The sequence below is a fragment of the Petralouisia sp. genome, assembly GCF_056822245.1.
The window spans coordinates 1-57,671 of record NZ_JBQIOP010000003.1; the positions used below are offsets into that span (position 1 = coordinate 1).

General features: G+C 43.9%; 44 protein-coding genes (1 of these 44 running past the window's edge). 12 read left to right on the forward strand and 32 right to left on the reverse strand.

Going from position 1 to position 57,671, the window contains the following annotated elements; all coding sequences use genetic code 11:
• Nucleotides 1-210: 210 nt before the first annotated feature.
• On the forward strand, nt 211-1,242 hold the full coding sequence (locus tag ACTO17_RS01770) for a hypothetical protein (RefSeq protein ID WP_482556667.1): 1,032 nt from the start codon (nt 211-213) through the stop codon (nt 1,240-1,242).
• Between the two features lie 115 nt (nt 1,243-1,357).
• Nucleotides 1,358-2,764: an alanine/glycine:cation symporter family protein gene (locus ACTO17_RS01775; RefSeq protein WP_482556668.1), complete on the forward strand. Its 1,407-nt coding sequence runs from the start codon at nt 1,358-1,360 to the stop codon at nt 2,762-2,764.
• Nucleotides 2,765-2,885: 121 nt separating this feature from the next.
• Here the strand turns inward: ACTO17_RS01775 and ACTO17_RS01780 are convergent, their stop codons facing one another.
• The 5 genes from ACTO17_RS01780 to ACTO17_RS01800 form a co-directional block, all read right to left on the reverse strand.
• Complete coding sequence (locus ACTO17_RS01780) at nt 2,886-3,410, reverse strand: spore maturation protein (protein WP_482556669.1); 525 nt, start codon at nt 3,408-3,410, stop codon at nt 2,886-2,888.
• The gene (locus ACTO17_RS01785) at nt 3,407-4,093 is read right to left on the reverse strand and encodes a nucleoside recognition protein (RefSeq protein WP_482556670.1); all 687 of its coding nucleotides are present in this window, start codon (nt 4,091-4,093) and stop codon (nt 3,407-3,409) included. The genes ACTO17_RS01780 and ACTO17_RS01785 overlap by 4 nt, the downstream gene beginning before the upstream one ends.
• Nucleotides 4,094-4,253: 160 nt before the next feature.
• On the reverse strand, nt 4,254-7,505 hold the full coding sequence (locus tag ACTO17_RS01790) for an SbcC/MukB-like Walker B domain-containing protein (protein ID WP_482556671.1): 3,252 nt from the start codon (nt 7,503-7,505) through the stop codon (nt 4,254-4,256).
• Nucleotides 7,492-8,160: a DUF4194 domain-containing protein gene (locus tag ACTO17_RS01795; RefSeq protein ID WP_482556672.1), complete on the reverse strand. Its 669-nt coding sequence runs from the start codon at nt 8,158-8,160 to the stop codon at nt 7,492-7,494. Before ACTO17_RS01795 ends, ACTO17_RS01790 begins: the two co-directional genes overlap by 14 nt.
• A complete protein-coding gene (locus ACTO17_RS01800; RefSeq protein WP_482556673.1) occupies nt 8,157-9,578 on the reverse strand; it encodes a Wadjet anti-phage system protein JetA family protein in 1,422 nt (473 codons plus the stop codon). The genes ACTO17_RS01795 and ACTO17_RS01800 overlap by 4 nt, the downstream gene beginning before the upstream one ends.
• A gap of 212 nt (nt 9,579-9,790) precedes the next feature.
• Between ACTO17_RS01800 and ACTO17_RS01805 the strand changes: the two genes are divergently transcribed.
• Nucleotides 9,791-11,035 carry an extracellular solute-binding protein gene (locus ACTO17_RS01805; RefSeq protein ID WP_482556674.1) on the forward strand — a complete coding sequence of 415 codons (1,245 nt, stop codon included), beginning with the start codon at nt 9,791-9,793 and terminating at the stop codon, nt 11,033-11,035.
• Between the two features lie 88 nt (nt 11,036-11,123).
• Nucleotides 11,124-12,707 carry a methyl-accepting chemotaxis protein gene (locus ACTO17_RS01810; protein ID WP_482556675.1) on the forward strand — a complete coding sequence of 528 codons (1,584 nt, stop codon included), beginning with the start codon at nt 11,124-11,126 and terminating at the stop codon, nt 12,705-12,707.
• 90 nt (nt 12,708-12,797) lie between these two features.
• Here ACTO17_RS01810 and ACTO17_RS01815 read toward each other — a convergent pair whose 3' ends face one another.
• The 16 genes from ACTO17_RS01815 to ACTO17_RS01890 all read right to left on the reverse strand — a co-directional run bounded on the left by ACTO17_RS01815 (nt 12,798) and on the right by ACTO17_RS01890 (nt 33,108).
• Nucleotides 12,798-13,811, reverse strand: coding sequence for a M20/M25/M40 family metallo-hydrolase (locus ACTO17_RS01815; RefSeq protein ID WP_482556676.1), 1,014 nt, complete (start codon nt 13,809-13,811; stop codon nt 12,798-12,800).
• A 61-nt stretch (nt 13,812-13,872) separates the two neighbouring features.
• Entirely contained in the window at nt 13,873-14,874 is a 1,002-nt protein-coding gene (locus ACTO17_RS01820) for a LacI family DNA-binding transcriptional regulator (RefSeq protein ID WP_482556677.1), read from the reverse strand.
• Nucleotides 14,875-15,017: 143 nt separating this feature from the next.
• Entirely contained in the window at nt 15,018-15,656 is a 639-nt protein-coding gene (gene pgmB, locus ACTO17_RS01825; RefSeq protein WP_172536499.1) for a beta-phosphoglucomutase, read from the reverse strand.
• A gap of 47 nt (nt 15,657-15,703) precedes the next feature.
• Nucleotides 15,704-16,570, reverse strand: a complete 867-nt coding sequence (locus tag ACTO17_RS01830; protein WP_482556678.1) for a DMT family transporter — start codon at nt 16,568-16,570, stop codon at nt 15,704-15,706.
• Between the two features lie 31 nt (nt 16,571-16,601).
• Nucleotides 16,602-18,872 carry a glycoside hydrolase family 65 protein gene (locus ACTO17_RS01835; RefSeq protein ID WP_482556773.1) on the reverse strand — a complete coding sequence of 757 codons (2,271 nt, stop codon included), beginning with the start codon at nt 18,870-18,872 and terminating at the stop codon, nt 16,602-16,604.
• Nucleotides 18,873-18,962: 90 nt separating this feature from the next.
• Complete coding sequence (locus tag ACTO17_RS01840) at nt 18,963-22,001, reverse strand: glycoside hydrolase family 2 TIM barrel-domain containing protein (protein ID WP_482556679.1); 3,039 nt, start codon at nt 21,999-22,001, stop codon at nt 18,963-18,965.
• Nucleotides 22,002-22,021: 20 nt separating this feature from the next.
• Nucleotides 22,022-22,843, reverse strand: coding sequence for a carbohydrate ABC transporter permease (locus ACTO17_RS01845; RefSeq protein ID WP_482556680.1), 822 nt, complete (start codon nt 22,841-22,843; stop codon nt 22,022-22,024).
• On the reverse strand, nt 22,843-23,778 hold the full coding sequence (locus ACTO17_RS01850; protein WP_482556681.1) for a carbohydrate ABC transporter permease: 936 nt from the start codon (nt 23,776-23,778) through the stop codon (nt 22,843-22,845). Before ACTO17_RS01850 ends, ACTO17_RS01845 begins: the two co-directional genes overlap by 1 nt.
• A gap of 26 nt (nt 23,779-23,804) precedes the next feature.
• Nucleotides 23,805-25,052, reverse strand: coding sequence for an ABC transporter substrate-binding protein (locus ACTO17_RS01855; protein ID WP_482556682.1), 1,248 nt, complete (start codon nt 25,050-25,052; stop codon nt 23,805-23,807).
• A 336-nt stretch (nt 25,053-25,388) separates the two neighbouring features.
• Complete coding sequence (locus ACTO17_RS01860; RefSeq protein ID WP_482556683.1) at nt 25,389-26,264, reverse strand: MBL fold metallo-hydrolase; 876 nt, start codon at nt 26,262-26,264, stop codon at nt 25,389-25,391.
• A gap of 79 nt (nt 26,265-26,343) precedes the next feature.
• Nucleotides 26,344-27,675, reverse strand: coding sequence for an SLC13 family permease (locus ACTO17_RS01865; protein WP_482556684.1), 1,332 nt, complete (start codon nt 27,673-27,675; stop codon nt 26,344-26,346).
• Between the two features lie 24 nt (nt 27,676-27,699).
• Nucleotides 27,700-28,689, reverse strand: a complete 990-nt coding sequence (locus tag ACTO17_RS01870; protein ID WP_482556685.1) for a hydroxyacid dehydrogenase — start codon at nt 28,687-28,689, stop codon at nt 27,700-27,702.
• A 1-nt stretch (nt 28,690) separates the two neighbouring features.
• Entirely contained in the window at nt 28,691-29,599 is a 909-nt protein-coding gene (gene dapA, locus ACTO17_RS01875) for a 4-hydroxy-tetrahydrodipicolinate synthase (RefSeq protein WP_135990487.1), read from the reverse strand.
• A gap of 13 nt (nt 29,600-29,612) precedes the next feature.
• Complete coding sequence (locus tag ACTO17_RS01880) at nt 29,613-30,869, reverse strand: four-carbon acid sugar kinase family protein (protein ID WP_482556686.1); 1,257 nt, start codon at nt 30,867-30,869, stop codon at nt 29,613-29,615.
• Nucleotides 30,870-30,881: 12 nt separating this feature from the next.
• Nucleotides 30,882-31,922 carry a 4-hydroxythreonine-4-phosphate dehydrogenase PdxA gene (pdxA, locus tag ACTO17_RS01885; protein ID WP_482556687.1) on the reverse strand — a complete coding sequence of 347 codons (1,041 nt, stop codon included), beginning with the start codon at nt 31,920-31,922 and terminating at the stop codon, nt 30,882-30,884.
• 31 nt (nt 31,923-31,953) lie between these two features.
• Nucleotides 31,954-33,108, reverse strand: coding sequence for an iron-containing alcohol dehydrogenase (locus tag ACTO17_RS01890; protein WP_482556688.1), 1,155 nt, complete (start codon nt 33,106-33,108; stop codon nt 31,954-31,956).
• Between the two features lie 185 nt (nt 33,109-33,293).
• Between ACTO17_RS01890 and ACTO17_RS01895 the strand changes: the two genes are divergently transcribed.
• From ACTO17_RS01895 to ACTO17_RS01925, 7 genes are all read left to right on the forward strand, one after another.
• On the forward strand, nt 33,294-35,078 hold the full coding sequence (locus ACTO17_RS01895; protein WP_482556689.1) for a sigma-54-dependent Fis family transcriptional regulator: 1,785 nt from the start codon (nt 33,294-33,296) through the stop codon (nt 35,076-35,078).
• Nucleotides 35,079-35,182: 104 nt separating this feature from the next.
• Nucleotides 35,183-35,623 (forward strand): MarR family winged helix-turn-helix transcriptional regulator, encoded by a 441-nt coding sequence (locus ACTO17_RS01900; RefSeq protein ID WP_482556690.1) that lies wholly within the window; start codon nt 35,183-35,185, stop codon nt 35,621-35,623.
• A 79-nt stretch (nt 35,624-35,702) separates the two neighbouring features.
• Nucleotides 35,703-35,951: a type II toxin-antitoxin system Phd/YefM family antitoxin gene (locus ACTO17_RS01905; RefSeq protein ID WP_482556691.1), complete on the forward strand. Its 249-nt coding sequence runs from the start codon at nt 35,703-35,705 to the stop codon at nt 35,949-35,951.
• Between the two features lie 94 nt (nt 35,952-36,045).
• Nucleotides 36,046-36,204: a hypothetical protein gene (locus ACTO17_RS01910; RefSeq protein ID WP_482556774.1), complete on the forward strand. Its 159-nt coding sequence runs from the start codon at nt 36,046-36,048 to the stop codon at nt 36,202-36,204.
• Nucleotides 36,186-37,109 carry a hypothetical protein gene (locus tag ACTO17_RS01915; RefSeq protein WP_482556692.1) on the forward strand — a complete coding sequence of 308 codons (924 nt, stop codon included), beginning with the start codon at nt 36,186-36,188 and terminating at the stop codon, nt 37,107-37,109. The genes ACTO17_RS01910 and ACTO17_RS01915 overlap by 19 nt, the downstream gene beginning before the upstream one ends.
• On the forward strand, nt 37,106-37,801 hold the full coding sequence (locus ACTO17_RS01920; RefSeq protein WP_482556693.1) for a hypothetical protein: 696 nt from the start codon (nt 37,106-37,108) through the stop codon (nt 37,799-37,801). Before ACTO17_RS01915 ends, ACTO17_RS01920 begins: the two co-directional genes overlap by 4 nt.
• Nucleotides 37,798-38,391 carry an ATP-binding cassette domain-containing protein gene (locus tag ACTO17_RS01925; RefSeq protein WP_172538430.1) on the forward strand — a complete coding sequence of 198 codons (594 nt, stop codon included), beginning with the start codon at nt 37,798-37,800 and terminating at the stop codon, nt 38,389-38,391. Before ACTO17_RS01920 ends, ACTO17_RS01925 begins: the two co-directional genes overlap by 4 nt.
• A 136-nt stretch (nt 38,392-38,527) precedes the next feature.
• Here the strand turns inward: ACTO17_RS01925 and mgtE are convergent, their stop codons facing one another.
• On the reverse strand, nt 38,528-39,877 hold the full coding sequence (mgtE, locus tag ACTO17_RS01930; RefSeq protein ID WP_172538436.1) for a magnesium transporter: 1,350 nt from the start codon (nt 39,875-39,877) through the stop codon (nt 38,528-38,530).
• Between the two features lie 450 nt (nt 39,878-40,327).
• Between mgtE and ACTO17_RS01935 the strand changes: the two genes are divergently transcribed.
• Entirely contained in the window at nt 40,328-42,100 is a 1,773-nt protein-coding gene (locus tag ACTO17_RS01935) for a DUF885 domain-containing protein (RefSeq protein ID WP_482556694.1), read from the forward strand.
• A 146-nt stretch (nt 42,101-42,246) separates the two neighbouring features.
• Here the strand turns inward: ACTO17_RS01935 and ACTO17_RS01940 are convergent, their stop codons facing one another.
• From ACTO17_RS01940 to ACTO17_RS01985, 10 genes are all read right to left on the reverse strand, one after another.
• Entirely contained in the window at nt 42,247-42,414 is a 168-nt protein-coding gene (locus ACTO17_RS01940; RefSeq protein ID WP_482556775.1) for an AbrB/MazE/SpoVT family DNA-binding domain-containing protein, read from the reverse strand.
• 77 nt (nt 42,415-42,491) lie between these two features.
• Entirely contained in the window at nt 42,492-44,192 is a 1,701-nt protein-coding gene (locus ACTO17_RS01945; protein ID WP_482556695.1) for an AAA family ATPase, read from the reverse strand.
• On the reverse strand, nt 44,189-45,034 hold the full coding sequence (gene rsmI / locus ACTO17_RS01950; RefSeq protein WP_482556696.1) for a 16S rRNA (cytidine(1402)-2'-O)-methyltransferase: 846 nt from the start codon (nt 45,032-45,034) through the stop codon (nt 44,189-44,191). The genes ACTO17_RS01945 and rsmI overlap by 4 nt, the downstream gene beginning before the upstream one ends.
• A 429-nt stretch (nt 45,035-45,463) precedes the next feature.
• Complete coding sequence (locus ACTO17_RS01955) at nt 45,464-47,266, reverse strand: fibronectin type III domain-containing protein (RefSeq protein ID WP_482556697.1); 1,803 nt, start codon at nt 47,264-47,266, stop codon at nt 45,464-45,466.
• Between the two features lie 34 nt (nt 47,267-47,300).
• The gene (locus ACTO17_RS01960; RefSeq protein WP_482556776.1) at nt 47,301-47,765 is read right to left on the reverse strand and encodes an Ig-like domain-containing protein; all 465 of its coding nucleotides are present in this window, start codon (nt 47,763-47,765) and stop codon (nt 47,301-47,303) included.
• A 229-nt stretch (nt 47,766-47,994) separates the two neighbouring features.
• Nucleotides 47,995-50,439, reverse strand: a complete 2,445-nt coding sequence (locus tag ACTO17_RS01965) for a leucine-rich repeat protein (RefSeq protein ID WP_482556698.1) — start codon at nt 50,437-50,439, stop codon at nt 47,995-47,997.
• 30 nt (nt 50,440-50,469) lie between these two features.
• Entirely contained in the window at nt 50,470-52,725 is a 2,256-nt protein-coding gene (locus ACTO17_RS01970; RefSeq protein ID WP_482556699.1) for a leucine-rich repeat protein, read from the reverse strand.
• Between the two features lie 219 nt (nt 52,726-52,944).
• Nucleotides 52,945-56,139, reverse strand: a complete 3,195-nt coding sequence (locus tag ACTO17_RS01975; protein ID WP_482556700.1) for a fibronectin type III domain-containing protein — start codon at nt 56,137-56,139, stop codon at nt 52,945-52,947.
• Nucleotides 56,140-56,395: 256 nt separating this feature from the next.
• On the reverse strand, nt 56,396-57,289 hold the full coding sequence (locus ACTO17_RS01980) for a hypothetical protein (protein ID WP_482556701.1): 894 nt from the start codon (nt 57,287-57,289) through the stop codon (nt 56,396-56,398).
• 9 nt (nt 57,290-57,298) lie between these two features.
• A protein-coding gene (locus ACTO17_RS01985; protein WP_482556702.1) for a fibronectin type III domain-containing protein crosses the window boundary here: on the reverse strand, nt 57,299-57,671 show its end. The gene runs 2,702 nt beyond the window's last position; 373 of the gene's 3,075 nt are visible here — the last part of the coding sequence; the start codon falls outside the window, past its right edge; the stop codon is at nt 57,299-57,301.

The window sequence follows — 57,671 nt, forward strand, 5'->3', positions numbered from 1 at the left end:
GGATTTTATAGTTCAAAATAGGAACGTATTGACAGTTTAGTCTATAAGATTGAATCCAAGCTGCCCTAAGAGAGCAAATATTAATTTAAGCGTCAGAGCTGTTCTTTTTTCATTCATAATTGACAGGGTAAGTGGATAAGAATATAATAAAAATGCATGTTTCATAAGAACGGATCAAAGTAACGTATTGTAATTACAGGGATAAATAAAATGGATAAAGAAAGTGAAGTATATCAGTTTCCGGAAATGAACCTGATCGCAGGAAGCGGCGCGGAAAAAATAATACAAAAAATATACGATTCTTCTCTGAGGGCCAAGTTGCTGCTCAAAAATGATAAATTTTTAAATCGGGAATGGTATCAGGAGCATTTAGTCAATTATCTGGAGTTTTTTGTTTCTGAGGAAGGATTTGCAGAGACAGCAGAGGAGTTGGAGGGCCTTTTTTTTATTGAGGGCGCTGAATGGGAGCAGGAGGAGCCTCAGAATGATATTGAACAGACAGAACAAGGGCCGCAGAATGCTTCTGAACAGATAGAGGTAGAGCCGCAGAATGATATTGGACAGATAGAGAAAGAGCCGCAGAATGCGCCCCAACAGGAGCTGCAGGTTGTATTGTATCGAAAACTCAGTGAAAAGTGGCAGTGGGGAAGCAAGAATCCCAGAATTCGTTTGAAAATTCTGGAATGGCCCTTTCAGATTCCTTTTGAACTGGAATTGATTCCTTATGCGGGAACTGCTGTTCAGATAACAGAAAAGACATTGGAGGATTCGGCGTCCCAGGAGAAAATAATTTACCATATGTTTTCCCAAGAGGAATATTTGTCCAGAAGTTTTTATAAAATAGTGGAGGAGTTGGAATTAATCACTCCCATGTCCTGGTACAAAGACGGGTACGATATTCTCACCACACAGATGATAAGCGGAAGAAAAGTATCTGAAAGTTTTGGACAGCTTTTTCTGGAAAATGCAATTCCTGGGCTGAAGGAGCGGCTGGAGATTGTGGACAGTTTTCAGGACTATAAGTATATGGAAAAACGGTGGGAGAATTATATGGGCCGTTTTTGGACAAAATCTCTGCCGCTTTGTGACGGTGATGAAATTGAGCCAGAATCAGGAGAGCCAAACTGGCAGCAGGTGATTCAGCTTTTTGTAAGGTTTTTTACGCCGATTTTTGATGTGGCTTTGAAAAATGAATTATTTATCGGCGACTGGATGCCGCAAATCGGGAGGTATCTGGATTAGGAAGGGAAGTTGCAGCACAGGGTATCTGGATTAGGAAGGGAAGTTGCAGCACAGGGTACTGCACAGTCAGATACCCGGGAGCAGGAAGAGGTTTGGAGAAAAGGGAGATGAATCTATGGATATTAACGCTTTTTTAAAGACAGTGGACGACCTGGTTTGGGGAATTCCGCTGATTGTATTGATTCTTTTGGTGGGCTGTTTTCTGACGGTTCGGCTGCGGGGGCTGCAGCTCCGCAGACTTCCTCTGGCTGTTAGAAATTTGATTTCTGATGAATCTGCCGGAGAAGAAGGAGAGGTGTCCGGATTTGGAGCCCTCTGCACTGCATTGTCTGCCACTATTGGAACCGGAAATATTGTGGGCGTTGCCACTGCTATTGTTGCCGGAGGGCCGGGAGCTTTGTTTTGGATGGTCATGGCAGCAATTTTAGGTACGGTTACAAAGTATGCAGAATGTCTGCTTGCCATAAAATTCCGCGTGGTGGCGGAGGACGGGCATATTTTGGGAGGCCCTTTTTATTACATAGAACGGGGAATGGGTGAAAACTGGCGGTGGCTTGGTAAAATGTTTGCATTCTTCGGTATCGCTGCGGGAGTGCTTGGAATCGGAACCTTTACCCAGATTAATGGAATCACCAGCGCAGTGAACAGCTTTTTTGATCCTGAGAATCAGTGGAGTGTCAATCTGTTGGGCAGAGAATATTCCTGGACGGTAATTATAGCAGGAATCATTCTGACTGCCTGTGTGGCCCTTGTGTTGATCGGAGGGCTTCAGAGAATTGCCGGGGTGGCGCAGGTGCTTGTGCCCTTTATGGCGGCCACTTATGTTACAGCTGCGGCGCTGATTTTAATTTTTCATTTCAAAGAGATTCCGGCGGCTTTTGTTACGATTGTACAGAGCGCATTCGGCCTTAGGGCTGCTGCAGGCGGCGCACTGGGCGCTATGCTCTTGGCCATGCAGAAAGGTGTGGCCAGAGGAATTTTTTCCAATGAAGCAGGTCTGGGAAGCGCACCCATTGCTGCAGCAGCAGTTCAGACAGACGAGCCGGCCTCCCAGGGCCTTGTGTCCATGCTGGGAACCGTGATTGACACAGTGATTATCTGTACCATGACAGGTCTTACGATCGTAATTACCGGAACCTGGGATATCGGTCTGGAGGGTGTGGACGTAACCACCAGGGCGTTTCAGATTGGACTGCCTTTTGCGCCGGCGGTGTCGTCCTTTATCCTGATGTGCTGTCTGGTATGTTTTGCATTTACTACCATACTCGGCTGGGATTATTACAGTGAAAAATGTCTGGAATATCTGACAAACGGAAACCAGAAGGCAGTGAATATGTACCGCCGGATTTATATATTATGTATTCTGGCAGCGCCTTTTATGACGGTTTCCGCAGTGTGGACCATTGCAGATATCTTTAACGGATTGATGGCAATTCCCAATCTGATTGCGATTATTGCTCTGAGCGGCGTGGTTGCTGCAGAGACAAGGCAGTATTTGAAAAAAATCGACGGCAAGGCATAATCCCCATAAAAGAGGATTGGCAGATTTTATCTTGTTGCTGCGGCAGAAGAAATCCGGCACATAATCTGTGAGAAAAAACATTGGCAGTTTTCACCTTAATTGCTGCGGCAGAGGGATTTTTCTACATAATCTGCGCAAGAATAACACTGGCAATGGTTCCGATTAATGTGGTAAAAAGGGCGCCTGCCAGGGTGTAGCGGGTTTTCTGTACTTTGGCGGTCATAAAATAAATGCTCATGGTGTAGAAAATGGTTTCGGTGCAGCTCATCATGATGGAGGTTATGGTGCCATAGTAAGAATCCGGGCCGAATTCCTTGAAAATATCCAGTACCAGTCCGGTAGCTGCAGAGGAGGAAAACATTTTCACAATGGAAACAGGCACCAGTTCTGCCGGAAAATGCAGAGGTTCGGTGAGGACTCCCAGGGCCTGGGACAGCAGATCCAGAAATCCGGAGGCCCGCAGAATTCCGACTCCCACCATCAGGCCGATTAAGGTGGGCATAATGCCGATTACCGTCTGAAAGCCGTCTTTGGCGCCTTTGATGAAATCATCGTATACATTATGATGGCTTAAAAGTCCGTATCCCACAATGGAAAAAATCAAAAGCGGGATCATGGCGTCTGATAAAAAAAGGAGGATTTTCAATGGAAGATACCTCCTTTTTTCTTTTTGGATAAATCAGCCTGGCTGCGGCTGTATGTAGAGGGGATTTCCTGTGGGGGAAGCTTAAGGTTACGGGTGTGTTTGCGGTTTTGCGGCAGAGCATACATAAATTTGGCGAATACGACTCCTGCCAGAGTGGAAAAAAAGGTGGCAATCATGGCGGGGCCTAAAATGGATGCGGGATTGGCAGAGCCGTACTGGCTGCGGTAGGCAATCATATTGACGGGAATCAACTGGAAGGAAGAAACGTTCAGGATCAGGAAGGTACACATGTCTTTACTGGCAATCTGGCTGTGATTGTTCAGCTGGCCCATTTCTTCCATTGCCTTTAAACCGGCAGGAGTTGCGGCCCATCCCAGGCCGAAAACATTGGCAATGATATTTGTGGAAATGTATTCATTTGCTTTATGGCCTTTTGGAATGGCGGGAAACATAAATCGCAGGAATGGGTTCAGGGTGCGGGCTGCGCCGGAAATAATGCCGCAGTTTTCTGCAATCCGCATCAGCCCCACCCACAGGGACATAACGCCTAACATGGTGATGCAGAGAGCCACGGCTTCTTTGGAGGAATCCAGGGCGGCATTGGTGACAGCCGGAAGGTTACCGGTGAAAGCGGCATAGACAATGCCGATGACAATCATAAAACCCCATAAGTAATTCAGCATATATTGTTCTCCAAAAGATTCAGTTGTTTATATCCTATGCAGCAGGAGAGAAAATGTGCGGGGTTTTAAATGGTTTTTATTACTCCGGCGGTTAAATATCGAAACAGAATGTGATATTCAACCGCCGGAGTAATAGTTTCTTTACTAAGGCTTCTGTATGTTATATGCCTTGTTCTTTCACCAGCCCTTCAATGGCGCTGGTGTATGTTCCGGTAGTGACAAGGCTCACGGTAGATTCAATATAAGTTCCGATACTGTTTATTTTTTCCGGAGGCGCGGCATAAAACACCTGAAAATGATTATCTTCCAGATATTTTACCATTTGCTCAATCCGTTCTTTGGACAGGGCGGAAAAGGCTTCGTCTATAAAAGCCAGACGGGCGCAGCAGGTCTGCCTTGGGTAACACTGCAGCAGGCTTGCGGCCAGAATAATGAAATACGGCGTCTGTTTTTCTCCGTTGCTTGCAGAACCCTGTTTTTTGGAGAGATCAGAAATGATTTCACTGTCTCCCTGCCGGCTTATAATTTCCATGTCGTATACAAAATATTTCCGGTAATCGGTATATTCTGTTTCGTCCTCCTCTTCCAGTATCACTTCCATAAATTCCCGGATATCCCGTTCCATTTCTTCGTCGTCCCGGTTGGAATTCATATATGCTTCCGGGGTGTCCATGTAATTTTCCAGTCTTTTGCAGATGCGGAAAAAGATATTCCGGTCAGGCTTTTCCTTCATCACGAACTTATAGGTGTCTTTGCCAAATGGAAGGGCTTTTAATTCCCGGTTAATGGCGAGAATTTCCCCTTTGGCCTCACGGATGGTTTCATTAAGCTCCGCCACAAAATCATTCATAAAGGCATTTTCCAGTTTTAAGGACTGTTCCGTTAACCTCTGGCGCACTTCCTCAATCTTAATGTTTGCGATCGATCTGTATTCTTCCCGGAAAAACGGAATGTAAGGCACGCCCCGCTTGTTGATGTCGATTTCAGCCAGTTTACAGTAATTCAGCTGGGCATTTTCCATCTGGCGGACGCACTCTTCCAGTTCGCTTCGCAGACGGCGGAGGGTTTTGGGCGTAATCACCTGGGGACTGCCTTTTTTGGCTTTCAGGGACTCATACTCTTCTAACATTGGCTTTTTCAGCTCCAGATGCTTCAGGCATTTGTCTGAATATTCCTGATCCTTTACGTAGATTTCACCGGTTAATTGTTCCAGGGAGATATGATGGTTTTCCAGATCCTTTTCACATCCTCTGATGTCTCCGATCAGGACATCCCTTGTCTGCTCCAGGGTTTTATATTCTTTTTGCGCATCCTGCTGTTCCTGTATTACGGCCATAAAATCAGGGTTCTGGCTGATTTTGTCAATATCGCTGTGAATCCGGCTGCTGCGCTGGCATAACTCTGTCAGCGACTTTGGGGAGTTGAAATCATAATGCTCTGTCTGCCAGTCAATCTGTTTTAGCTCCTTCCGCCGTTTCAAGAGCTGTTCTTTTTGCTTTTGAATCCCTTCTTTTTCCAGTATATGCGCCTGTTTTTCTTCCTCTGCCTTGATAAGCTGATATTTCACCGCATCCTGCCCCAGATAAAATGCCGTGTTTCCGGTATTCATATAGGAAACGGCATAGCTTTTGGCCAACATGCCGTTTTGCATCAGTCCGCCTTTGGGATACTGATGCAGTTCTTCCAGGGAACCGCATAAATGAATGCCGTTTAATAAATAATTGGCGTATTTTCTGGCGCCTGGATTGGGAATGCTTAAAATTTCAGCGGCAGAGCCCGGGGCCGCCTCTGTTATCGGCAATTGATCTGAAAGCACGACATTTACGGCATGCAGTTTTTGATTCTGCAGGAGTTCCATGGCCCGGCGGCAGTATTTTTCGTCAACAATAATATAAAAACGCTTCCGGCCCAAAAATGTTTCAATTGCCGTCCGCCAGTTGGAGTCCTGTATTTCCTGTACCAGTTCTGCAAAAATTTTGACTTCAGTATGGATTCCTTCTGCCTCCAGCTCTTTTAGCAGGATGTTTCTGGCTGTCTCTGCTTCCTTTGGAAATACCAGGATATTGGCGTTTAATTGCTTGATGTTGTTTTCCAATTCGCTGATTTTGTTCTCTGTCACCTCAAGCTGGTCATTAAAATGCACTTCATTTGTCTCGAAAATTTTATCCTGCCGCTTTACCAGCTCTCCGAAACGTACAAAGGCGTCAATTTTATCTTCTGTCCGATGGTGCGCTTCTGCCAAATGGCAGAGAAGCTCGGCATCTTCTTTGGAAACGGTGATATACTGCCCGATCCAGGTCAGAAGGTCTGTCAGCTTTAACTGCAGTTTTTTTAAAGCGGATAATTTGTCCTCTTTCTGCCTGATTTCCGCATCCAGGTTTTCACTTTGCCGTTTTAATTCATTCAGGCTGTCCTGCATTCCTTTAAAAATATCATTATTCATGGCAATGCGGCATCGTTCTGCGGCGTCACTGTACCGCTGATCCAGTTCTTCCTTGCGCTCTTTGAGTGTGCTCATGTTCTGCTCCAGGGATTGGATTTGAAGCTCTGTGTTCTGCTTCTCTTCTTCTGCTTCCTGTAATTCCTGATAACACAGCATTAACTCACGCATTTGAAGATGCTTCAGCTTTTTCTCATATGCGGCGCTTTTCAGCTCCACTTCCTCCAGGCTGGATTTGCTGTCTTTTAGATTTTCAAAGACTTCCCGAATCTCTTCAAACCGCGTCCGCTGTTCCCGCAGCTCCTTTAAGGATTCCACTTTGCCGGGCTCTAAGACGCATTCCTGGATAAACTGGTCGATATTGTTTTCCGGATGAAAGGCCATCATTTTTAAAAGCTTGGAGCGGTACTTTAAGGCATCGCAGCGCAGGCCCAAAGCCCTTAAAATCTGTTCGATTCCTCTGTCCCTTCCAAAAAAATCAGCTGATTTCATGCTCTGGCCATCGACAGTTAATTCATTTTTGGGGGAAATCCGCAGTAATTTTCCTTCCTGTCTGGTAAAATTGATCTGCTCTATTCTGGTATCTCTGCAGACAAACCAACTGCTTTTCTGGGAGGTTTCATTGGCGGATTCGATACAGACGCCTGCCACAAGAAAATTATTTTCCACCGGAGACCAAAATTCCATGGCAATATAGCTGATGATTTCGCCGGTTCGTAAATACCGGGAGGGGCCGTTGCTTTTTGTATCTCCTCTCACATAAGCCAGTACCGTCCGGTCCCGGTCTCTGGCGGCTTTATTGAACTGGGTATTTCCGGTCAGAAGGTACGTCATTGCATCCAGAATCGTGGATTTTCCGCTGCCGTTTACACCGGTAAATAAAGTAGAACCTTTCAGATTCACGCAAAGCTCCTGAAACCGTGACCACTGTACGATTAACAGCTTTGTTGCTGTTTTTCTATTCATCTGCATCTGCACCATCTTCCTCCTCCGTATCGTTTGTGTCTGAATCACTGTTAGTTTCCGCCATTCGGTTCTGGGTGATTGCTGCAAATCTTGCAAATTCTTCTTCATCCAACGCAAACTGAAGGGAGGGAAGCAGCCGGATCAGACATTCTGAATCTCCAATCTTTCCTTTGAGGTCTAAAAGGTTAAATCTGGAGAAAAGTCCCAGAATATCGGATAAGAGTTTTTTATTGTCAATCAACTCTTTGACTCCGTATTTTTCCAGTTCATAACTTAAATCTGCCACGGAAATAAACATAGACTGGGACAGGCTGCCGGAACGCATTCTGTCTGCATACAAAGTCCAAAGGCAGCACAATACAACGCTTTCTATTTTTTTCAAGGCTCTCCGGTTGGACTGAATTTTTCCGTTTTCGCCCATATCGGCGCAGTTTTTAAGCATAATGACGCCATTGTCCCGGTCTATCAGGATGTCAAACCCGATATAGCCGAAATATATGGAAAAAGGTTCCGGTTTTTTGGAGATAAAGTAATAGGCTTTTTTGTTTTCTTCATCTTTGTCACGGACAATAAAGGTTGATTTGAGAAGCCGCCGGCAGGATTTCTGGAATAAATCTTTTTCGGCAGAGGTATAGTCACTCCAATAGGTCTCTATATTCACTTGGGGTCCTCCTTTGTGATGCAAAATTTCCGCAGCAGCATTTGATGGGCGTCCAGATAGCCGTCCAGCAATTGTATGGAATAACCATTTTCCTCACTGTAAGCAATGGCAGATAAGGCGCAGAGCAAGTCACGTTTGCTTTGCATCGGCAGATTTTCGCAGGAAATGGTGCTGCCGCTGCCCATCATGCGCTTAAGGTATTCTTTCATTTTTTCTTTTGCGTAGGGGTTATATGCTTCCTGCTCCTGTGCGTTTTTTGCTTTTTCTATATCTTCTGTTGTCAGTTCCTCTAGTTCAATGACAGTTTCTTTCTGGACGGCAGGGGGCTTTCTGGGATACCGGAGAGAGCCTGTATCTATAAATTCGTGTTTGTCCAGGGTAAACATATCATGCATTTTGGCTGGAATGGTTTCCTTCCAGTCAATCATGTCCATTTCTTTCACAATATAGCGCAAAGTCTGCTCCACGTTTCCCCGCATATCCGCTTCCCGGTTTCTGAGAAAACGCGCCCGGCCCACGGCAATCTGCAGGTAGATATTGATTTTGTGCTTGATATCTCTCATAATCCGGTCGTAATCTTCCACCAGAAAACGTTTGGTAGACTGAACCATATCCGCCACATATTCTTTTGCTTTCGCTTCTTCCAGCTCTTCTTCCAGCACACATCCTGAAATCAGAAGAAGATTCAGCTGGGGATCGTTTAAAAATTCATCTAATTTCCCCTTGATAAAAGAACGGTAGATGTGAATGTTCTGCTGTTTTGTCAGCCTTGCATATTCTCTGACAAAACTTCCGTCGCAGTAATCCAGCAGGTTTTCAGTGAGGCTTTCCAGGCTTTCTTCCTTTACCATCCGTTCTATGATTTTCTTAATAAATGTTGCCAGACGCTTCAGGGATCGGGACAGAAGCCTGGCATTGCGGTAGATGTTTTTCAGGCCGTCCACATAGGGGTTCTGGCTCCACTGCTCTGTATTTTGCAGAAGGTTGTATATATTAAAGATGTAGCTTGAAAATTCTTCCCGTTCCGGTTTGATTAATTTCTGCAGAAATTCGGTTAATAAGACGCCCTGTTCTGTCATAATGATGTGTTTTTCGTAAGTGGCGTCGTCATTATCTTCTTCTAACCATCCGATATCTTTGGAGCAAAATCTGCGGATCACGCTGTTGGCAATATCGTTGTAGTTTCTCTCTCCTGCCTGTTCACTGTCCAGTTCTAAAAAGTTGATGTGGTTTTCTAACAGATATGCGGAAAGTGCGTCGCGGATGCGGCCGCGTGAAATGCGGTAAGTGATTTCTCTGTCATATTGTTCATAGATCACCAACAGGCAGTCGGCATAGATGCGGTTGTTGCTGCCGCTGGATAAGCAATTAAAGAAACCGGATGGGATGATATCAAATAAGTTTGCTTCTCGTATCATTTTTAGTACCTCTCCTGATTAATCATACCATAATTGTACCATTATAGCAATTTAAATACGGATATGATTTTTTTCAGCAGTAAAAACCGCATTGCAAAAATTTAAGGAGAATGGTAAAATATTGGCAGTATTGATGATGCCGTTTATTGGCTTAAATCGTGGAAAATGATAAGAAATCAGGAAACAAATATTTTAATTTACGGAGTGTAGTTATGAAGAGAAAAAGAAATTTATGGCTTCCGGCTTTTTGCCTGTTGACAGTGGCATTGGCCGGATGTCAGCAGGCAAATTCTGACTCTTCTGAATCAGAGCAGCCCTCCGATACCGGCACAGTGAATCTTACGGTATGGAGCGCTGAGGAGGATCAGGAGCTGTTAAGTCAGATTATTGAAGGATTTAAAGAACAATATGATGGAGAGGCAGATTTTCAGATTACCTGGGAGCCTCAGGGGGAAAGCCAATGCACCAACGCGCTGATGGGGGATCTGGAAAACGGCGCGGATGTGTTCGCCTTTGCAGATGATCAGCTGAGCACCCTTGTGGCGGCGGGCGCTTTAGAACCGGTGGAAAATGGGGAAACACTGCAGCAGTCCCACCTGCCGGAGGCTGTTTTGGCGGCTTCGGTAAACGATGTTCTTTACGCCTATCCTCTCACGGCGGACAATGGATATTTTCTTTATTACAATAAACAGTATATCTCAGAGGAAGATGCCAAGTCCTGGGATCGTATGCTTGAAATTGCAGCAGGGCAAAATAAAAAAGTTTTTATGGACTGGTCGTCCGGGTGGTATGTATATTCCCTGTTCGGCAATACGGGCCTTACCTTAGGGCTTAATGACGACGGTATCAGCAATTTCTGCACCTGGAATGATACAGAAGGAGATATTAAAGGAATTGATGTGGCCAATGCCATGGTAAATATGGCGAAGAATCCGGGATTTCTCAGCACAGATGACGCAGGATTTCTGGAGGGGCTTCAGAATGGTTCTGTGATTGCCGGCGTCAGCGGCATATGGAATGCATTGGCAGTGGAAGAAGCATGGGGCAATGGATACGGCGCAGCCAAACTTCCTGTTTATGCCTGTGCCGGGCAGCAGGTGCAGATGGCTTCTTTTTCCGGCTATAAGCTTGTGGGCGTCAATGCCTATTCCGAAGAAAAAGAGTGGGCGGCCAAACTGGCGGAATGGATTACCAATGAGGAGAATCAGAAGCTGCGTTTCAGCCTGCGGGGCCAGGGGCCTTCTCATATCAATGCCGCGGCTTCTGAGGAGGTTCAGAGCTCTCCTGCCATCACGGCGCTGTTGGAACAGTCAGAATTTTCTTTTCTGCAGCGTATCGGCGGTAATTTCTGGGAGCCGGTTACAGCATTTACAACGGAAATCCTTGCAGGAAGCCCGTCAGGCAAAAGCGTCCAGGAACTTCTGGATGACATGGTTACAGGAATCACAGCTCCCTGACAAAAGGTTTTCTGCCAGGCCGTAGCTGTCGAAAGAATCTCCACGGATTCTCAGAAATGTGTATGTATCATAAGGAGTGACAGATATCATGAAAAATATCAGTTTAAAGCATCGCTTGATTATCCCAATCGCCCTTCTGGGCCTTGTAGCCCTGTTATCAAACGTTCTGTCCATTATTAATATCCGCAATGTGAATGCCAGCGCTTCCAATATTGCAGATAACTATATGAACCAAAAGAGCCAGCTGGCCAGGATCTGCCAGTCCTCAATGGATATTCATAAAATGGCTTTAAGCCATATTGTTGCCACAGATTACAATACGATGATTGATCTGATACAGCAGATTAAGAAGGAGGAGGGACTTCTGGATGAAATGCTTTCAGAGTATGAAAGCCATGTTTTGCCAGAGGAGCTTCCCATGTACGAATCACTTTTGTCTGATTATGAGTCCTTCAAACATGCCCTGGTTGATCTGGTCTGTGCCAGCGCAAGCCGCAAGACGCAGGATGCCTATGCTCTGGCCAACGGGGATGTGGCGTCCTTTGCCGGTTCCATGGAGGCAGACATTGACGTGTTGGACGCTTCTATCAGCCAGCAGACGAAAGAGGCCAGAGCGCGTCTCTCTGCGGTGTATTCTCTTTCACTGGCTGTAGGTACGGCCGCAGCTGCAGCCTGCATATTGTTGGTGTTTACAGACTTCCGGCTGATTACCCGCTATGTTGTAATTCCCATTAAGAGCATGTTAAAAACCATACAGGAAAGCTCCGGACACATTAATGGCATGACAGGCGAAGTGTTAAAGCGGACACGGGCCTCCAAGAAAAATGCCTCCGGGCTTTCTAACTTTGCAGAACACCTCTCTTCTACCTTCCAGGAGGTGGCCGGCAACGTATATTCCATCAATGAGGGAGCTGAAAATATGCGCCAGGAAGTACATACCATTGCAGAGGAATGCGGGGCTATTACGGCCTATACTGCCCAGATGAATACCCGTGCAGACAGTATGCAGCAGTCTGCCCAGAGAAGCGCGGAGATTACCAATGCTAAGATGGACGAGATCCTGCGTTCCTTGAACGACGCCATTCAGAAAAGCAAAAGCGTCAATAAGATTCATGCTCTGACCGGCGACATTCTTTCCATTGCCCAGCAGACGCAGTTGATTGCGCTAAACGCTTCTGTGGAAGCCTCCAATGCAGGGGAAGCGGGAAAGGGCTTTGCCATGGTGGCCAGGGAGGTTCGGGAGCTGTCCAATTCCAGCCATGAAACAGCCAATCGGATTCAGGAGATCAACACGGTAGTGATTGCCGCTGTGAATAATCTTACGGAAAATGCCCAGCAGCTTGTGGATTATATGAGCCGGTCTGTTTTGAAGGATTTTCAGTCTTTTGTGCAGTCCGGAACCCAGTATAAAGAGGATGCCGCCTATATTCGCCAGACAATGGATGAATTCTATGAGAGAACGGAAAGGCTGAGGCATTCCATGTCCGGCATTGCGGATTCTATCAGCACTATCACAAAAGCCATAGATGAAGGAGCGGGTGAAGTCACCGGTATGGCAGGCAGTACCAGAAGCCTTGCCGATGATGTGGAGGATATTACAAAGCAGATGGGCGCCAACCAGGAAGTGGTAGAAAGATTAAAGAAAGAGACGGTCGCCTTTGATCATCTGTAATTCCCAGAGCATTTTACAAACACGCTATAGGGGAACACAGAACCATCGGCGCCGTCCCGGTATTAACTGCCGTCTGATACAGTTAAATCCTTATGAATACTGACACAGAAATTCTGCAATCAATTCGATGCAGTCTTTCACATCTTTTTTATCTGCAACTTCCGCAGGGGTATGCATATAGCGCAGGGGAATGGATACCAGTACAATGGGAATTCCCTGATTGGTAAAATGAATTTTATCTCCATCGGTATAGGTCAGGCCGCTGGCTGCCTCTGTCTGGATGGAAATGTTTATCTTTTTGGCGCATTCTTCCATTTTCCGGTTTAAATTCCGGGTGACTGTGGGGCTGTTGCAGAGAACAGGGCCGCCTCCCAACCGAACCGTTCCTGCTTCCGGAGTTTCTTTATCTCCGTAGTCGCTGCAATAGGTAACGTCTACAATCACTGCAAGACTGGGATTGATTCTGGAGCTGCACCAGCAGGCGCCGTTTTTGGTGGTTTCCTCTCCTACTGTGGCCGCGGCATAGACGCCTGCGGAGCACCCCTTTTCTTTGGCCCTGCGGAGGGCCTCCATAATAATGAAAACGCCCAGCCTGTCATCTAAGGCCCGGGCAGTGAACCGGCCGTTTATCATAGGACGGATCTGGGTGTCCAGGGTTACGGCGTCTCCTAAGGATACCTGGGTCAATGCTTCTTCTTTTGTATCTGCGCCGATATCAATGAGAAAATCCTTGGCTGCCAGTTCTTTGTTTTCAAAGAGTTCCCGTCTTGCTTCCACGGCGCCGTAGACAATGCCGTGTTCTGTGCATATCTGAACCTGCTGTCCCGGATAGGTAAAGGGGATAATGCCGCCCCGGTTTACCACCTGGAGCCGTCCTTTTTCTGTGATATTTGAGATAATTGCCCCGATTTCATCTGCATGGGCCGACAGCATAATCTTTGTGCTGCTTTCCGGATTCAGAATGCAGATAAGGTCTCCGATTTCATCCTGCTGTATAATATCTGCACAGTCTTTCATGCAGGATTTTACGATATCCTGCACCGGGCCTTCGCAGCCGGATACAGAGATTTCGCTTAATATATCAGTTAAAAATTTTTCATTCATTTCAGTCTGTCCTCTTGTTGTTTTGCTCTGCCTGAAGATTTGCGGGAGCGCGCAAAAGGGCTTATGCCTTAAGATTTGGCCTGCACACGCTCTTTCGAATGACTAGTTCTGTGGAGACAGAGACATGGATGTTTACTTTTCGTTCTAATTGAATGCGTTCTATCAGCATTTTAACTGCCTGCCGTCCCAGGAAATTCATATGGACATGAACTGTAGTCAGGGGCGGAGCCAGGTATTTTGCCATGGAAATATCGTTAAAGCCGATGACGCTGATATCTTCCGGAATCTGAAGGCCGATTTCCTGGATGGCCCGGTAACAGCCGATGGCCAGAGAGTCGTTGGCTGCAAAGATGGCCGTGGGGCGCTGGGTATCTGCTAAAATTTCTTTCATCATCCGGTAACCGTGTTTCGAAGTATAGCCGTCAACTTTGATATAAGATTCCTGCAGGGCATTTTTTTCCATCAGAAAACGCTGATAAATGGGCAGTCTGGAGTCTGAGATTTTATTGCCGTCCGAATCCAGTTCATTTCCGCCGATAAAACCAATCCGGCGGTGGCCTAAGGACCACAGATATTCCATTACCTGCTGAACGGAGAGCCGCAGATCTGTAATAATAGAATCTCCGGTATTGCGGTTTCCGACGGCGTCCACGTAAATGTGCGGTTTTTGGGTATTGTCAATTTTTTGGACGGTAGTTTTGCTGAATGTGCCGAGACAGATAATACCGTCTACTGCGGCAAACTGCTGCATACCGTCCTCAATGCTTAAAGGTACCCTTTTAAAATTTCTGTCCTCTATTTCTTTTTCTATGGCAATCCGGACTGCCAGATAGAAAGGATCTTCCAGTTCTTCTTCCGGGGAATAAGAACAGATCACGCCCAGCTTTAATTTGCGCCGGCGTTTTTTCTTTTCTTTCATCTGATATTCCAACTGCTCTGCAGCCTCGAATACTTTTTTCCTGGTTTCCTCCTGTACCGTCAGCGTATCATCATAATTCAGGACTCTGGATACTGTTGCAACAGATACTCCTGCCAGTTCTGCAATATCTTTAATCGTTGACATCCCACTTTACACTCCATGATTAATAATGTGAAACATGGTTTTGATCGTTTCATAGCTCACTATGAAAGACAAAAACTCACCACAATTCTAACACATTTATTGTGGGTTTACAAGTACGGCAAAAGCTGCAAAGCAGGGATACGTTAACCTGTCACTTTTTTCAGATCGGAAAATGTATTCAGGTTCCAGGTGGCAAGGCCGCAGGAGGCGGCGTCTCCGATGGCGGCGCATTCCATACCGCCTGCAATGGCTGCCTGAAGGCCTGCTTCGGCATCCTCCACCACAAGGCAGTCCTCTGGTTTTTCTCCCACAAACTGGGCGGCTTTGACGAATACTTCCGGATCTGGTTTGGAATTTGTAATATTATTTCCGTCAGAAACCGCGTCAAAGTAATCTCCCAGTCCCAGCTGGTTCAGGATGAAGCCTGCATTTTTACTGGAAGAGCCGATGGCCAGTTTATGGCCCTGGCTCCTCAGCGCGTCCAGGGTTGTTTTCACTTCATCGGACAGGTCTGTTGGACTCATGTTTTTCAGAAGTTCTTTGTAAACTTCGTTTTTCCTGGCAGCGTAGGTTATTTTATCCTGTTCGCTCATAACGCCGTCGTAACGCTCTAAGATAATTTCAAAACTTTCCATGCGGCTTACGCCCCGCAGCCGGTTGTTAATGGTTTCATCGAAATAAATATTAAGTTCATCTGCCACCTGTTTCCAGGCCAGATAATGGTATTTGTCGGTATGGCAGATCACTCCGTCTAAATCAAAAATAATTGCTCGGTATCTCAATATTATGCGCTCCTTCTATAAATAGTTCTTAAAAACAATGTTCAAGCTTACAGTTCCGGTTCTGGCTGTGCGTCCGCCAGATTTGAGACAATCACGGCTGCAAGGATAATCACGCATCCGCAGATCATCCGCAATGTCACCTGCTCATGAAGAATCAGGATGGAAAAAATGGTTCCGAACACAGATTCCATGGACAGGATAATGGCGGCTTTTGTTTCATCTACATATCTCTGGCTGGCAGTCTGCAAAAGATAGCACAAAGCGGTGCTGATAACGCCAAGGTAAAGGACGCTGAGCCAGCCCTGGGCGGTTACGTGAAATTCAGTTTCCCCAAACAGGAACAGGCTGACAACGGACAGAAGAACTGCCGTCAGCATCTGCACGAAGTTCAGTACCACAGCCCGGTATTTTTTTACAAATTCACTGGTGAAAAAGATTTGGAAGGCGAAGCCCACCGCACAGACCAGCGTCAATGCGTCTCCGAGGCCCAGAGACAGGTTTTTTTCCAGGGATAAAAGTCCTACTCCAAAAATGGCCATTACTGCCCCGGCGATGCTTTTCATACTGATTTTTTTCTTTAAAATCAGAAATGCAATAAAGGGCACCATAACCACGTTTAAGGCGGTCAGAAATGCATTCTTGGAGGGTGTGGTGTATTGAAGCCCTACAATCTGGAAGGCAAAACCTACGAAAAGTGCACATCCCATCAGGATGCCGGCCCGGAGTTCTTTGAAGTCGATGCCTTTCAGCTCCCGGATGCTTGCGCCGCCCATTAAAATAGTGGCCAACAGAAACCGGATTGCCATAATCTGAAAGGGCCGGAGGCTTTTCAGGGCCATATCGCTGGCCACAAAGCCTCCTCCCCAGATAACAGTAACGGCAATCAGGCCGGCAATTGCAAGATATTTTTTCATGATTTTAACCTTCCTTTCAGTAAAATATATTTCATGTGTCTGCTTTTTGGGCTTTTACGGCTGTTCCATGGACAAAGATATCCACTTCTTTTCCCTCCAGAAGGGTGATATCCACATGCTGTTCGGCGTCAATGTGGATTTCAAGCCAGCTTTTGGGGCAGTGAATCCGGAACGTCAGGCCCTTCCACTCTTTGGGCAGCCTGGGATTGATGTGCAGCCTTCCTGCATCGTCTGTATACAAGCCTGCAAAACCAAAGACTACGGTCTGCCACACGCCTCCGGCATTCGCCGCATGGATGCCTTCTCTTGTGTTGCCCTGGAGATCCACCAGGTCTAAAAAGGCCGCCCGGCGCAGATAACGGTAAGCTTTGGATGCGTCGCCCACTTTAAGACCCATAATAGCATAAATACTGGGGCTAAGGGAAGAGCCATGCATGGTTCGTTTTTCATAATAGCTGTAATTCAGCCGCGCCGTCTCTTCGTCAAATTCTTCTCCCAGAAGATGCAGAAGCATAACCACATCGGCCTGTTTGATAATCTGCGTCTGGCTTGTCTTTGTGGTTTTTAAGGCTTCTGGCCGGATGGGCCAGTCGTTTTCGTCGTATTTGTCAATAAGGACTTCCTTTAAGTTGAAATAGCCTTCAAACTGCTCCAGAAGCTGAGTGCCCTCTTTTTTGGGAAGATAAATTTTCTCCTGAACCTGCTGCCAGGAAGCGATCTCTTCTTTGGTCAGGCTAATCTTGTCGGCAAGAAGCCGGTAGTCCCCGGGGTGTTCTTTTTCTAAGGATTCTGCCAGGGCAATCACATAGCGCAGGTTCCACCTTGCCAGATAATTGGTGTAGACGTTGTTGTCCACCGGTTCGTGCCATTCGTCGGGGCCTGTGACTTTGTGGATTTCGTAGCGGTCTTTTTCTTCGATATACTGGCAGCGGCTCATCCAGAATCTTGCGGTTTCCATCAGAATTTCCGCACCCATATCCAGCAGGAAGCCGGTGTCTTTGGTGATTCTCACATAATTGGCGATGCCGAATGCCACGGCTGCGGTAACGTGATGCTCATAGTCTGCAACGTAACAGCGGTAACAGGTGCCGTCCGGCTCAATGGTCCAGTCCGGGCATTGTTCGGTACCGTCGTCTGCAGATTCCCAGGGGTACTGGGCGCCCTGAAAGCCGTTTTTGGCGGCATTTCCCCGGGCTGCGTCCAGCAGATGGTAACGGTAGGTTTCCAGCCTGCGGGCTTTTTTGGGAAACGTATAGGCGAAAAACGGCAGCATGAAAAGTTCCGTGTCCCAGAATGCGTGTCCGCCGTACTCTTCGCCGTGGAGAAGCTTGGCGCCGATATTTACATGGGAGTCAGATTCGCTGGCAGTATTCATCAGATGGAACACATTAAAGCGGATGGCTTTATTCAGTTCCTCATCCCCGTCAATCTGAATGTCCGCTTCTCTCCAGAGGGACAGACAGGCGTTCTGGTGCAGTTCAAATTCCGCTTCAAAGCCTGTTTCAAGAAAATCTTTCATTTCTTTTTGGATGGTTTCTTTTAATGCTTCTTTTGCCGCTTCCCGTTGGGTATAAATAACGGCATATTTGGTAAGCTCCGCAGTTTCCCCCTGGCTTGCGTCATAGTCCAGAAATTCCACAGCCTGTTCCCCGAAATCATGGAATACATGGGTTTTGACTGCATCCTTTTGATTCTGCATTACCTGAACCAATGCTCCGCAGCCCTCATGGAGATGATTGTCTCTGGTTGCAACCTCCAGGTATGCGCCTGTTTCATCCAATGCTTCATTTTTCGTCAGGTAAGTATGCTTTACCTTGAACCGGGGTGCGTCGCAGAAGTTTATAACGGTTCCGTCAATGATATTTTCGATTTCAATAATTCCGCTGTAGTTTAAAGGCGTCACATACATCCGGACTGCCATCCGGTGCACATGGGCCCGGCTGATAAAACGCACGGTCTCCACTCTGGTTTCCCGGCCTTTCCGATCCCGGAGGCATACGCTTTTTAAAAGGCAGCCTTTCTGCATATTCAGCGCCCGGGTAAAGGAAAGAATTTCACAGTTCTCAATGCCGATTAATTCTTTTTCCACATAGAGCCGGAGAGTCAGCCAGTTGGGCATATTTGCCAGCTCCCGCATAAATGTTTCTGATTTGTCAAAGACGCCGTTGATATAGGTGCAGGGAATACTTCTTACCGTGCCCTCTTCATGGCTTCCCCTGGTGCCCAGGTATCCGTTGGTCAAACAGAACAGGCTCTCGTATTTGAGGTTTTCATAAGGATTGTAATTGTCCTGTGCAACCATCCACTGACCGCTGCTTAAATATCCCTGAAGTTTTTCTGAAAATTGAGTGTTCAATGGGGTCTCCCTTCTTTATTTTCATAAATGGTATTTTTAATGTAAATATTTTTTATAAGCTTCCTTTTGCTCCTGTCCCTGCTCCACAATCTGCAGCCGGAATGCCATGGTGAAATCTTCCCGTTTCACTTTGAATGCTTCCAGCTGTTCCTCGCCGCAGCTGTTGCTGCCAAGGCCGGAATGTTTGTAATCCAGATGAATGATAACATCTTCGGCGGGTTCCAGTTCAAAGGGATGGGACGCCTGTTCGATGGCTTCATCTGTATAATTGGAAAGGTTCAGTCCCAGAGGGCGTTCCATGGTGCACAAAAGGGTTTTTGCGCCGTTTCCGATGCTGAACCACAGAACATGCTCCCGGTGGCCGTTTTCCTGGGGATAAACATAGTCAGTGCCCATGCCCTTTACGGTGTTCCGGTAAATGCCCATGGCGCAGGCCCGTCTGCTGTCCGGATAATTTTCACCGGGGCCCATACCCTCCCAGACGGTCTGCTGAAGCCTTTGATTCCCCCGCATTTTAACGCCGAGACGGGGCAGGAATTCCGGCTCCAGTTTTCCATGCTGAAACTGTTTGGCATCCAAATGCACTTCCAGATGGCCGCAGGGGTAAATCCGGTATTCGTAGTGGCATGTATAGCCCCAGGACTGGTTCAGGCAGCCAAAGTCTTTGCGTATGGCGACTGTTACGGTTCCCTTTTCTTCTTTCCAGGAGAATCCGGCGTTCTGTTCACTGGATTTCTGGATAAAATATTTGTTCATCCAGTCCTCTTTTTTGTACATATCGTTGTCGATGGTGGCCCGGTATACGGTAAGCTCAGGTCCTTTGGTCAGGTAATCTTCTCCTTCGGCAGATACTGACAGCAGCGTTCCGAATACGGTGTGGAACCGGACGCAGAAATTGTTGTTTTCTACGGTGAAAATGCCGTCTTTTTCCGTTGCCTGCAAGGCTTCTCCCTCCGGCCGTTTGGAAAAACAGATCTGTTTTTCTTCCAGTGCAAACTGAACATGGGATATTTCGTGGTTTGCTTTGGCATAGGGAAGGGCTTCTTTTTCCCGAATGGAAAGGTTCAGGCGGTAACTGATGTTTGCCTCAGGGATAAATTCCTCATAGGGAATGGTTACAGTCTGGGTTTCCCCGGGCGCCGCATACAGATTGTCGATTCTGCCGGATTGGATGGAAGTTCCGCCTCCTTCGATGCTCCAACTCAGATACAGTCCTTCCATGGAGCGGAAATTGTAATAATTTTTCAGCCGGATTTCCCGCTGCTTTCCTTCCGCCCGGGTCACTTCAACGGGGGCGATCACCTGTTTGTATTCTGCCAGGGCCGGGGAGGGGGTGCGGTCCGGCATCAGGATTCCGTCAATGCAGAAATTACCGTTGGTGGGGAAATCCCCGTAATTTCCGCCGTAGCGGTAATAAGTCCTGCCGTCCTGCTCCGTATAAATGCCGTGGTCATACCACTCCCACAAAAAGCCGCCCTGGAGACGTTTGTACTTGCGGTAGAGTTTCTGGTAGGCTTCCAGTCCGCCCGGGCCGTTTCCCATAGCATGGCCGTATTCGCACATCACATGGGGCTTGTTTCCCTTGTCAGCGCTGGCTGCAATCTGCTCCAGGGGTTTAAGCCTGGTGTACATGGTGGAATAGACGTCTGTCACCTCTGCTTCGAAGTCTCCTTCGTAATGGATGAGCCTTGTGCTGTCCAGTTCCCGGATGGCTTTGGCGGCGCTTCTGAAATTGCAGCCGAAGGTGGATTCATTTCCCATGGACCACATAATAATGCAGGGGTGGTTTCTGTCCTGTTTTACCATGCGGACGCTGCGGTCCACATATGCTTTTTCCCAGGAGGGATCGTCGGTGATCCAGGTGTAATTTTCCACCCACTCAAAGCCGTGGCATTCCAGGTCTGCTTCGTCAATGACATAAAGGCCGTATGCATCGCACAGATCATAGAAATATCCGTTGGCCGGGTAATGGGAGCATCGCACTGCATTGATGTTGTGCTGCTTCATTAAGATGACGTCCTCTTTCATCTGTTCATAAGTGACGCAGCGGCCTTCTTTGGGGTTATAATCGTGGTGATTGACGCCGTTTAATAAAAGGGGGGTTCCGTTGACGCAGAAATTGTGATCAATCATTTCTATTTTGCGGAAACCTGTGCGGATGCGCAGCTCCTGCTGCTCTGTATGAAGAGATAATTCGTAAAGCTCCGGGGTTTCAGCCGTCCATTTCTGAACGTCAGGAATAATTTCATGGATGGATGCCTGGCCGTTGTCTGTTTTAAAAGAACCGCTTGCAACGGCTGTTGGCTCTGTTTCGGGATTCTCTGCAGTTTCGGCAGATATTTTTTTGCATTTGCAGAGCTTCCAGGTTCCCTTGACGCCGGCTTCTTTTGTGCGGATGGCTGCTTTCAGAATTCCGTTTCTGTAATCCTCATCCAAATCGCCGTTTACCTGAACGTCCAGTACCGCCTGTTTCGGTTCGTTGATTAACTCAACCTCCCGGAAAATTCCGGACATCCACCACATATCCTGATCCTCCAGATAAGTTCCGTCAGACCATTTGTATACCCGGACTGTGATATCGTTTTCTCCTTCACAGACCAGATTTGTAATATCGTATTCTGCGGCAAGTCGGCTTACTTTTCCATATCCGGCATGGGTTCCGTTGATCCAGACGTCATAGGCGCTGTCCACTCCGTGGAATTTCAGAATGGTGTCCTGCTGCAGCCATTGGCTGTCCAGTGTAAAAGTTCTTTTGTAGATTCCTGTCGGATTTTCAGTGGGAACAAAGGGCGGATTAATCGGGAAAAGATACAGTACATCTGTATAGTGCATCCGGTCATATCCCCTTAACTGCCAGACGGATGGGACATCAATTGTGTCCCATCCATCTGTGCTTTCTTGCTTATTCATAAATCCTTCAGGAGAAAGTTCGGGAGCTTCCCTATATAAAAATTTCCATTCGCCGCTTAACGTAAGCCGTGGGGAAGAATCCCGGTAAAAAGAAGTGCGGGCTTCTCTTCTGCCGATGTGTTCCAGTAAATGATCTTCCCATCTTTTTTTTACTCGTTGTGACATAACTGTTCTCCTTTGATTGTTTATTTAATTGAACCGCTGGTGCCCTCCACAATGTATTTCTGGGCGATGATGAATATAATAATCGGCGGTATAATCATGATAATGGTAATGCAGAGCATGGGGATAATCTGTGTTTCATGCACTCCCTTAAATGCTGCAAGCCCCAGGGCCAGGGTATATTTGCTTCTGTCCTGTAAGAAAATCAACGGCCCCAGGTAATCGTTCCATACGCTGATCATATTCAAAACTCCTACCAAAATTAAAGAAGGCTTTAAAATCGGCATAAAGATTTTCCAGTAAATCTGGAAGGCGTTGGCGCCGTCAATCCGGGCCGCTTCCTCAAAATCCTTCGGTATCCCCATCAAAAACTGGCGCATCAGGAAAATATAGTAGGCGGAACCGAACCATGCCGGGATAATCAGCGGTTTTAAGGTATTAATCCATCCAAACATTTTAAATTCCATGTACTGGGGAATCATTGTAACGTCCCAGGGAATCATCATGGTGGACAATAAAACCATAAACAGAATATTTTTGCCTTTAAAATTAAACCGGGCAAATCCATAGGCCACCAGGGAACAGGAAATTACCTGGCCGAGGGTGGTTCCCACGGTAACAAGCAGGGAATTCCACAAAAATGTGCCGAAAGGCTGCGCGTTCCAGGCGTCTGCAAAGTTCTGCCAGAGCCATTTGGCCGGAAACAGTTTAGGCGGGTAAGCAACAGCTTCCGCTTCTGTCTTAAATGCCGTAAACAGCATGTAGACAAAGGGGGACAGGAAATACAGCGCCATAATCCCAAGCAGGATGTAAATAATAGTTTTTGAAATCTTTGACATTTTCATCAGCGTTTCCCTCCCCGTTTTGATTTTTTGCCTTTTTTCGCCACGCCGCCGGCTTCTGATTCATAGAATACCCATGCGGAGGATGACTTAAATACCAGTGCGGTAAGTACCAGGATGATAAGGAACATTACCCATGCGTTGGCGCTTGCGTATCCCAGCTTATGGTGCTTGAATGCGTTGTTGTATGTATAGAGGCCGTAGAAATAAGTGGATTTCAAAGGCCCGCCGCCGGTCAGAAGCATTACCAGTGTCACCTGCTGGAAGGAACTGATAATGGAGGTAATCAGGTTGAACAATATGGTCGGCGTAATAATCGGAAGGGTAATGCTGAAAAACTGCCTTGCCGGGTTGGCGCCGTCAATGGTGGCCGCTTCGTATACGTCAATGGGGATATTTTTAATATCCGTGTAAAATATCAGCATCATGCTTCCTACGCCGAATGCGCTGGCGATAATAACTGCCAGAATGGCCCAGGCCGGGTCTACCAGCCATTTGGGGCCTTCAATGCCAAGCAGGGACAGAAGATAATTCAGAACGCCGTAATCTCCGTTTAATATCCATCCCCAGAGAATGGATACTGCCACCCCTGATATAACCGTTGGGATGTAGAATATCGTACGGAAAATCTTTACGCCTCTTACCGGCTGTGTAATCAGCATTGCCAGAAATAATGCAATAATCATGTTCAGCGGTACAAAGATGGCCGCATATTTCAAACTGATGATCAGTGATTTGGAAAACTGTTTGTCGCTGGTAAACATTTCAATATAATTGCCAAACCCCACAAATTCCGGGTCTGCCGCCAGGGGCCAGTCGAAGAAACTCATAACCAGAGAGAATATCAACGGGCCGATGGTAAATACAAGAAAGCCGATGATCCATGGCAGAATAAAGAGATACGGAATCGCTTTCCTGGAAATTCGTTTTTGCTTCATCCCTCAATCCCTCCTATCGGGCTAATTTACTGCTGTGCAGCTTCGTCCAATACATCAGATACATTTTCCATTGCGCTGGGGTTGAATACCCGCTCAAAGGAAAGGGAAAGATTTTCTGACAATTCAGACCAGCTTCCGTAAATAAAACTGGACGGCGTATAGTCGGAGCTCTGTTCCAGCATGGTGTAGAAGGGAGCATATTCCGGCTGTTCCATAATGCCTTCAGATTCTACTACAGAGTACAGTACCGGAAGCTCCATGCCGATTCTTTCTTTGTTCATCTCTTCGCTGGTCCAGAATTTGATAAATTCCCAGGCAGCTTCTTTGTTCTTGCTGTCTTTGGACATGGAAATTCCTGAAGAGCTTAAGATACTGATGGAGGGCTGACTGCCGAAGGAGGGGATATTTACTACTCCGAAGTTCACGCCGTCCTCTTTTAAAGTGTTGATGGACCAGGAACCGTATACGTACATTCCGGTGCTGCCGGCGCGGAATTCATCGGTACCGCTCTTTTCTGTTGCAACTGCGGAACCTTCTTTTTCCATATCCTGGAACATTTGGAATACTTCTTTTGCCTTGTCAGAATTCAGGTTGCCTTCCAATGTGCCTTCTGCATCCACATAAGCGGTTCCGTTGCTCCACAGATACATTTCATAGTCATAGGGGTCGGGCTTCATCTGGAAGGAAAATCCCTTCTTGCCTTCGCATTTTTCTGTGATGGTTTTGGAAGCTGCCTGTACGTCCTCCCAGGTCCAGTCATTGGTGGGCTCGTCAATGCCTGCCTCTGCAAAAATATCCTTGTTATAGAACAGCGCGTGTGTGGTAAATCCGATTGGGATACCGTAGGTGCTGCCGTCATAGGAATTATAGTTCCAGAGGGTGTCATAGAAGTTCTTCTTGTAATCTTCGCCCTCTTTCTCAATGTAGGAATCCAGAGGCTCCAGTCCCTGGGAATATGCAGGATAGTTCCACATGTACATAACGTCCGGCATATCGTTTGATCCCATTCCGGCGCTGATTTTGGTATCGAATTCTCCGCCGTAGGCTTCCAGGGTCACTTCAATGTCGTCGTGCGCATCGTTGAACTTGTCAACGGCTGCCTGCTGTGCGTCCACATCTTCTGCTTCGTCCCAGGATGCAAAACGGATTTTTACCTTACCGCCGCTTTTGCCGTCTCCGCCGCCTGAACCGCTGCCTCCGTCTGAACCGCAGCCGCCTAAGAACATGGTTCCTGTCATTGCAAGAATTAACATTGCCACTAATTTCTTTCTCATAGTATTTCCTCCTCTAAGGTTGTTTTGGTAAAATTATTGTAGTATTAATTGGTAAATTAATCAATATTTACTTAGTAAATAAAATGAAATTTTACTATTTTCATAATTTATCAAACAGTTTTTTGTGCAGTATGCATAAAAAACATAGAGGATATCGGTATGGATTCAGCATCTTTAAATGGAAAATGCAGTATTTCTTAATAAATCAGGGCAAATAAAACAAAGGCAAAAACAGCGTCAAATTGAGTGGTTATGTCTCTGCATCACTCAATTTGACGCTGTTTCTTTCTGCTATGCAAAAGATAAATATAAACTTTTTATCTGGGTATATGGTAATTATAAGCTGTCAGATTTTTCTAAATCCAGAAGTTCCTGCTTTTTTTGTTCCAGGTAATTTCGCCAGCTTTCTGAATCCAGGAAGGGATTTTTTCCGGGATGTTCGAGCATATACTGCCTTTTTTTCAGTAAGTCTACGTTGGAGGCGTGATTTCCCATAAAAATGTCTACCTTCTGGGAAATTACTTTGTCGATGGAATTCAGGTAGACTTTTCTTGCCTCCAATTTTATGTCGCCGATTTCCAGAAGAAAATCTTTCTGCAGTGTGTTGAATCCGAAGCCGCCGTAATATCCCGCCCGTTTTACGCTTATTCCGTCTGTAACATTGAAAAAACAGGAGATGCATCCTCTGGTATGGCCAGGCACAAGGTAAAACTGGATGCTTGTATTTCCGAAGGTGAGGATTTCGCCCTCTTCAATTTCATGATCCGCCTCAAAGAGCATATCCATGCAGCTGCTGCTTTCCTGTATCATGGATTGTTCTGGCGCTGTGCGAAACATTTCAGCGTCGGGTTGTCCCAGGTAGATTTTAGTTCCGAACATCTTCCGGAAAAAAGGAGCCGCTCCGAAATGATCCACATGGCCGTGGGAGAGAATGATCCATTTTACATCCTGGGGACGGAATCCCATCTCCCAGATGCTATGAATCAGCATGGCTTCCGCGCCGCAGTTTCCCGCGTCAAACAGCAGAAGGCCGTCTCCTGTATCCACAAGATGGACGCATACCCAGCTGTCTCCCACATAGTAAAGATTGCCGAAAATCTGAAAAGGTTCCACGTACCGGGCTTCCTGTTCGGTCCAGTATTTTGCGATGGGTTTTTCCTGAAATCGTTTTTGTCTTTTGAGATAAGACGCATAATCATCTTTTATTGGCATTTTGTTCCTCCGTGAAAAAATATAACGCTGCCGGTAGCTGCAAAAAATAAAATATGGTGCTTTTGCGATTTCGCTGCAATCAGAATAAAAATACAACGCTGCTGACAGTTGCCACTGCGATCAGAAGGATAAGCAGCGGACCGCCGATTTTAACAAAGTCTGAGAATTTATAACCGGCCGGAAGAATTTGCATATTAACAGCTGTCCCGAAGGATGTGGCAATGGCAAGGTTGGAGCAGGCGCCGATTACGATAACCCAGGGCACCGGGCTGATTCCAAGAGACAATGCAATTGCAATGCAAATCGGGGTCAGCATGGCGGCAGTTGCGTTGTTGGACATAATATTGGTCAGCACGCTGGTCAGGAGAGCGATTACAATGGTCAGCATAACAACGGAGGCGTTCTGTCCGCCGAAGAGATTTAAGACAAAGTTTGCAATCAGCGCGCCGCCGCCGGAAACATCGAGACCAGTTCCAATGCCGGAAATGGTTCCGATGCAGACCAGCACGTCCCATGGAAGATCGGCATAAGCTTTTTTCACGGAAATGCATCCTGCCGCAAGTACGATGGCGGCGCCCAAAAGCCCGATAATTCCGATGTTAAAGTATGTCTTAAATGGCATAAAACCGCTTAAAACAAACAGGATGATGCATAAAATCATAGTAAAAAGCGCAAGTTTGCCTTTTAAGGCCGGCGCGTCCGCTTCCCTGCTCTGCTCCAGGTTCCGAATTTCGGAAGCTGCGTAGATGTTTCCCTTGTCAAAGTCAGGGCTTTCCGGTTTTAATACCTTGTCCAGCAGCTTGTAGCCCAGGGTTCCCCAGAAAATAACCTGAACAATTGCCGCCGGCAGCATAATTTTAGTCATATCGAACATTCCCATGCCTTCTTCATAGCCGGCATAGCCCTGGAGCACGGAGTTAGCCGCAAGCTGAGAAGTTGAGCCGATCAGTGAGCATGCGCCGCCAATAATGGCAGCGGTTCCCGCCGGGAAAATAACCATTTTGGAACGGATGCGTCCGCTGGAATTGGCTGCTACAATGGCGATAATCGGCATCCAGATGGCGACAGTTCCGTTATTGCTCATAAATGCGGACATCAGGCTGCACACAGCGCTGACTGTGACGATAAATCGACGTTCTGTTTTGGCCAGGAAAGAGTTCCCGATCCGTTCTCCTATCTGCCTTGCAATGCCGGTTTCAAAAAGCGCGGCGCTTACAATGCACATTCCAACCACCATGGGCCATCCGGTTGAGCTGAAGCCGCTGTAAACGGCGGAAAGTTCCATCTCGGGAATAAACAGCGCCATGGCGATGGAGCCTCCAATTGACACAACGCTGATTGGCAGTTTATTCCATACAAATAATCCAATAATGATAAGCACAATAATAATTGATACAATACTTGAATCCATCCGGTAGTCCCCCAATCTTTGTTTTTATAATTCGGCCCAGGCAGCCTCTTTCCATTTTTCATGGCTGTATACGGATTTGTCCGCTACATAGGGCCATTTTTTTCCTTCTATAACGGCAAGACAGCCTTTTATGCACATCTGAGCCATTTTAATTACCGCTTCTCTTGTCTGCGCTGCAGAATGCGGGCTTGCAATGAGATTTGGACATTGCAGAAGCATGTCGTCTTCCGCAGGCGGTTCTTGGCAGAAGACGTCGGTTCCAACTCCGGCAATCATTCCCTGCTTTAACGCTTCCGCCAGATCTGCTTCGTTTATAATACCGCCCCGGCTGCAGTTGATCAGCAGCGCAGTTGGTTTCATAAGCCGTAACTGTTCTTTGGAAATCATATTTTTCGTATCTTCGGTAAGAGGAACGTGAATGGACACGATATCGCTGTTTTTCAGCAATTCTGTATAATCTTCGTAATATTCCGCTTCCATCTCTACTGCCTGCTCTTTTGTCAGAAAGGGATCATAGGCGGCAATTTTCATTCCGCAGCCTTTGCAGATTTTGGCCGTTTCCCGGCCGATTGCGCCAAGCCCGATAATCCCTGCGGTTTTACCTTCCAGCTCAAACGCCTTTTTTGCCCCGCGGATTTCCCAGTTTCCTGCGCACATTTCCCGATGGGCTTCCATAAGATTTTTAGATAATGCGAACATCATTGCCACCGCATGTTCCGCTACGCTTCTGTTGTTTGCCCCCGGCGTGATGATGACCGGAATCCCCCGTTCTGTGGCTGCAGCCACATCTACAGAATCGTATCCTACGCCAGTGCGTCCGATGACTTTCAGATTGGGGCTGTTTGCAATGGCCTGTCCGTCGCATGTTGCAATACGCACAATCAGTGCGTCTGCGTCCTGCATAGCATCCAAATAATGATTGGGCTCCGGATCATCCGCCACATGGATATCGGCGATGTTTTCAAGCATGTTCATCCCTTCTTCGCATACTGCCTGAGTCATGACAAATTTCATATTACTTCATCCCTTTCTCTGCATTCTCTTTTAACACTTTTGCAAGAGCCTCTTCTCCTTCCGGGCACAGGTAGTTAAAAGGCTTTCTGCAGCTGCCCACCGGATAGCCCAGCATGGAAACAGCTTTTTTGACTACTGTGTTGGGGTTGCCATACTGGAAGACCGCCCGGAAGCTGGCAATAGATTCCTGCGCTTTTTCCGCTTCCTGGATTCTGCCTTCCTGGAATAAGTTATAGATAGAGGAAAGCACATGGGGATATACGTTGGAACAGCCTGCAATTCCTCCAGAACCGCCTTCTTTTAAGGAGGGAAGGATGAGGGAATCATTTCCGGACAACACATAAAACTTTTTATTTAATTCCTTTGTCTGTGCAATGTAGGCTTTCAGGTTTTCCCAGTCGCCGCTAGAATCTTTTGCGCCGATAATCAAATCAACGTCGGCGGCAAGCCGGGCGACAGTTTCAGGAAGCAGCTTATTGCCGGTGCGCGCGGGAATGTTGTAAAGGACAATTGGCGTATTTACATGCTTTGCGACCTCTGTGTAGTGCTCCTGCAGTTCTTTCTGGGAGGCAACGGCAAAGCTGGGAGTGATAATGGACAGTACATCTGCGCCAAGCTTTTCCGCCTCTTTGCTCATGCGGATGGTATCAGCGGTGGAGATGCATCCGGTGCCTGCATAAACCGGAACCCTGCCCTTTACCTGGTCAATGGTATGCTCTAATACTTCGCATTTCTCTTTTTCGCTTAAGATGTAACCCTCGCCATTGGTGCCAAAAGGGAAAATGCCGTGTACTTTGCCGTCAATCAGGCGGTCAATCTGTTTGCGGAGTTCCTCTGTATTAATGGTTTCATCCGGGTTCATTGGGGTTAGAATCGGCGTAATAATTCCTTTTAATTCTGTAGTTGCCATAGTTTTGTCTCCTTTATTTGTTGAAATTCGTGATTTTTTCTGCGATTCGAACTAATACGTCTTCTGTTCCGAAGCCACCTGATTTGGAAATTACCTGTTGTAGAAAACCTCTGTTTTCCAGTTCTGAGACTACCACTCCTGGTTCAATTTCACAGACAGGCCGGATCTGTGTGCAGCCGATCAGCTTCATATATCCCATCAGGGTATCCCCGCCTGTGGTAAGCACGGTAATATCCATGTGATTTCTTGCAAGGAAATCTGCAATCTGCCCGTGCGCTTCCGGGATCAGACGCCTTACGTCTGGCATGGAAATGCCATATTTTTTTCGGTAAGCCTCCATCGCTTCTTCGCCGCCCATGGAGTCTACGATCATTTGCGGATGCTTCCGGCAGGTTTCCAGTATGTACTGCAGAAATGCTTTGCCTGCCGATGTGTCATAATAACCTTTTTGCAGTTTTTGCTCTATGGTCAGGTGCTGGCGGGTAAATCCGTTTTTCTGCGCATAGATTAACTGTTGTTCTGTAATTCGGTTCAGGCTTCCGCATGCCACAAACAGCCCCTTGGTCTGTCGGCATTGATTGGGCGCGTTTCTGTGGAATGGAATTTTGGAGGCAAGGCTGTCCGCTAACGCCGCGCATCCGGCAATCAGTTTAAGCTGCCCGCGCTCTAACAGCTCTTCCACCCGCGCTTCCATATCTTCCTGATGGCGGATATCACAGATTACTGCCGAAGGATTGCTGCTGATACGGCTCAGGGGTTCATCTCCTCCGATGCACTGCAGGGACATCTGGCTCTCCTGGCGGATAATATCCGGAATATAAGACTGAGTGACAGGTTCAAAGGGATCTTGCCCGAATACGCTGTGTTCTAACAGTGTTTCTTTTATATAATGGAATCCGTTGATGGTCAGCCGATCCATTTTAGGATAGCCGGGAAGGAAATAAAGCGTTTTTTCCCTGTTTCCATCTGAAACTGCCTGCAGTTCGCTTCCGATATTTCCCCGCAGAGCAGAATCTGTCTTTTTAAAAATAATTTCAATATTTAGGCTTTTTGCCCATGCTGTAATTTCTTTTACGGTCTCATAAGCTGATTCCGGCGTCATTGGCCTTGTCTCTGAATCCACCACAAGCACTTCTGTCTGCGCGGCGATTTCAGCGGGACGCTCCGGTTTGCCGGTGAATACCTGTGTGGCAATTCCTCTGTTTACAAATTGAATGCCTGTGTCCAGCGCGCCGGTAAAATCATCTGCAATAATTAATAGCTTTACCATAATCTCCTCCTGCTATGTTTTCTTTGCAGCCAGCCTGATTGCGTAATCTATAGCATTTACAAGGCTTAATTCGTTGGATTCTCCCTTGCCTGCCAGATCGAATCCAGTTCCATGATCCACAGAAACCCGGATGATAGGAATTCCCAGAGTTATGTTGACTCCGGCTACGGCATCCCATTTCCTGAGGTTTTGGTTATAAACAAAGCCTTTTACTTTCAGAGGAATATGTCCCTGATCATGGTACATTGCAACCACAATGTCATACCATCCGCCGATTGCCTTGGAAAAAATGCTGTCCGGGGGCGTTGGTTTCTGTTCCGGGATGCAAATGCCTTCTGCCATTGCCGCTTCAATTGCCGGCTGAATTTCTGCTATTTCTTCTGTCCCGAACAATCCGTTTTCTCCGCAGTGAGGGTTCAGCCCTGCAACGCCGATTTTCGGTGCCGTAATGCCTAAATCCCTGCAGGCCCTGTCGGCAATCCGAATGACTTCCAGTACACGGTCTTTTTTTACTCGGTCGCAGGCTTCTCGCAGGGAAACATGGGTGGATACATGGACGACCCGTAGGTTCTCATGGGCCAGCATCATAGTATACTTATCAGTGTTTGTATATTTCGCATAAATTTCCGTATGTCCGGAATAATGATGTCCGGCCAGGTTGATGGCTTCTTTGTTCAGGGCGTTGGTTACGGTTGCGTCGATTTTCCCGGCCTGAGCCAGTTCTATCACTTTTTTCACATATTGAAACGCCGCTTCGCCGCACATTTCAGAAACTCGTCCGAACTTATGTTTTGTCTTGTCAACCAGCCCCATGTGGTATACATCAATCGTTCCGGCCGTAAAGGCCGCTTCCTGGATATTTTGTATGGCGTGTATGGAAATTTGCCCCTGTTTCCCGGCGATTCGGACCGCCTCTTCCATGCAGGCTGCATCCCCGATAACCACCGGCCGGCAGGTTTGGTACAGGTTTGCATTGGAAAGGGCTTTCGCCGTAAGTTCGGAACCGTTTCCTGCCGGATCTCCCATCGTAATTCCGATGATTGGCCGCTTCATGTTTTGCTCTCCTTTCTATCTTTCAGAGCCTTTATTTCAGCACCTTCTGGTAAATAGCTCTGATATCCTCAAGGCTCAGTTTTTTTCGGTTGTTTACCAAAAGCCGCTGCTGTCTGCTTCCTGCCTCAGCGAGAAAATCCAGATCTATTGGCCTGACCCCAAATTCCCCTAAATCTGTGGGAATCTCCGTCACTTTCACAATATCTGCAATTTGCTCAATGATATAGCGAGCCTTTTCCGAAGATGCTTGTTTTGACAATTCCGGATATACGTTGTCACATAATGCCGCAAGGCGCGTCTCACAGGCGTCTCTGTTAAATTCCATAACATGCGCAAATAAAATAGCGTTGGATACGCCGTGAGCAATATGGTATTTGCCGCCCAGAGGATAGGACAGAGCGTGCACGGCGGTGGTTCCGCTTCCGGCAATCGCCACTCCTCCGTAAAAAGCGCCTAAAAGCAAGCTGTTTTTTGCTTCCATATGCTCTGGATTCCGGTAGGCTTTTCGGATGTTCTGAAAAATCAGTTTTGCGGAAGCCAGAGCGTAGGTATCGGAAAAGGGGGTGGCCTTCCTTGAGGTATAGCATTCCACTGCATGGGCCAGCGCGTCCACTCCGGTTGCGGCTACAATTGATTTTGGAAGGCGTCGTATCATTTGGGGATCTAAAATTACATAATCCGGAATCATGTTTTCATTGACAATTCCCTGTTTAGACTGTTCTTCCGGGATTGCGACAATCGCGTTGCAGGTAGCTTCGGCTCCAGTTCCGCAGGTTGTGGGAATCATGACAGTGGGAATCTGCTTTTTTGCCAGCGCCGGATGGTGCAGGAGATCAGTTATGGCATAATCCGCATCCTTTAGCACGCTGCAAAGCTTGGCGGCATCCATTACGCTTCCGCCGCCGATTGCAATTATCAGGTCGCCAGAATAGTCTTTCACTTCTTTCATGATATTTTCCACATCCTGGTAAGAAGGTTCTGACGCAAGGGTGTCAAATACCTGATAAAGCGTTTTGGCATGTTCCAGGAGGTCTGTCAGAATCTCCAGAAGTCCTGCTGCGCGGACTCCCTGATCCGTGAATATAATGGCTTTTTTCGCGTTTTCTTTTTCAATGATATCCTTGATACGCGCAATACAACCTTCTCCGCCGAATACGCATGACGGGATTTTGATCTGATAGTTCATGTACCTCTCTCCTTTGTTTTATTTTAATACATTTATGATGCGTAAGATTATAATATCTGGTTTGTAATAGGGATTCAATTGAAGTCAATGAAAATAATGTTTTGTTTTAAAACAATATAATTAAAAATCGTTGTATTTTGAAACGTTAGAGTGTATAATAAAAGAAAAGAGGAAGGAAAACTGTCATGCAGAAAACAAAAATACTTGCAGTGGCCCCCTATGAAGGGATGTCCAATATTCTGACGGAACTTGCCCAGAAAAGAGATGATATTTCTTTGACGGTGCAGACGGGAGATCTGGATATCGGCAGGCAGATTGCGGTGCAGCTTGCCCATAAGAATTATGATGTAATTATCTCTCGGGGCGGAACGGCGGAACTGATTGAATCGGCCGTTGAGGTGCCTGTGATAGATATCTCCATTTCTGTGTATGACGTGCTCCGCAGCATTAAGCTTGCCGAGAATTACGGCGGAAAATTTGTGATCGCAGGTTTTTGCGGCATTACAAAATGCGCGGGGCTTTTGTGCGATCTGCTTCAATATGACATTGATATTATAACTTTTAAAAGCACGGATGATGCGCTGCCGCTTCTGCACCGGGCGCAGGAGGAAGGCTGCACGCTGGTTCTCTGCGACATGACAGGGGCAAAAGCGGCCAAGGAGCTTGGGATGAACTGTCATCTGATCCTTTCGGGAGCGGAAAGCATCGAAAATGCAATTAATGAAGCCGTAAAACTGGTGCGTTCTTCCAGCCATGTGCACAAACAGAAAGACTTATTTCAAACGCTTTTGACGGAGGAGGACAGGGAATTTCTAATCTATTCTCCGGCAGGCGCGCTTTGGTTTTCAAGTATTGCGGTAGATGAGATCCATATTTCTCTGATGGATTTTGTGGAGGATTCTTTAAGCATGCTTCGGAAGCATCCCAATCAGGCAGTGGCAAAGCAGATTCGGAACGACATCTATTATTTGTCCAGCCGTCATCTGTTTTATGAAGAACAGAAATATACGGCCGTTATCATCCGCAGACAGCCTGCGCTGACCAAAGCGGAGGATCTGGGAATCCAGGTGACTAATTATGCATCAGAAGAAGTCAATGACTTTCTGCATTTTTACAATGGAACAGAGAAACTGGGGAATTTGCCGAGAATTCTGAAGGAATACAGTAAAAGCCGTCTGCCGGTTCTGATTCTCGGCGAAACAGGAACCGGGAAGGACAGGGCGGCGGCTCTTATTTATGAACAGAGCAATTACCGCCGCGCTCCCATGTTTACCATTGACTGCGGACTTATGGGAGAACGCAAATGGCACCGGCTGTTAAATAGTGAAAACTCCCCGCTGAACGAGGTTGGAAGCGTGATTTACCTTAAAAATCCGGCCGCTCTTTCTGCGGAACAGCTTGACAGCTTGTTTACCTATGTCGTCCAGACAAGGCTTCCCTCCAGAAACCGCTTGATTGTATCCCTGATTGAAAATGGAAGCAACGGCTCTTCCGCCCGGATTGTGCGGCAGTTTATGGAGAATCAGCTGTCCTGCCTGACGCTTGCGCTTTTGCCGTTGCGGGAAAGACTGAAGGAGTTTCCGGGCATTACGGCCCTTTATATTCACCGTTTTAACATTGCCTTTGGAAAACAGATCATCGGTCTGGACGTGGAGGCTATGGAGCAGATGACAGCTTACCGCTGGCCAAATAATTTGGATCAGCTTCAGCATGTGCTAAAGGAACTTGTAACCATTACAGAAACTCCGTATATTTCCAGCGGCGACGTTACAGCAATCCTTCAGCAGGAACCAGGATTCGGCGCTGCTTCTGCCGGGGAATTTGACTTATCCGGAACTCTGGATGAAATTAATTATCGGATTATCCGTCAGGCGTTGGCAGAGGAACAGGGGAATAAAGAAAAAACAGCCAAAAGACTTGGAATTAGCAGGAGTACGCTTTGGAGAATCCTTAAAAATCATACATTCTAATTCAGAGGAAATGAATTTTCAAACACACTCTGTAGTACTAGCATACCTTGGTTTGGTTGTGGTATAATATCAAAAACAAAGATTGCGAAAAAGGAGGTATTCCTGTGAGTCATTACAATACAATCAATGAAGTTCTGGTAAAACTTTTCAATGAAATTATGGATATCGAAGAAAAAGCGATTATCACAGAAGAGTTCAAGGATATCTCCAATAATGACATGCATGTGATAGAAGCGATTGGGAAAGGGGAGGCCCAAAGCATGTCGGCCGTGGCAAAGCTGCTGTCGGTGACGGTGGGGACTTTGACGATTGCTATTAATAATCTTGTGAAAAAAGGGTATGTGAACCGGGTGCGCAGCAAGGAGGACCGGCGGGTGGTTTTGATTTCCCTTTCGGTGAAAGGGAAAAAAGCCTATGACCATCATAAGGAATTCCATGACGAAATGGTGCAGGCAACCCTGAAGGGAATGAATGGGGAGCAGGTGGAAGTCCTTGTGCAGGCATTGCAGAATTTGAGCGGGTTTTTCCGGGAGTATGGGAGATAAAAAGATGAAATTCTTGTTGACCTACGCTATATATAGAATATGATAATACAACAAGGTACAGAGAAAAGGGAATTTTATAATGTCAACTATTGATATTACAACAGCAAAAAAGGATTTTTATAATCTGGTAGAAAATGTAAATCTTTACAGTGAACCTGCATTGATTGTTGGGAAAAGAGGCAATGCGGTTCTGCTATCAGAGGACGATTGGAATGCAATACAGGAAACGTTATATTTGAATTCCATAGAAGGCATGGCAGAATCCATTCTTAATGGGGCAAAAACACCTGTGGAAGATTGCATTTCGGAAGATATGGTGGAATGGTAAGTGTTTAAAATTATTTACGAAAAACAGGCGGTCAAAGATTTGGAAAAATTAAAGGCGCGAATTTTTCATAAAAGCTAAAAAACTGGCAGATATTATCAGAGAAAATCCATATCAGAGGCCGCCAAGATATGAAAAATCGGTTGGAAATCTGGAAGGATTATATTCCAGAAGAATTAATATTCAGCATCGTTTTGTATATCAGATTAATAAAATTACGAAAGAGAGAACAATGCATTGGTTTCAGAACAATTAAAATTATACTGGCGTTCCAAATTTAATCTTATAATTATGTTTCTTTCCATTCTGGGAATTCTTCCGGGCCTTTGGAGGGATTACTCTGAAAAGCAGGAATTTGTACAGGCATTAGGCAGGGCCGCAACGGATTCTGATATAGAATATTTGACGATGATGAAAGAAAGTTTCACCGGGCTGTATTCTTTTGAGCGGCTGTTTTTTCTGAATATTGCTTTTTTTATGTTGTTCTGGATGATTTTAATGATTGGCATGGGGCTGAATATCGGCGGTCAGACGTACTCTGCGCTGCAGTCAGGGTACGGTAATTTTATTATGACCCGAATGAACTATAAGGATTACATAAAGAAAACCTTGCTGGCTCAGATCATATATCTGTTTACTTTTTGCTGTTTGCTTTTTCTGATTGTATTTGCCGTTATGCTGCTTTGGGGCGGCGGAGGATTTCAGGTTCCGTATGTCTCTTCGCTGCGGGAAGCGGGGCAGGAATATGGGCCGGTTACAGATATCAGCATTGGCCGGTATCTTTTCACCCTTCTGGGCCTGGTTTTGTATTCTGTGCTGTGCATGATTCCCCTGGCGCTTATTTCATCCCTCAGCTTTGTTTTTCTCAAGAATAAATATATCATACAATTTTTGCCTGTTTTGATACTGATGGGAGGCTATATGCTTGGATTCCAGCTGGGTAACATAAACCAAACCATGAGTGACATTATGCGCCACTTTATGTTCGAACATGCACTGACGAATCTGACGGCCCTCAGTTCACCGAATATAGTCCCGGTAGGGGGTTCTTCCATGGGAGCTGTTGTGTATGTGATTTTCTATCCCCTTCTGCTGATCGCCGTGTCATTTATTTTATACCGAAAAAATGTCAGACGCTTCGGGGAAAATTATCTGTTATGAAAATGTTTAAAACAATGAAAAGTAAAATAAAACTATTTCTGTGTATTCTGCTGTTCCATGTGATTGTTGGAAATGATACGGATAACCCGCTTCTGATGTTCGAGTTTTTGATGCAGGGAACAACCATTAATTCGGCGGACCAAAGAATGGAATTTATGCTGTATCATTACATATTGAATGTGGGATTTGTGATTTTACTTCTGGGGTCGGTTCTGCAGGCTGTTTCTCAGGCGGTTGAAATGAGAGACTACATTATCACCCGCTGCGGAAAACGTAAGTTTAAACTGGTGCTGCTGAAGTCAGCGTTCAAAGAGATTTTTGCCATATTGGCAGCCAGGCAGATCATTTATACTGTTTATTTTGTATACACGGGAAAATTTACGAAGTTCTACTTTTATGATATGGCTTCAACGTTTCTTACGCTTTTGATATTTGCCCAGGGGTTTATCCTGTTAAAATTATTTGGAGCGAAAGACAAAGTGCCTGTATTTATCATTGCCGCATTAAACATGATTAGCCAGATGTTATCTTATGAGCATCCTGCGTTTTCTGCAGTTGTGATTGCATCCTGCCAGTGGCAGCTTTACTGGGTAAGAAACATCCTTGCAAAAGCGGCTGTGATTCTTGCCCTCGGCATTATGATATATCTGCAAAAGGATTTTGACAGAATGTTAGGAGTTAAAAACGGATGATAAAATTAAATGCGGTAACGAAAAAATTAAAAAACAGAAAAGTTCTTGACGAGATATCCGTAACCTTTGAGGAAGGAAAGCTCTATTTGCTTCGGGGGCACAACGGTTCCGGAAAAACCATGCTTTTGAGACTGCTGTGTGATTTGATTGCGCCCACCGGCGGCACCGTTGAAAAACCAGAGTACACATATGGAGTTATGATTGAAACGCCTAATTTTGCTCTTCATGACACTGCAAGGCAGAATTTGAAATTTCTCGCTTCCATTCGGAAAAAAATCGGAATGAAGGACATTGAGAAAAGCCTGGAGGAAGTGCATTTACTGGATGAAATTGACAATAAGGTGAAGAATTATTCCCTGGGAATGAAACAGCGGCTTGGATTTTGTCAGGCAGTTATGGAAAATCCGGAGGTTTTACTCTTAGACGAGCCTTTTAATGCGTTGGATGAGGAGCATTTTCATTTGATGCTGCAGCGTATCTTAGAGATGAAGCAGGATAAGATTATCGTCATTGCGGCCCATGGATTTGATACGGAAAAATACCCTGTGTTTGATCAGGTGATTACGTTGAATAATGGGAAAATATGTTAGCGCTGCAGCAAATGTTTTATATTTGGATACGGACAGAACTGCCGGATTGCCCTTTGGCACACAAACCGGGCAGTTCCTGTGTATCGAAATCAAACACACTCCAGAGAAAGGGCTGTTTATCGCTGTATTATACAGTTCAGACAGCGATATGCAAAACAATGGTGGCGATTTTAAAGTAAATCAAAATAGAGCAGATATCCACAATGGTGGAAATCAAAGGGGCAGCCATCAGCGCCGGGTCCAGATGGATATGTTCTGCAATCAGCGGCAGGCTGCAGCCGATAAATTTCGACAGAATCACAATGGCGATTAATGCCAGGGCAATCACAACAGCCATCTGTAAATCTCCGTATTGAATATAAATCCGCAGTCCGTTTACAACGGCCAGAACCGTACTTACCAAAAGGGCAATACGGAATTCTTTAAAAATTACTTTAATAATATCTTTAAATTTGATTTCATCCAGCGCCAGTCCCCGGATCATTAAGGTAGAACTCTGGGAGCCGCAGTTTCCGCCGGTCCCGGTAAGCATGGGGATAAAGGAAACCAGAAGTGGATAAAGTTTAAAAGATTCCTGGTAATGGGTGATAATGGAGCCGCTGACTGTGGCGGATAACATCAAAAACAGCAGCCAGGCAATCCTGCTTTTTGCATGGGAAAAAGCAGAGGTATTGAAATAATTGTCTTCCGTGGGGGTCATAGCGGCCATTTTGGTAATATCTTCGGTATTTTCTTCCTGCATAACGTCCATGGCGTCGTCGAAAGTGACGATTCCCACCAGACGTTCTTCCCGGTCCACCACCGGAATTGCCAGAAAATCGTATTTGTTAAATACTTTTGCAACTTCTTCTTTATCCTCATGGGTATCTACAGAAATCACATTTGTTTCCATGATATCTTCAATCTGCATGGAGTCTTCTGCCATCAGCAGGTCTTTTACCGATACCATGCCGATCAGTTTCCGGTGTTCTGTCACGTAGCAGGTGTAGACCGTTTCCTTGTTGACGGCAGTATGGCGGATACGGCTGATGGCTGCGCCTACAGTCATTTCTTTTTTAATATTGACGTATTCAATGGTCATCAGGCTGCCAGCGCTGTCTTTTGGGTAGTTCAGCACCTGATTGATCATTTTTCTGGTTTCTTCGTCGGTATTGCGGAGAATTCTGGCCACTACATTTGCAGGCATTTCCTCTATCATATCTACGGTGTCGTCCAGGAAAATATCATCCATTACGGCACGCAGCTCCCGGTCGGTTAAAGTGTTAATCAGAGTTTTTTGCATTTCGCGGCTCATATAGGAAAAACTGTCTGCCGCTTCCTCTTTGGGAAGCAGGCGGTAGAGCAGAGGAATTTCCTTTTTGTCCATCTCATCGAAAAGAAGGGCGATATCGGCAGAGTTCAGATTGTTCAGCATCTGTCTGAGCAGGGAATACTTTCGATGTTCTAACAGTTCTTCGGCTAAGCGGTGGATTTCTTCGATTTCCATGTCAGTGAAGTCTAAGTCGTCCAGATTGATGTTGTTTGTGGTTCCCATGGGTATCCCTCCTTTTGATTTTGATTGTAAATTTTTCTTGTGGTCAGAAGCGTTGGGGCTCCTCCCGGGAGGTAGCGAAAAGAGAGTGGGGCGGTGTTGTCCCGGGTTCTTTTTCGTGGTCAGAAGCGTTGGGGCTCCTCCCGGGAGGTAGCGAAAAGAGAGTGGGGCGGTATTGTTCCGGGTTCTTTTTCGTGGTCAGAAGCATCAGGGCTCCTCCCGGAGTGAAACGAAGAGAGAGTGGAACGATATTGTTCCGGGTCCCTCCTCATGCTCAATCCTCATGCTCAATCCTCATGTTCAATCATATCATATACTTATTTGATTGTCATTGGGTTATTTTGCATAAAGGGGGCGGGGCGGACATATGATGAAAGGAATATACCGCGGGAAGGGCATTTTGGTATGGGGAAAAATTTTTTTGGTGAGAAATTCAGGTTGCGGAAAGAGAATCTAAAAAACAGAATTTTGTTGGTGATACTTGCCATATTGATGTGCCTGCAGGCGGGATGCGGAGGCGGCCAGGGAAGCAGGGAAGATTTTTCTACATATATGAATCAGATTTTCCGGGCGGAGGTTACGGCAAGTACGCTGAATATGCATTATAATCTGGCCCACCCGGAACAGTATGGGATTCAGGATTACAAAGTTACATACGGCAAAATATCTGCCCGGGAAGAAAATGAAACATCCGTGATTCTGGAAAACTGGAAAGAAAATCTAAAGAAATTCAATAAAAAGGATCTGACGGTTTCTCAGCAGATGACCTATGATATTATGATGGATTATATTGAAAAAGAAATTCCGGCAGGAAAATTTTATCTGCATGAAGAAATTTTAAGGCCATCTACAGGCTTTCAGTCGCAGCTTCCGGTGCTGTTGGCAGAATATGTCTTTTATGACGCAAGGGATATTGAAGATTATCTGAAGCTTTTGTCCGCTACGCCGGAATTGTTTGCACAGATTATGGAAGTGGAGAAAAAAAAGGCAGAACTGGGGCTGTTTATGGCGGATTTTGCGGTGGATGATATTATAGCGCAGTGCAGCAATTTTGTGGAACATCCGGAAAGCAATTATCTATTGTCTACCTTCGATGACCGTGTGGATGAAGCTGGGTTTTTGACGCCGGAACAGGCAGAGCAGTATAAAGTCAGCAACAGGCAGATTGTGACTGGAGAGTTGATTCCGGCATATCAGCGGCTTTCTGAGGAATTATCCGCACTGAAAGGCTCTGGAAAAAATTCCGGAGGTCTGTGCGGCCTGCCGGGAGGAAAAGAATATTATGAATATCTGGTTCAGGAAACCACCGGATCTGATTTATCGGTGGAGGAAATGCAGGCGCAGGTGACAGCGCAGCGGAAACAGGATCTGGAAAATCTGGCAAAAATTGCAAAGGAATACCCGGATGTGGGTCAAAAATGTGCAAATTATCAGCTTCCCACCGAGGAACCGGAACTGATTTTACAGGATTTGCAAAATAAAATGCAGAAAGATTTTCCATCGCCGCCTGCAGTTTCTTTTTCAGTGAAGGAGGTGCATCCCTCTCTGGAAGAATATATGGCGCCAGCTTTTTATCTGACTCCTCCGATAGATGATATTTCCCATAATTGCATTTACATCAATAAGTCGAAGGGCGATAAAAAAATGGAGCTTTATACTACTCTGGCCCATGAAGGATTTCCGGGACATCTTTATCAGAATGTTATGGAACGAAGCTGCGGGTTGGAACCCATCCGAAGCCTGTTCGGCAGCAGCGGTTATGCGGAAGGGTGGGCAACTTATGTGGAAATGCAGTCTTTTTATTATGCGGACGTGGATAAAGAGGTGGCTGCTTTTCTGCAGAAAAACCAGTCTGCACTGCTGAGCCTGTATGCAAGCGCAGATTTGGGCATTCATCATGACGGTTGGACACTGAGAGATACGATAGATTTTTTTGCCTCCTACCAGATTACAGATAAACAAGTGATTCAGAACATCTATCAATTAATTGTGGAGGAGCCTGCCCATTATTTGAAATATTACGTGGGGTATCTGGAATTTTTGAATTTAAGGCAGTATGCGGTGGAAAAGTATGGAGAACGTTACAGTGACTATCAATTTCACAGTGCGCTGATGAAAATGGGAACGGCGCCCTTTTCTATTCTGAAAAAATATTTGCCGGAGTTTTATGAAGGGTGAAGGATATTACCGGTATGGGGGTATGCGATATTTAACCGCCGGAGTAATAGTTTCGAATTCAGCATTTTTAACAATGATACTGTATACGGGGTTTTATTGTTCAACAAAATAATCAGTATGGGAAGCCATATTGTATTCTAACGGCTTTAGAATTGTTTGAGTATATCACTGATTTCTTCCCGGAGTTCATTCAGGCATTTTTTTGAATAAACGGTTACCGGCTTGAGACAGACAGAGCCGTCTTTTTCAAAAATATCCAGTTTGTCGCCCTCTGACAGACCGAGTTTTGCAATGATTTCGTTGGGAATTGTGATCTGGGAATTTTTGGCGTAATTCTGCTAATTATAGAGTTAAGGACAGTTCAATTTGATTTACGGGATCTGCCAGAGTCTTAATCTGAACTCCGGCAATGATCCTTTTGACTTTTTTCCCATTTAATTATGACTTTTTTCCCCCAGTGTGCAAGACCCACATAATATACGGTACCCTGCATGCCGGTATCATACTTTTTGCCTTTTATTTGTGCAATGGCCTCCTGCGCCAGTTTTTCCAGACTTTGCTTTTCATGTTCGGCATACTTGAATTCCAGGATTATGTGGGGAAAACCAGGATTTTTTGCAGCAAGCCGGATATCGCTTCTGCCAGTGCCATGTTCCCGATTACTGTCTATGTGATAGTAAGGATGCATAAAAGCACACATACCCAGCATCATCATATGACAGCTGTTTTCATCTTTCAAGTCATGGTAAGAGGGTAAATGTAAGAAAATCCACTGATATTCCGCAGCAAATTCTTCCATAGCTTCTGTGCGCAGATACCGCAGCATCGAGGATAGGTGATTTTCGTCTGTCTGCAGATAAAATGCTGTTAATTCCTGATATGCTTTCCACACCTCATAATTTGGAATACGCAGTTTATAAAAATTATCTTCCAGTTCTTCCTGAATAGTCACCATTCCGGCATTGATAAAGAGCCCCCAGAGAGAAGAATCACTGGGATTTTCATAGTAGGGAGTGGATAATTCAGCGTGGACATTTACCGTTCCTGTCTTTATTAAAGTGTCGTATTTTTGAAAGAAAAATTCTTTTCTTTGTGCAAGCGCCTGCTTAATCATAGTATTTTCACCGGTATTTACCCAGTAAGGCTCCAGTTTTTTTCTGGCGGCATAACAGGTGATGGACCATGGATTATACACTTCCGTATTTCCGAACAGGTATCCGTCATACATGTGCTTCACTTCATTTGAAAATTCTGCATTGCAATAATTCAGTAAATTTTGCGTCTCGGTTTCTGAAAAACCGAAACAATCCGTATATTCCGGATCTTTTACAGTGCAGACAATCAGATGATTCAGCCCGGAAAAAATATTTTCTTTTGCGGCTCTTTGAATTCCGGTCAGCATGGCTTTCTCCAGGGCCGGGTTGCCTTTCAGTGCGGAACTGAGCATATTGGCAAGAAGTCCCCGTACTTTATGGTAATAGCCGCCGGAGTTGGCGGAAATAAAGGGAGTGTCGTATTCATCCAGAAGAAAATATACTTTTTTCCCATAAAAAATTTCTAATATCTGACATAGTTCTGTAATGGCATGGCTGAGACAGTTCTTTTTCTGAATACTGTCCCCTGTCTGACATAAGCATTCGTAAATCTGATGGAATGCTTTTTTCTTTATATCCGGCAAAGATTCTTCCTGGGTAAGAAAAAGAAATTTTTCAAATTCTTCTTTTATGACAAGTTCCAGCTGGTAAAACAGTTCTTCGGCAGTATCGCCTTTTACGTTAAGGAAAGAAAGAAAAATTACCGGATGGCTGTTTAATTCCTGCATAACATAGCTATCACTGATTTTCGTGTCCGTAAACAGAGAGCGGGAATTTTTTGTACAGTCTAAAAATTCTGCCAACATAGACATGTTCAGTGTTTTTCCGAAACGCCTGGGCCTGGTGACCAGGGTAACCTGATACCAGGATTCTAAAAATTCTTCTATCATTTGTGTTTTATCCACATAGTAAGCATTTTGCTCCCGCAGGCTGCGAAAATCCTGTATGCCAATTGCAAGTTTTCTGTTTTCCCTCATAGTTTTACCATTCCCTTTCATGAATCCTCCAGTAATTTTCCATAGATTTCCCGCTTGGAAACGCCCCGGTCTTTTGCCACCAGCTTCATGGCTTCTTTTCTGGAAATGCCCTGGCTTTCATAATGATTCATGTGTTCCTCCAACGTCAGGGCATTCCAGTTTTCCTGCTGTTCTTTTTGGAGTTCCTGGAAGCTCCTGCCCTGGATGACCAGCACGAATTCGCCCCGGGGCGCTTCTTTTTGATAATAGGAAATTGCGCCGGAAATGGTGGAAATAAAAACAGTTTCATATTTCTTGGTAAGCTCCCGGCAGATGGTAATGCTGCGATTGCCCAAGGTTTTGTACAATTCTTCCAAAGTTTTCAGCAGGTGGTGGGGAGCTTCGTAGAGAATTATGGTGCGGGTTTCCTGCTTCAGCGAAGCAAGTATCTGTTCACGTTCTTTTTTCTCACGGGGCAGAAAGGCTTCGAATGCAAAACGTCTGGCAGGAAGGCTGGACATGGATAACGCGGTGATGCATGCGGCCGGGCCAGGCAGGGAGGTGACGCTGATGCCGGATTCCTGACAAATGCGTACTAATTCTTCTCCGGGATCTGAAATGCCCGGAGTTCCTGCGTCTGTGATCAATGCCACGTTCTGGCCTTTCAGTATTTTTTCCGCAAGCTGATATGCTTTTTCAATTTTGTTGTACTCATGGTAGCTTGTCATGGGGGTTTTGATATCAAAATGATTCAGCAGTTTGAGGGAATTGCGGGTGTCTTCCGCGGCGATTAAATCCACTTCTTTGAGAACACGGAGAACTCTTAAAGTAATGTCTTCAAGATTGCCAATGGGAGTGGCGCACAGATATAATTTGCCCTGCATAGTGTGTTCCTTTCTTAATATATATGGGGAATTTTTATCTTTTTGAAATTACTTTTGGGTAATTTGATTTTAGCATAGCTAAAATCTTTTATCAATAGTGGGATTTGCAAATTCAGCTTTGCGGATATGGCGTCTTAAAATATAGGTCTTATCTTTATCTAAAATTTTCAAGGTGTCTTTTCTGCAACTTTAGAATTCAATTCTGGCATTTTAGCGACGGCAGATTCTAAAGATGAGACTGGAACAGAAAGTGCCAGAAGTAGATCCTAAAGAATCATTAAAACGATTAAATAATTCTATATTGATCCTTTATAAACAAATGGAGCTGTCGCATTAAGAAGTAAACATGCAAGAGACAATATTTTGTAAATATAGATTATACCATATCTTGTAGTTGTATTTCTTAATGCATCAGCCCCATGTAGTTCATTATTTTCTGATCTTTATAGATTTTACTTTGCTATAGCTTCCATAATATTTTTTGCTTTTTACAATTTTGTAGGCACGGATTTTATAAAAATAAGTCCTGCCTCTGGAAAGCTTAGTGTTTTTAAAACTTGTAATTCTATTTTTGGATATTGTTTTCACTTTTTTATATCCAGTATTTTTATTTAAGGAGCGGTAAACTTCATATCCAGTAACGCTTCTGTCTTTTTTCCATTTTAGTGTGACAGTCCGTCGGCTGCTGTTGCTTCCTTTTGTAATGGATACTTTTTTTGGAACAATCTTAAAAGAAACTTTTTTTATTCCGATGTAATTTCCCTTACCTGTAATGACAATGTCAGCTTTTCCGATTTTTTTATTATTCTGATACGAAAGGCTATAATCTGTCCCATTTTTTAAAGATATATCGTGATATGTAACGGTGACAGAGGGACGAATCTCTTTCCCAGTGTAGGCTTTACTTCCTGGGGAGGATACAAAAGTGTCTGCAAGAGAGGTCTTTGTATTAATTTTCAGACGATAGGTTCCGGTGGAATCATAGGATGCTCCATAATAATAACCTGTTACTTTAACATAATAAGTTCCAGCAGATAATGTTACCGTGTGTTCATCTTCACGGTATCCTGCATTTGCATTCCATTCGTTATGATCTGTATGCCAAATCTCTTCTCCTGCATTATCATATAAAATTAAGGTATAATATTTCATATAAGAAGTCATAACTATTTTAATACTCCCTTCGCTGAATAAGGAAAATTTCAAGATATCATAATGGTCATCAATGGCTATCTGACCTTTCACTGTAGTATTTGTTTGAATGGTGCAAGCTTCCGCAAAGTCGTTATTTGGTTCTTTATAATTGATGTCTGCATTTGTATAGTTTGTGGTAAAGGTATAGTTTCCGGTATCAAACCGGCGATATTTTCCTTCTCCACTAATTTTAAGATAATAATTTCCTCCTGCCAAATCCAAGGTATATTCATTGATTTTATATTTCAGATTCTGGTTCCATTCATGATGTTCACTTTTCCAAATTTCTCTTCCGGCGCTATCATACAGATAGATACTGTTATACGCCAGATAAAACGTCACTGTCAAATTCATTCTCCCGGCTTTTGCCAGGGAAAATTTATAAACATCATAATCGTCATTTTCAGCAATCTGACCTTTTACCGTTCCATTTGCAGATATTACTGATGCTTGGCTGAAATCATTATTTGATTCCGGAAAGCTTTCCTGTGCACTTACAAACTTTGTCCCCGCTGAGTAGGTTCCAGTAGCCATATGGTTATATCGTCCACGGCCATTAACTTTCAAATAATAGGTACCATTTATCAAATCTACCTCTTTTGTAATTTCTGAATATTTTAAATTCTCATTCCATTCATGATGTTCGCTTTTCCAGATTTCACTTCCATCGTTTCCGTAAATGTAAAGGCTGCAATATCTCATATAAAAAGTCAGATTTAATGTTATTCGTCCTGATTCTGTCAGAGTGAATTTGTAAATCTGCTCTTCTGTTGTTTCTGTAATACTTCCATTGAAGGCATTTCCCATGGTTATCGGAATAGCTGTGCTGAAATCTCCGTCATCAGCTTTCACAGAGGTTTCCGGCAAAAATTCTTCTTTTGAGAATACCGTCTCTGTGAAGATTTGTTCCATTTGTTCTGTTTTTGCTGTTTCTGTTTGTATAGAGGGTATAATATTTTCTTCTGCCTGGACAGTATTGCAAAAGCTTCCGACTGTCAGGGTTATTGCTGTAAGTATTGCTGTTATTTTTTGCTTCATAAATGTTCTCCTTTGTCCTGATTATAAAATTTTCTTATTTTATTTGAATGGTCAATGGTTTTTTCTTACCGCTTCCATCGGTGGCTTTGGCAGTAATCTTTACTTTTTTTCCTTTTCCGGCTTGGTAAGACTGAACTTTGCCAGAACTGTTTACTTTGGCATATTTTGTATTGCTACTTTCCCATTTTAATTTCCGGTTAGCACCCTTGGAAGCGGTAACGATTGCCTTCAGCTTTATAGATTTTCCTGCTTTTACAGATTTTTTTCCAGAAATTGCAACTTTTTTTACAATTCCTTTCATAGAAGTTATTTTATACGTTGCTCTTTTTCTGCTTCCATCTTGAGTTACGGCTGTAATTTTTACAGATTTTCCACCGGAATCTTTTTTCATTGTGACAATGCCTGACTGATTCACTGTGGCAATTTTTTTATTGCTGGAACTCCATTTCACAGACTGATTGGAAGCGTCTTTCGGCTTCATCTGTATGGATAATTTTATTTTTTTCCGGCCGCAATTTTTTTGGAGATTCCTTTGATAGAAAGGCTTTCTATCTTTGCCTCATGAATGGATTCTAAATCATAAGGATTGATGGAATACAGCACAGGAGACGATTTATCTGTTACATACCACCGAACGAGGCCATTGGCAAAAGAAACTGGCTTACATTCTGACAGGGGCATGCTACATGATACAATTTTTGAGGTAAGATTGGCGTTTCCGTCCAGAGTTACTTTCTCGTAGTCACTTTTTTCACCTTCGACCACCCAGAAAAGATTTTGGTGGTTTTTCCATTCATCTTTGCATTTTTATAAGTACGGATTCTCACATAATATTTTTTTCTGGCTTTTAATTTTGTGATTGATTTGAATGTGATGCTGTTCTTTTTCAGCGTCAGGGTTTTTGTATTCTGTTTGGTGAATTTACTGCTGGTGGAATACTGAAGCTGGTAACCGGTGGTTTGGGTTTGCTGTTTTTTCCATTTCACTATAAAACTCTTTTTTTTCGGGGTTATTCTGGAAATAGAAGTAGTTTTAGGCCTGATTGTAAAAGTTTTTGTAATGGTTCCAGTGTAATTGCCCTGCCCTGTAATCGCTGCAGCCGCTTTGCCGACTTTTTTATTATCCTTATACTCCACAATAAAATTTTTTTCTTCTTTCAGCGTTTTTCCACAGTCTTTGACTGTTACAGACGGTCTCAATAATTGTCCTGTGTATGTCTGATCCGGAATCTTTCCCACGAAAGCCCCATGGATTGGCCTGGCTTTGATCTGAAATGAGCATTCTTTTATCCCTGAGAACATTCCGATTCCTTTTATTGTTATTTTCCCTGTTCCGGCATTAACATTGTCAGAATATCCAACAATGAAATCCTTTCCATTTTCTAATTCAGCCCCCTCTAGCCTGACTGTCACCGCAGGCTGTTTACTGCTGCCGTCATAAATAACGGAAGAAAATGATAATCGTATCTCTGCCTTTTCCAGATTCCGTTCCCCATTTTCTGTCTTATTATTTTTAGTATTGTTCCCATTGCTATTCTCATTACTTTTTTCATTCGTTTTTTTCCAACGGGCATACAATGTATGGGTTTTTTCTGCAGACACTATGGTATCATCTGTTATTTCATCACCGGAATCTGTATGCCAGCCAAGAAAATCATATCCTTTCCGAACAGGAGTTGGCAAAGAACGGTACCTGTCATTTGGAATTACTGGTTTCTTCTCTAAATCCACCTTCCCTCCATCTGCATCAAACATACAATATACAGTTTGCCTGAATTTATCGCTTATTTCTCTTTCTTCTGTTAGTTTCTGTACATAAGAGCCTTCTTCTCCATATATGAACTCCAGGCCGGCTCGGTTAAATGTGGGTAAAGAAGATTTATCATTAGTCTCAATAAAGTTCAAACTTGCTGGCAGCACAATAGAATGCAGGTTTTCACAGAAAGAAAAAACACCTGCGCCCAATTCCGTTATCCCCTCTGGAATTATTACATTCTTAAGTTTTCTGCATTGCAGGAACGCTCCTGCTTCAATTGTCCGGACGCTTACAGGAATCGTGACATGTTCCAGATATTTTTGTTCCAGAAAAGCATTTATCAAAATGGCCGTTACGCCCTCTGGTATTTCATATTCTGTGTTTGTTAAAGCCGGGGGATAATATACAAGCTTACTTCCATCTTTGGAATACACCACTTTGTCTATTAGTTTATATTTGCTATTCGTCTCTGAAAATTGTATGTTTGTCAAATTTGCACATCCCTCAAATTGCAGGAAATACTCTCCTTTGTCTCCATAAAACTCCCAACTGTCAGGCAGATATATCGTTTGTAGATTTATACATTCATAAAATGTATTTCCCAATATCCCACTACCGGAAGCAACACTGATGCTTCCCTTTCCAATGGAAACATTTTTCAAGGAAGAACAATTTCCAAATACCATTCCCTGCAATTTACAATTTTCTCCGAGCAATACTTTTTCTAATACGGTACATTCTTTAAATGCATACTGGTACAATTCACAATTATCAGGTATTTTGATGTGTTTTAAATTTTCGCAGGAAGAAAAACTTCTTTCTCCTACTATTTCAAGTCCATCTGGTAGGTAAAGTTCTGAAATATTTGTAGAATAAAATGCTTCTGAATTTATCTTTTTCAATGATTTTCCCCACTGAATATCAGATACTGCAGACCCTGAGAATGCCTCCACTCCAATGATTTCCACTCCATCAGGAATGATAATTGACTTTAGGTTCTTACAATTACCAAAAGCCTTATTTCCGATGTTTCTTACAGTTTCTGCCATTTCAATAGACTTTAGATTTTCACAATAATCATATTCTGTTTTAAAACTTCCTCCCCAGAATGTGTATGCTCCCACATAAGTGATACCTTTTTCGATTTGTACCTTAACGATGTTCAAACCGTATCCTCTTTCTATCCATGGTGCAATCTCCCCTTTTGTGTGGGGCTTGTAATCATCCATAGGGCCAGAACCATAAATGCGTAAAACACCTGTAGACAGATCCAACTCATAATTTATTTCCTTACCGCACGTTCCACTAACTATATGCTCTGTTTCTGCCGCTGAAACAGAACTAGAAATAAAAACTGTACCTCCGAATACTACACAGATTAATAATCCTAAAAATAATATTCTTTTCTTGATTTTCATACAAATTCTCCTCTCTGTCCAGATTTTTGATTATTTTCTCGTAGTCACTTTTTTCACCTTCGACCACCCGGAAAAGATTTTGGTGGTTTTTCCATTCATCTTTGCATTTTTATAAGTACGGATTCTCACATAATATTTTTTTCTGGCTTTTAATTTTGTGATTGATTTGAATGTGATGCTGTTCTTTTTCAGCGTCAGGGTTTTTGTATTCTGTTTGGTGAATTTACTGCTGGTGGAATACTGAAGCTGGTAACCGGTGGTTTGGGTTTGCTGTTTTTTCCATTTCACTATAAAACTCTTTTTTTTCGGGGTTATTCTGGAAATAGAAGTAGTTTTAGGCCTGATTGTAAAAGTTTTTGTAATGGTTCCAGTGTAATTGCCCTGCCCTGTAATCGCTGCAGCCGCTTTGCCGACTTTTTTATTATCCTTATACTCCACAATAAAATTTTTTTCTTCTTTCAGCGTTTTTCCACAGTCTTTGACTGTTACAGACGGTCTCAATAATTGTCCTGTGTATGTCTGATCCGGAATCTTTCCCACGAAAGCCCCATGGATTGGCCTGGCTTTGATCTGAAATGAGCATTCTTTTATCCCTGAGAACATTCCGATTCCTTTTATTGTTATTTTCCCTGTTCCGGCATTAACATTGTCAGAATATCCAACAATGAAATCCTTTCCGTTTTCTAATTCGGCCCCCTCTAACCTGACTGTCACCGCAGGCTGTTTACTGCTGCCGTCATAAATAACGGAAGAAAATGATAATCGTATCTCTGCTTTTTCCAGATTCCTTTCCACATTTTCTGTCTTATTATTTTCAGTATTGTTCCCATTGCTATTCTCATTACTTTCTTCATTCGTTTTTTTCCAACGGGCATACAATGTATGAGTTTTTTCTGCGGACACTATGGTATCATCTGTTATTTCATCACCGGAATCTGTATGCCAGCCAAGAAAATCATATCCTTCCCGAACAGGAGTTGGCAAAGAACGGTACCTGTCATTTGGAATTACTGGCTTCTTCTCTAAATCCACCTTCCCTCCATCTGCATCAAACATACAATATACGGTTTGCCTGAATTTATCGCTTATTTCTCTTTCTTCTGTTAGTTTCTGTACATAAGAGCCTTCTTCTCCATATATAAATTCCAAGCCTGCGCCATTAAATGTGGCTGTAGCGTTTTTATAATTTGTGTCAATAGAGCTTAAACTTAAGGGAAGTACAATAGAATGCAGGTTTTTACATGAAGCAAATATACCTGCTCCCAATTCTTTTACGCCTTCCGGAACTATAACATTATTTAGCTTTCGGCATTCCTGAAAGGCTCTTGTACCAATTTTCTGAACACTTGCAGGAATCGTGATATGTTCCAGATACTCCTGGCCATTAAATGCATTGGCAAAAATATCTGTTACGCCTTCTGGTATCTTATATTCGGTTTCCTTTAAAAATAATGGATAATATACAAGGCTGCTTCCATTTTTGGAATACACCACGTGATCTACTATCTTATATTTGCAATTTGTCTCTGAGAACCTTATATCTGTAAGATTTATACATCCAAAAAATTGCATGGAATATTCACCCTTATCTCCATAAAATTCCCAACTGTCAGGCAAATATATTGTCTTTAAATTTGTACACTCACAAAAAGTCTGTCCCCATATTCCCGTACCGGAAGCAACGCTTATACTCCCCTCTCCAATGGAAACATTCTCCAAGGAAGAACAGTTTTTGAATATTTCTCCCTCCAACTTACAATTTTTTCCGATCACCACGTTTTCTAATGCTGAACATTTTTCAAAAGCAGTATAATACAGTTCACAATTGTCAGGCACTATTACACGTTTTAAATCTTCACAGGAAGAAAAACTTCTTTCTCCAATTATTTCTATCCCATCTGGCAGACAAAGTTCTGGGATAGTTGTATACATAAAAGCCTCCATATCTATTTTTTTCAATGAGCTGCCCCATTGGATATCCAATATGGAAGTCCCCTCGAATGCTCTCATTCCAATGGTTTCCACGCTATTTGGAATGGCAATCGATTTTAAATTGCTGCACCAACTAAAGGCCTGGGCTCCTATTTCTGTTACGGTTTCAGATATTTCAACTGTCTCCAGATTTTCGCAGTAATCATACTTTGTCTTAAACCTTCCTCCCCAAAATGTGTATGCTCCTATATAAGTGATTCCTTTTTCTATTTGCACTTTAACAATTTTCGAACCATATCCCTTTTCTATCCATGGTGCAATCTCTCCTTCTGTATAAGCCATATAATCTTCCATAGGTCCAGAACCATAAATGCGCAAAACGCCTGTGGATAAATCCAACTCATAATTTACTTCCTCACCACATGTTCCGCTGACTATCTGCGCTGTTCCTGCCGCTGAAACGGAACTAGAAATTAAAACTGTTCCGCCGAATACCATACAGATCAATAATCTTAAAAATAATATTCTTAACCTGATTTTCATAAAAATTCTCCTCTCCGTCCAGATTTTTGATTATTTTCTCGTAGTTACTTTTTTTGCTTTCGACCAATCAGAATAGATTTTTGAGGTTTTTCCATTCACTTTCACATTTTTGTAAGCCCGGACTCTTACATAATATTTTTTACCTGCTTTCAGCTTTGTAACTGTTCTGGAGGTGATGCGGTTCTTTTTCAACGTCAGGGCTTTTGTATTTTTTTTAGCAAATTTGCTGCTGGTGGAGTATTGAAGCTGGTAACCAGTAGTCTGGATGGTTTGCTTTTTCCACTTTACGATAAATCCCTTTTTCTTAGATGCCATTCTGGAAATGGAAGTTGCTTTTGGCTTGATGGTAAAGGTTTTTATGAGGGTTCCTGTATAATTACCTTTTAACTTGATTGAAACTTTATACTTGCCTACATTTTTCCTTCCCTTTTCATAACTGACTGTGTAATCCATGCCATTTTTCAATATGTTTCCCTGATTACTCTTTACCGTTACAGAAGGTTTTTGGCTCTTGCCATTATAGGGATAGGATTTCTTAGATAAGGATACATCTTGCTCATTTATTTCTTGCGGCGTAATCGTAAATGTTTTCTTTACTGTTCCTGTATAATTGCCGATTCCGATTATTTTAACAGTTGCAGTTCCCGCATTCACATTATTTTGATAGGATAGTTCATAATCTACATTTTCAGATAAGATTTCAGAACCATCTTTAATCTGGATTCCTGGTTTTATAGCCTTTCCAGTATATGCCTGGTTCTTTATTTTACCGAACGCAAGATCTGATATTTCGTTTGTTTCTTTTTGCTCTTCTTTGCTGACAACCTTAAGAATCAACTGGTAATCTGCGCTGCTGTTGTTTTCTGTTTCTTTAAAATGAAGATTCATGTTTGTTATGCCCTGCTTTTTCAGCTTTATTTTACGGCTTCCTGGTTCTACAGGCTCTGCGATCTCTGTATTTTCTATTGTTACCACTGGTGCTTCGTCATTAAAATAGCAGGTAAAAGAAGCATTGTATTCTTTATTTTCCAGATATACTTCTATCGTTTTTTCTCCACCCCGTATCCATGCTTCCGGCTGAATTTTACACTGACCAGATGCATAGCTGAGTTCAGCCACGGGGACAGGTAAGCTGTTATTTATTCCATTCCCATCATTTCTCCATACAGAAAGAACAGAATCTGTCTGCAGGTCTAATTTTTCCACAAAATCCGGTCTGAGCATTTCATCCAAAGACACAGCAGTGGTTCCATTTAAAGTATAATTATCAACGGATAGAAAATAACAATTTTTTATTCCGTCATTCATCAGCTGGTTATTCTCTGCAATAGGCGACAACACATATACAGGGTTATTTTCAGAATAGGAAAAACTGCCTGCTGAATAACAATTTCTGATATAATTTCCATTATTATAAACAATCCCATTCAGCCATCGGCCGCGATTAATTTCATTTCTAAGATAGGCGTCTGCTATCACTCCTTTGTTGTAACAATTGTATATCCATCCGAAATTGTCACATACAATTCCTGCTGCTGCGCTGCTTGTTCCAACCAATCCATGATTACTGCACTGGCTGACTGTTGCGATAGCTTCTGCATTAATTCCTACAATACCTCCGACATAACGGCCCCAGACTTCGCCGTAATTTTTACATCCATAAACCAGATTGTAATTGGCATTGCAGACTCCTCCCACAGTTATTTCAGAATTGCCAGCACAGGAATAATTATTACAGAAAGAAATAATTCCTTTGTTCACATTTGCTATACATCCTCCGGAATTCAGCAGTCCCTGAGAGACATCCACGCTTTTTACCCTTCCATTTTCTCCAATGTATCCAAATAGACTTCCGCCCTCATGCTCTGTTCTCATGTTATAGATAGCATGTTTATTCCCATTAAAATTCCCCTGAAAGGCATTTGCGCCTTCCAATGTTCCGTTCGGGCAGAGGGCTATAGGCTCCCACTGGTATCTATAGGATTCATCATTTAAAAATATATCATTGCAAAGATTGATTTTCTTTCCTTCAAATGCATTTCCACCATTGACCAATTGTGCAAGTCCCGCAAGCTGGCTGGCAGTTGTAATGTCAAATTCTGTTTTCCCATCTTCATACCAACTGGTATCCGCTGTACCATCCCAGGGATTTTGAGCCTGTACAGGTTCTGTTTTTGGCTGATAGACTCCGTTTTCCGAAAAGTCTGTAATCTCATGAAAGTCCAGGATTCCGCTTTTTGCGGATACCCACACAATTTTTCCATTTTCATAGATTGGCTCGCAATCTGTAACGGGAGCCATTATCTCTTTTAACTCACTGACAATGGTCCCTGTTCCGTCCACAAAAACATAATTTGTCATATATTGGCCAAAGCCGCTTGTTCCCCACATGACCGCAAATCTGTCTGTTCCAATCTTCGTAATCTTGGGATGGTGCACACATTTCACTTTAAATGGAAAAGAATCTGTCAGCCACTGTTTTTGTACCTCTCCTGATTCTTTGTTCAAACATGAGAGAAATACATTGCTCATTTCCTGATTCAGATAGGTACCTGTCACAAGATAATTTCTGTCCGATATGGCAAGTCCTGTTACTTCTGCACTTGTAACGTTATTGCCATCTTCCCCATCGATATCCATTAGGGAAGCAGAGGATTTTTGGTTCTGAATATAGACCGAGCGTTTTGGTGTACTGTCTGATAAATCTACATAGACAGGCATGTCATTGTCATATTTAATAATTTGCCGAAAGGAATGTGATGCGTGTATACTTGGGAAAGGAATCATTCCCAAGTTATTTGAAATGGCCATATCTGCCGTATTAATATGTATTGCAATATTAGATTGATGCCAATCTGGCCGCAGTCTGCTGGTATAGATTGTTAAAATTTCTCCACTTTCATCCATGGATACATTTCCTGAACTAAAAGGACTTGCCGTATATGTTTCCTTTGAATTCAGAGATAGACTTTTAATTCGCTGAAAATTCTTGTTATATTTGATAATACGGTATACTTCCCCTCCGTTTTCGGCATTGGCGTCATAGGATTTTCCACAAACCACGTAATTATAAATTGCACCCAGATATACGCCACCCCAAATGGGCAGTTCTAGATCAATTTCTTTTGTCTCCCTTAACTGGCGTTCTGCTGTGAAATTTTTTACCAGAAGCTTTTCCTCATAGTAAATTACGACCTGATAGCCTCCATCAGATGTCTTTCCCAAAAAGGATGTTCGGCATGTTCCATCCACATCGGGAATGTAGTTGGAAAGATAATTAGTATATCTTTCCGGTAGGGTATCCGTTTTTTCTGCCGCCTGAATGTCTGTGAATGGAAGCGTGAACATGCTGGATAGTAGAAATGCTAGTAAAAATGATAGAATTCTTTTGCGCTCCATAAATTTTCCCCTTTCATTTGTTTCTTCCTGTAACGGCTGTGCAAAACAGAATATTCATTTCGCGCAGCCGTCCTTAGTCTTTTTATACATGATTTGTTCCATCTTGTTCTGCTACGGATGCCTTTTGAGGATCTATATAACCCGTTTTCCCATTTTTATCCTTTACTTTCAAATAGATTTTCTTATTTTTACTAAAGTATATTCTGCATGGTCCCACTGCTTCCCCCTTTTTTATCGTGAATGCTTTTTCTTTTCCTCCTGCTTTTGTATAAGCTGTCAAATTCCGTTTCATCGTAAACATAATCATTCCGTCAACAAGAGCATATTCTCTTGCAGATGGGCGCACAAATTTTCCGTTTTTCAACGCCAATTTTAGTTTTAAGTGTACATAATCAAAATTGGGAATTTTCAGGCAAAGTTTTGTATATATCTCTTTATTTCCATTGGTTGCAAGAAAAGCATTTTTTTTCATTCCATGTAAATTGTATATGTTTGGAATTCCTTTTTTTACTATCGTTGCAAGATCTTGTTTGCGTTTTACCTTGCCAGTTTTATACTGGTAATAGTAGATATGTTTTATATCAGCAACCCAGTCCAAATACATAGAATCCCCTTCTATTATCAGCAATTCCATCTGCTTATCTTGTTTATCCACATCTGTTACCATAACTTTTACGGGACTATCGCTCCTATGTCTTTCAAATTTTTTGTTATATATTGCTTTTCTATTTACAGTCACGGTAACGTTCCAATCATGATATATTTGGTGGTTTTCCTCATATTCTTTTGATAAAGAAGTAACTTTGATGGATTCTTTTTTTCCTTTCTGATCCAGATTATAATAATATGTCTTAGAGTCTTTTAATGTTTCGTATACCTTTTTTTCTGCCGCTTTAATTTTCTGTGGAAAGGATATTGCTATTCCTATTATTAACATTATTACTGTTAATCTTGATATATTTTTTATTTTCTGCATATTTTTCTCCTATTTCTTTGTCGTAACGTTCTTTATTTTCGACCAATCAGAATAAATCTTTACTTTCTTCCCACTTACTTTCACAACTTTATAAGTGCAGATTCTCACATAATATTTTTTACCAGCTTTCAGTTTTTGGATGGACTTAGAAGTTGTTCTATTCTTTTTTATTTCTGTTGCCTTAGTAGTATTCTTAGTAAACTTCTTGCTGGTAGAATATTGAATCCTGTACCCTGTCGCCTGTTTAGCCTGTTTCTTCCATTTCACTTTAAAACCTTTGGAAGATGCTGTAAGCTTGGATATTGAGGTTCTATTCGGTTTAATGGTAAACACCGCTTTTGCCGTTCCTGTGTAGTTATCTTTGAAATGAATGGTTACCGTA

Excerpts from the sequence above, each read along its gene's own strand:
- ACTO17_RS01770 (WP_482556667.1), top strand. The coding sequence starts at position 211 with ATGGATAAAGAAAGTGAAGTATATCAGTTTCCGGAAATGAACCTGATC.
- ACTO17_RS01775 (WP_482556668.1), top strand. The coding sequence starts at position 1,358 with ATGGATATTAACGCTTTTTTAAAGACAGTGGACGACCTGGTTTGGGGA.
- ACTO17_RS01785 (WP_482556670.1), bottom strand. The coding sequence starts at position 4,093 with ATGCTGAATTACTTATGGGGTTTTATGATTGTCATCGGCATTGTCTAT.
- ACTO17_RS01790 (WP_482556671.1), bottom strand. The coding sequence starts at position 7,505 with ATGCAGATGAATAGAAAAACAGCAACAAAGCTGTTAATCGTACAGTGG.
- ACTO17_RS01800 (WP_482556673.1), bottom strand. The coding sequence starts at position 9,578 with ATGATACGAGAAGCAAACTTATTTGATATCATCCCATCCGGTTTCTTT.
- ACTO17_RS01805 (WP_482556674.1), top strand. The coding sequence starts at position 9,791 with ATGAAGAGAAAAAGAAATTTATGGCTTCCGGCTTTTTGCCTGTTGACA.
- ACTO17_RS01810 (WP_482556675.1), top strand. The coding sequence starts at position 11,124 with ATGAAAAATATCAGTTTAAAGCATCGCTTGATTATCCCAATCGCCCTT.
- ACTO17_RS01815 (WP_482556676.1), bottom strand. The coding sequence starts at position 13,811 with ATGAATGAAAAATTTTTAACTGATATATTAAGCGAAATCTCTGTATCC.
- ACTO17_RS01820 (WP_482556677.1), bottom strand. The coding sequence starts at position 14,874 with ATGTCAACGATTAAAGATATTGCAGAACTGGCAGGAGTATCTGTTGCA.
- ACTO17_RS01830 (WP_482556678.1), bottom strand. The coding sequence starts at position 16,570 with ATGAAAAAATATCTTGCAATTGCCGGCCTGATTGCCGTTACTGTTATC.
- ACTO17_RS01835 (WP_482556773.1), bottom strand. The coding sequence starts at position 18,872 with ATGGTTGCACAGGACAATTACAATCCTTATGAAAACCTCAAATACGAG.
- ACTO17_RS01840 (WP_482556679.1), bottom strand. The coding sequence starts at position 22,001 with ATGTCACAACGAGTAAAAAAAAGATGGGAAGATCATTTACTGGAACAC.
- ACTO17_RS01845 (WP_482556680.1), bottom strand. The coding sequence starts at position 22,843 with ATGAAAATGTCAAAGATTTCAAAAACTATTATTTACATCCTGCTTGGG.
- ACTO17_RS01850 (WP_482556681.1), bottom strand. The coding sequence starts at position 23,778 with ATGAAGCAAAAACGAATTTCCAGGAAAGCGATTCCGTATCTCTTTATT.
- ACTO17_RS01855 (WP_482556682.1), bottom strand. The coding sequence starts at position 25,052 with ATGAGAAAGAAATTAGTGGCAATGTTAATTCTTGCAATGACAGGAACC.
- ACTO17_RS01860 (WP_482556683.1), bottom strand. The coding sequence starts at position 26,264 with ATGCCAATAAAAGATGATTATGCGTCTTATCTCAAAAGACAAAAACGA.
- ACTO17_RS01865 (WP_482556684.1), bottom strand. The coding sequence starts at position 27,675 with ATGGATTCAAGTATTGTATCAATTATTATTGTGCTTATCATTATTGGA.
- ACTO17_RS01870 (WP_482556685.1), bottom strand. The coding sequence starts at position 28,689 with ATGAAATTTGTCATGACTCAGGCAGTATGCGAAGAAGGGATGAACATG.
- dapA (WP_135990487.1), bottom strand. The coding sequence starts at position 29,599 with ATGGCAACTACAGAATTAAAAGGAATTATTACGCCGATTCTAACCCCA.
- ACTO17_RS01880 (WP_482556686.1), bottom strand. The coding sequence starts at position 30,869 with ATGGTAAAGCTATTAATTATTGCAGATGATTTTACCGGCGCGCTGGAC.
- pdxA (WP_482556687.1), bottom strand. The coding sequence starts at position 31,922 with ATGAAGCGGCCAATCATCGGAATTACGATGGGAGATCCGGCAGGAAAC.
- ACTO17_RS01890 (WP_482556688.1), bottom strand. The coding sequence starts at position 33,108 with ATGAACTATCAGATCAAAATCCCGTCATGCGTATTCGGCGGAGAAGGT.
- ACTO17_RS01895 (WP_482556689.1), top strand. The coding sequence starts at position 33,294 with ATGCAGAAAACAAAAATACTTGCAGTGGCCCCCTATGAAGGGATGTCC.
- ACTO17_RS01905 (WP_482556691.1), top strand. The coding sequence starts at position 35,703 with ATGTCAACTATTGATATTACAACAGCAAAAAAGGATTTTTATAATCTG.
- ACTO17_RS01920 (WP_482556693.1), top strand. The coding sequence starts at position 37,106 with ATGAAAATGTTTAAAACAATGAAAAGTAAAATAAAACTATTTCTGTGT.
- ACTO17_RS01925 (WP_172538430.1), top strand. The coding sequence starts at position 37,798 with ATGATAAAATTAAATGCGGTAACGAAAAAATTAAAAAACAGAAAAGTT.
- mgtE (WP_172538436.1), bottom strand. The coding sequence starts at position 39,877 with ATGGAAATCGAAGAAATCCACCGCTTAGCCGAAGAACTGTTAGAACAT.
- ACTO17_RS01935 (WP_482556694.1), top strand. The coding sequence starts at position 40,328 with ATGGGGAAAAATTTTTTTGGTGAGAAATTCAGGTTGCGGAAAGAGAAT.
- ACTO17_RS01945 (WP_482556695.1), bottom strand. The coding sequence starts at position 44,192 with ATGAAAGGGAATGGTAAAACTATGAGGGAAAACAGAAAACTTGCAATT.
- rsmI (WP_482556696.1), bottom strand. The coding sequence starts at position 45,034 with ATGCAGGGCAAATTATATCTGTGCGCCACTCCCATTGGCAATCTTGAA.
- ACTO17_RS01955 (WP_482556697.1), bottom strand. The coding sequence starts at position 47,266 with ATGAAGCAAAAAATAACAGCAATACTTACAGCAATAACCCTGACAGTC.
- ACTO17_RS01965 (WP_482556698.1), bottom strand. The coding sequence starts at position 50,439 with ATGAAAATCAAGAAAAGAATATTATTTTTAGGATTATTAATCTGTGTA.
- ACTO17_RS01970 (WP_482556699.1), bottom strand. The coding sequence starts at position 52,725 with ATGGAAGATTATATGGCTTATACAGAAGGAGAGATTGCACCATGGATA.
- ACTO17_RS01980 (WP_482556701.1), bottom strand. The coding sequence starts at position 57,289 with ATGCAGAAAATAAAAAATATATCAAGATTAACAGTAATAATGTTAATA.